Below are 57,479 nucleotides of genomic sequence, written 5' to 3' on the forward strand. Positions count from 1 at the left end.
ATACAGCCAGCGAACTACCAGACACCCAACACGACAAGACCAGCTAACAAAGCACTACTAGGGCCTGTCCGATGGGTCAGGCCGGAAAGGTTCTAGGAACGCGGAGCGAGCCCCTTCACGGTGAAGGACGCCTTGTCCCGGGATGTCGTGCCGTCGGTGATCCACCAGTGCGTGGGGTCCTCGCCGTACAAGCAGAACAACCCGTCGGATGATGCCCAGTTGAGGATCAGTTCGTCCTTGCCGTCCGCGTCGAAGTCGTCGGCCCCGGCCGGGCGGGCGTGCCGGCATTCCGCGGATCCCTTGTCCCCTTCGCGCAGGACACGGGTGCGCTTGTCGCCGTCCATGAGGGTGGCGTCTTCGTATGTGGCGACCAGGATGCCGTCGCGGCCGTCGCCGTCCGGGTCGGCGGCGCTGAAACCGCCAGGCCCGTAGTCGGTGCCCTTCCCCTCGGGCACCTCGGGCAGCCGGTGCTTGACCGGTTTGCCGCCGCTGCCGGGGTACACGTCGAGCGATCCGTCGACTTCGGGTGCCTCCGTCTCGGAGCCCGGCTCGTCGTTGCGGCTGCCGTCGTCCCCGACGGCCACATCCCGCAGTCCGTCGCCGTCGAAGTCGCCGAACGCGTGCGCGTTGCCGGGGCGCAGCCGCTTGCCGCTGGCGGACAGGCCGGTGCCGCGCCGTGCCGGGTAGAGGGTGTTGCCGGACTGCTCGCCGTCGCTCAGGTCGTGGACCAGCAGGGAGGTCGCGTGCGGCTTGCCGGACGGGGCGACGTCGTCCACGACGAGGTCGCCCTCTTGCGGCACCGACAGGCTGGTATCGGTGCGGGCCGGCGCACCGGACCGCGTGAACGGGCCGTACAGCACCACCAGGGGCGACTTGCCCTCGGACAACTCGGTCCTCGCGTGGGCCGCGAGGTCTTGGTGCCCGTCCCCGTCGAAGTCGCCGCGCACCACCTGATCAAGGCCCAGCTTTGACGCGCTCCGCGGCAGCCGCACCGGCGTTGCCTTGCCGCCTGCCTTGGGCCCGCTGGGCCCGCCCCAGGCCACGTACGGGGCGGTGCGGTGGTCGTCCGCCCCCTTGTTCGGCACGTACTTGTCCCTGACGGTCGTGACGAAGTCCGGGAAGCCGTCGCTGTCCAGGTCGGCTACGTCCAGGTCGACGATTTCGTTCGGCGAGCCCGGCAGTTCGCGGCTGTTGTAAAGCGTGCGGGTCGAGGGGTCGGGCCCCTTCGCCGAGCCGTAGATTACGGCGAACGGTCTGCCGTCGGGCTGTTTGACGGCGGGCTGATTTTTACCAGGGATGGGCACCATGAGGTCGCGGTACCCGTCGCCGTTGATGTCGTCGGGGTCCTTCGATCCCTTCCCGGGGGCCGGCTCCCGGCTCGCCCCGGCCGCGCCGGGCGCAGGGGTTGTGTGGCCGGTTCCGCCACATCCCGTGAGCGGGGCGAGTACGACGCAGACAGCGATCGCCGGCAGGATGGTACGGGACTTCATAGGTATCACCATGCGCTTCACCCTCACATCACGCGCCGTGCCCCAGTCCAGCACAGAGGGACGTTTGATACCGACTCGTTGCTCAAGGGACTGTCCGGCAAGGTCACGAGCGAACCCAGAGGCGTAGTGCAATGACGGCCACCGTGCCGTGGAAGATATTGCCGGTCGACCCGTGGGACGCCGTGGCTACCGCCACTGTCCTGGACGCCGCCCGGACCAGCGCCGACACCGGTGAAACCGTGTGCGTGCCCTCACGAGTTCGTGGATGGTTGCCGGTGAGACGTCGATGACTTCGGCCGGGGCTTGGTGTTCACGTCTGCCGTGCCGTATTCAGGTCCGTGGTCTGCTGGTGGGACAGCAGGGCGGCAACGGCCTGGATGATGTCAAGGCCGACGCGCAGGTCTGGCGGAACTCCGGCCTTCCCGCCCAATGCCAGGAGCTGTATGCCTAATAGGCGCTGTGGGTTGGCTGTTGGGCCAGTGCCCCCCAAAAAAGCCCGCACACCGGTCACACCCTCTACCTACCAGATCCTGGAATCCCTTCAGACCTTGCTGAACTGCTGGACCGGCACCTGCACCACCTGCCATCGCCCCCTACCCGGAAGATCAGGCAGACACCGTCAACCACGGCCAGCACCGACCTAACGGAGTCGTACGAGATCAGTGATGGCGGGTTGGGTTGCCATGCGGCGGGTGGCCGCTCATTGAGCCAGCCTTCGCCTAGCGGCATGAATTGGTTCTGTCGCAGCGGGGGTGTTACTGCTGGTGACGGCCCTATGGTGGCTGTCCGGACTGGACCGGTCCGGAGAGCTATAACTGCCAGGGGGTGGTGCTGATGGGGAATGAGGGGCACGGGGAGCCGTTACCGCGAAGGGTGTTCGCCGATCGGTTGACTGAGCTGCTTGAGCTGACAGCGGACCTTCCGCTGAAGAATGCGGTGGCAGAGGCCAACCGGCGTCGGCCCTTCGGCCGGGGCCGACCGGTCTCGGGGCGCAGGGTCAGCGACTGGAAGCGCGGGCGGCATCTACCCGACTCGGAGATGTCGTTCCTGGCTCTGGTCCGGGTGCTGATCGAGCACTGCCGCGGTCGGAGGGTGCCTGCTGATGGGGTCAGTGCGGGTCTGCTGGATGAGGAGCAATGGCGCCACTGGCTGCGGGCTGCCCGCGCCTCCCCGCCCGATCCCGACGTTGAGTCCTGCGCCGGGCAGCCGGCCGAGCAGGACGAGTGGGCTGGGCAGGTCGAGCGGGGGGTGGCTGACGGGGGGTGGGCGTCGCAGTGCCCGTACCGGGGATTGGCGCCGTTCGGGCAGGAGCAGGCGGAGGTTTTCTACGGGCGGGAGAAGCTGACCGCGCAGCTGGTGCACACTCTGGCCGGCCGGCTGGACCGGCCCGGGGTCTTGATGGTGAGCGGGGCGTCGGGGGCGGGCAAGTCGTCCCTGGTGCGTGCGGGGCTGCTGCCCGCGCTGGCTGACGGGGCGCTCAGTGAGGAATCGGCGAGGTGGCCGGTTGCGGTGATGCATCCCACCTCGCAGCCTCGCGATGAGCTGGCGCGGGTGCTGGCCAAGGTCGCCGGGCGCGATCCCGGGGCGGTCCGTGCGGCGTTGGAGAGCGCCCCGGAGCGGGCGTACACCCTGGTGCGGGATGTGGTGGACGCCTACGCTGTCAAGGGGCGGCAGGCTGTGGGCAGTACCGGTGACCGGCTGGTGCTGGTGGTCGACCCGTTCGAGCAGCTGTTCACTCTCCCCGACACCCCCCACCGCAACCTCGGCTCCGGTTCTGACTCCGGTTCTGGCTCTCGTTTTGGTGTGGCTGGTTCGGTGGAGCGGGAGCGTGCGGAGGTGATCGCGGCCCTGCATGCGGCGGCCACGGTGCCGTGCGGGCCGGACGGGGAGCCGGCCGCGTTGGTCATCGCGGTGATCCGCTCCGATTTCCTGCCCGCCTGCGCGGCCTACCCCCAGCTCGCCCAAGCGGCAACCGACGGGCTGTTCCTGGTCGGACCGATGACCGCGGCGCAGCTGCGGGCGACCATCACCGGACCCGCCGAACGCGCGGGCCTCAAGGTCCCGCCGTTTCTGGTCGACGCCATTCTCGCCGATCTGCCCGCCTCCTCATCCGGCGGCGGGTACGAGGTGGGGGCGCTGCCGCTGTTGTCGGAGGCGATGCGCGTCACCTGGAGGCACCGCGAGGACGACCGGCTGACCAGCCGCGGCTACGAGCTGTCCGGCGGTGTCGCCCACGCCATCCAGACCAGCGCCGAGGCCGTGTACACCGCCCTGACCGGTGCCCAGCAGGCCGCCGCCCGCAAGGTGTTCCACCGTCTCACCAAGGTCGCCCCTGACGGGCAGGCCGTCCGCCGCCCCATGCCCTACCGGCACGACGACCCCGCCTCCGAGGATCACGACGTGCGGGATGTGGTGGAGGCCTTCGCCGCTCAACGCCTGATCGTGGTCGGCGAGAACACCGCACAGATCACTCATGACACCCTTCTGCACGCCTGGGGACGATTACGCGGCTGGCTCGAAGACGATCCGGCCAACCGCGCCCTGTACAGCCAGCTGGCCGACGACGCGGCCGACTGGGCGCGCAACCACCACCACTCCTCCTACCTCTACCGGGGACAACGACTCTCCGCCGTCACCAACGCCCAACACCACTGGAACACCGACCCCGACCGCTACCCCACCCTCACCCAACAGGAACAACACTTTCTCAACGCAAGCGTCAAAGCCCGCACCCGCACCACCCGAAGGCGACACGCCCTCACCACAGTCCTCACCCTCCTCCTCGCCCTCGCCATAACCGCCGCATCCATTGCCTACAACCGAGGTCAAGCCGCACTCACCGCTCAGCAACAGGCACAGTCCCGGCAACTGGCCGCCCAGTCCGACGCACTCATCGACACCGACCCCGACCTGGCCTCCCTTCTGGCCGTCCACGCCTACAAGACCAGCCCCACCACCGAAGCAACCACCAGCCTCTACGCGGCAGCAGAAGTCCCCCTCCAACGCCGCCTCACCGGCCACAAGGTGGCGTCGGTGGCGTTCAGTCCCGACGGGCACACTCTGGCCACCGGCAGCGAAGACGGCACCGTACGGTTGTGGGACCCCGCAACCGGCCGCACCCGAAGGGTCCTCACCGGCCACAAGGGCGACGTGGGGGCGGTGGCGTTCAGTCCCGACGGACGCACTCTGGCCACCGGCAGCGAAGACGGCACCGTACGGTTGTGGGACCCCGCAACCGGCCGCACCCGAAGGGTCCTCACCGGCCACAAGGAAGACGTGTTCGCGCTGGCGTTCAGTCCCGACGGGCACACCCTCGCTACCAGCGGCGCGGATCGCACGGTGCGGCTGTGGGACACCGGGACCGGCGCTGTCCGCGAATCGCTCACCGGTCACACGGACGTCGTGTACGCGGTGGCGTTCAGTCCCGACGGGCACACCCTGGCCACCACGAGCAAAGACCGCACCGTACGGTTGTGGGATTCCGCAACCGACCGCACCCGAAGGGTCCTCACCGGCCACAAGGGCGCCGTGGGGGCGGTGGCGTTCAGTCCCGACGGACGGACCCTGGCCACCGCCGACGAAAAGGGCACGGTACGGTTGTGGAACCCCGCAACCGGCCGCACACGAAGGGTCCTCACCAGCCACGAGGGCACCGTGTACTCGGTGGCGTTCAGCCCCGACGGACGCACCTTAGCCACCGCCGGCACAGACGACATCGTACGGTTGTGGGATTCCGCAACCGGCCGCACCCGCACAACCCTCACCGGCCACAAGGGCGACGTGTACGCGGTGGCGTTCAGCCCCGACGGACGCACCCTGGCCACCGCCGCCGACGACGGGACGGTACGCCTGTGGGACACCACCGGCCGCACCCGCGGAACCCTCACCGGCCACAAGGGCATCGTGTACTCGGTGGCGTTCAGTCCCAGCGGACGCACTCTGGCCACCGGTGGCGTAGACGGCACGGTACGGTTGTGGGATTCCGCAACCGGGCGCACCCGGAGGGTCCTCACCGACCAGAAGGACGACGTGGGGGCGGTGGCGTTCAGTCCCGACGGACGGACCCTGGCCACCGCCGCCGACGGCGACACGGTACGGCTGTGGGATTCCGCAACCGGCCGCACCCGAAGGGTCCTCACCGGCCACAAGGAAGACGTGTTCTCGGTGGCGTTCAGCCCTGACGGACGCACCCTGGCCACCGCCGGCGCAGACCGGACGGTACGGTTGTGGGATTCCGCAACCGGGCGCACCCGAAGGGTCCTCACCGGCCACAAGGGCGACGTGGGGGCGGTGGCGTTCAGCCCCGACGGACGCACCCTGGCCACCGCCAGCGAGGACGACACGGTACGGTTGTGGGACCCCGCCACCGGGCGCACCCGAAGGGTCCTCACCGGCCACAAGGACAACGCGTGGTGGGTGGCGTACAGCCCCGACGGACGCACTCTCGCCACCAGCGGCGCGGATCACACGGTGCGGCTGTGGAATCCCGCAACCGGCCGCACCCGCGAAGCCATCACCATCAACAAGAGCGTCACGTCTATGGAATTCAGCCCCGACGGACGCACCCTGGCCACTGGGGACGACGGCGGCACGGTACGCCTGTGGGACCCCGCAACCGGCCTCACCCGTACAACCCTCACCGGCCACAAGCTCTACGTGGCGCAGGTGGCATTCAGCCCCGACGGCAAGACCCTGGCCACCGCCAGCGAAGACGGCACGGTACGCCTGTGGGATGCGAAGCCGCCTGACCAAGAAGAAGCGATCAAGAAGGTCTGTCAGGCCGTTGGCCGAAATCTCTCAGCCAAAGAACGGTCCCAGTACCTCCCCGACCAGTCGCGCCGGGTGTGCCCCTCCTGAGCCCTGGAGCGTGTGTCAACTACTCGGCCCTGAAGGCAAGGCTGCGTAGCCTGGGTCCGTCTTCAAACGGATCTTGCCCAGAGCAGGAATGACGCGAGGGTGACCGCCGCTACGTAGGAAGTGGCGGTCTTCTCGTATCGTGTGCGCGATTCCGCGACGTTGCAGATAGGCGCGGAACCCGCGGGAGCTGTAGGCCTCCGCGATGAGGCGGTCGGGCCGGCAGCGTGGCCCGCCAAGGCCACTGCGCGGTACTAGGATGCGTTCGAGGAGCGGGTGTGCGCAGATGCTGTCGTGGTGTTGGTCCGGTGTCACGAGGATCGCGAGTGGGCGGGCTTTGCCGTCGCAGGCGAGGTGGATTGTGGTGGTCAGGCCTCCTCGGAAGCGGCCGAGGGCGTGATCATCCGCTTCGTCCGGCCTGTGGTGCCCCCTTTTCGGCCGGTGGCGGCGGCATGCTGGTGGGCGCGGACGATGGTGGAGTCGATCTGCACCAGCCAGTCGATGTCGTCGGCCGCCTCCGCGCGGGCCTGGATCTGCTGCAGGGCGCGGGTGAACACACCGTCCAGGGGATGTCGCGGAACGGCGACACCTGCGCTGGCCCTCGTGGCTGCCACCACCACCTGGTGCGGGTCCCAGCTGTCCCGCATGGTGTGGTGGCGTTTTCTCAGGGTTGTCCGTCAGGGATGTGGCCGACCCCAGCCCGTGGGCGGTCGGCCGCTCACGCAACGGCTGAGGCGGGTGGTCCGGGGGTTCAGGCCCTGACAGGGCTCACCGGCTCGCCGAGTCGTCGGGCAGCGACGTACCAGGCCTGGGTCAGCGCGCTGCGGGCCAGGGCAAGGGCCTGGCCCTGTTCGCTGCCGAGGAGTAGCGGTGCACCGACGTGCACGTGCAGTCCCGGGCGGTGCAGTGGCGCGGTGAGCAGCCTGGCCAGCTGTTCGACGGGGCTGCCTGATGCCAGCGCGCGGGCTCCGGCCTGACCGAGGGGCACGACCTGGGCGCCGGTCGAGCGCGTGAGGTGGAAGAGGCCCGGATGCAAGGGCCGGGGCGGGGCTTCGCGAGTGCCCTTGCGGTGTGGCAGCCCGCCTTCCGGGTAGAGCAGGACGGACCGGCCCGCGGCCAGTGCGGTCTGGGCATCCTGCAGTGCCTGCTCGGCTCGCGGGTCGTGACGGTGAACCGGGATATTCCCCTCCCGGGTGAGGGCGCGGCCGAGTAGGGGGATGCGCCACAGCCCCGCTGCTGCCAAAACGATGGGTTCGGTACCGAGGCGGCGCAGCGCAGCGAAGACGATCGCGGGATCGCTGAGGGAAGTATGGTTGGCGATGATGATGCTGCCTGCGGGCGGTGGGGCACCCGTTTCCGTGGTGATGTTCAGACGGCCGAAGACGGGCACCACGACGCCTGCGAGGTGACTGAGCACGGCACCACCCCCAGGGTGACGACAACCAGTAGTGGGTGTTGGTCGCTGCCGCGGCGGCGAGCGATTCGTGATCACCTTATGCCGCACGCGGCCTGCCGACGGCGGCATCGTGGTCGGCGTACGCGCCGAGCGGGACGCCGATGCAGTGCGGTTCGCCCGGGGGGAGTGACCGCGGCCAGGCGTCGATACGCCTGGTGCGTGCCTGGCACCCGCTCTCGGAAGCGGGGCTCACGGTGACCGGGGCGAGCGGCGTGGGGGAGCGGGAACGCGCGGCACGCGCACGGCGTGAACCGTGCCGCCTGATCATCGCGCACCCCCACGTCGTCGGCGATGAACTGCACGGCGTTCTGGGGCCGGCACCTCGCGACGTAGTGCGCCGTGCCGGTGGCCGCGGAGTTGCCGGGCGGGTCACCGCCGTGGCGTACCGGCTGTGTCGTCGGCCTCGGCGCGGAGGTCATGAGTGACGGCCGAGGGCACCGTCGACGCTTTCGGACAGGCGTACCGCGAGGGGGATGACGGTTTCCCGGGGCACGGAGCCGCTGAGCGTCACCCGTCCGTCCGAGAGGTGGGGCCGGATGGGTGTGCAGGGCCGGGTCGGGAAACTCGTCGACAACGATCGGCACCAGGCCGACGGTCACCCAGCGCGAACAGGGCGTCGACGCGTTTTCCCAGCCGAGCCAGTGACTCGGCGGCGCGGTGCCCTGGTACCGGGCGAGATCGTCGCTGAGCCGACGCACCGCGTCCGGCTTCGAGAGACGAGAAACGTCGGACGGCAACACGGCTGCTCCATCGTTCGGCAGCGCTCCTGCCACCAGTACAGCGTCGAATCCCGGACGCCGCGACATACGCGGCTACACGGTCAGGCCCGTCGGGGCCGAGTCCGCAGGCGAGGGACCGGTTCGGGACGGCCGGGACGGGGCACCGTGCGGCCTGGCCAGCGTGTCGCCCGACGTGCTGGGCGCCTGCGGTCCGGCAGGCGCTGGCCATCCCGTATGCGGCCGACACCGTGCACCGCGTCAGCGGCACGCGCGGTGCCGTGGGCGGCGCAGGAACCGCCTTGGGCGTCTTCGGTGCCTCCTGATGCCCTGGACCAGAACTGCATTCTCGTGTCGGCCGCACCGCTACGCACCTGGGATGACCTGACGGGGCCGACGCGCGTGTCCGAGTCCGCGGAACGACGATGGAGGCACGGATTGTTCGTGTGGAGGCGTGAGGGGGAAAACACGTGGGGTGAGGGAGAATTCCGCGCGGTGCGCCGGACGGCGCGGTGTTCCGCACACCGCGGACCTGCGGGTGGAGGCTTGGACCCCACACGCGAGGAGTGCCTGGCGCAGGCGGTGCGGGTGTCTGCGAGTCGTTCCTGGACCTGACGGGGGCGCAGCCAGTCTCCGCAGGCGGGAGGTCATGGTGCGGGCGGACAGGGACGAGGATGTGCTGGTCGGCCTGCTGGAAGAGGTCGTGTACTGATGTACTGGCTCGACACCCAAGGCGAGGTCCCGGTCGATGTGGAACTGACGCCAGTTGCCGGCGGCTTGCGGGGCGGCCTTCACATGGCTGAGGCCGGGGCGCTTGCGGTGACGGGGGCCGCGCCGAAGGCCGTCACATGGCACAAGCTGGCCTTTGCGCGCGGGCCGGTGGGCTGGACGTGCTCGGTGACGCTCGACGTGTGAGCCGTGGCCCTGACCGAATCCGCCCATCCACCCGAGGGTCTCGTACGGGCCCTCCGAGCGGCCGGCATCAGCGACGAGCGCCTGCTCCAGGCCGTACCAGCGACGCCCCGAGCGGCATTCGTCCCCACCGGCCACCACACGCACGCCTATCATGACATGCCCATTCCGATCGGGCACGGACCAGGTGAGCACGCAGCCCTCGATCTCGGCCATGGTGATCGAGGGCCTTGACCTGAGCGGGGATGAACCCTCCTTGAGATTGGTACCGGCCTCGGCTTCCAGACCGCACTACTCGCCCGGTTGGCCGCCGATGTCGTGACCATAGAGATGTGGCCGGACCTCGCACATCAGGCACGGCGCAACCTCGCCCGGCAGGGCATCGGGATTCTTACCTCGCGCCCAGCACGCTGGGCGCGAGGGCACGCACTCTGCTGGCCGCGTCAGTGGCGCGCTGGACGCCTGGGTGAACCACGGCGTGCGGGGCGGGTACTACCGAGGGGGGAGCTCCGCGCCCTGCATCGCCGGGCGCGGAGCCGCCCGCGGCCTGGGTGAGCCTTCACGGAAGGCTCACCCCGTGGTTGTTGAGGGCCTCGACGACCGGCTGGAAGTACGTGACGCCGCCGAAGCGGCAGTCGCCGGTGCCGCCGGAGGTGAGGCCGATCGCCGTGTTGCCCGAGAAGAGCGGACCGCCGCTGTCGCCGGGCTCGGCGCACACATTGGTCCTGATCATCTGGTAGACGATGTCGCCGCCGCCGTAGTTGACCGTGTAGTTGAGCCCGGTGACGGTGCCGCTGTGCAGGCCCGTGGTGCTGCCGCTGCGCTGGACGAGCATGCCGACGCTGGCATTGGCCGCACCGGTGATGGTGCGGTAGGTGCCGTTGTACAGGTTCACGTTGCTGGGGTGCGGCAACAACGCGTTCGTGTAGGAGATGTAGCCGTAGTCGTTGACCGGGAAGCTTGAGTAGGCCGTCGGGCCGATGGGCAGACCAAGGCGGGTGCGCCAGGTCGGATAGCCCTCGGTGCAGTGCCCGGCGGTCAGGATGTAGTACGAGGTGCCGACATGCACGTTGAAGCCGGCCGAGCAGCGCCAGCCGGAGGAAGCGTAGATCGGATCTCCGCCGGAGAGCAGTCTGGTGAGCTTGCCCCGCGTGCGCTCGATGCGCAGTGCGCCGCCGTTCGGGCCGGCGGCCTTCTTGATCTTGGCGATTTCGGCGTCCGAGACGGTGCTGTCAGCCTGGACGACGACGGATTGGCCCTCCGTGTCGATGGTCCAGGCTGTGCCGCTGACGTCCGCCGCGAGGACTGCGTCGCTCGCCGCTTTGAGGTCTCCGGCGCTGAAGTGCCGACTCTGGTCGGCGTCGGCGGTTCCGGGGGCGGTCAGCGCGAGCGCGGCGGCCAGACCCGATATGAGGGCCAGCGCCCGAAGCCGTCCAGCCGCGCGGCTGGAGCGGCTGACCAAGCTGTTTCTCCGGGCGGTGTGCTTGATTCTCACGACGATCCTCCTGGTGCGGGGGGTGAGAGGAGGCCCGCGTCGCAATTGGGTTTCCTGTTGCGCGCGGGTGAGGAGAGTTGAAGCCTTTGTCAGGAACGGTGATGCGAGTATTCGCCCGGTACAAGGGTGGTCACGGCGTATTGAAGGGTTGCGAGGAATTGCGTGGTTACGGTAGCCACGCCCGCGCCCCATGAGGTGCGCTGCGGCGCCCACATGCGCGCCAGGCACGCCTGAAATGCTCCGCTGCTCATCGTTCGTCAAGTGGTGAGTGTGAGGGTGGGGCGTCGCGACGCCGCGTAGGCCAGGTAGTCGGTTCCAGCTCACCTCGGCCTGGCGCATCGCGGTCTGCGGGGTGAAGAGGCCGGTGTGGTAGGTGCCGGCGACTGCACCGGAGCGCGAGCGGCATGGCGAGCCGGGTTCGGCCCGGCAGCGCGGGCAGGGGTGGCACTCGAGTCGTCCGCCTCGCTCGGGGAAGCCTCTTGAGGGAACGTCATGGCACCGGACGCTGTCACAAACAATTCTCAGAAGTACTCCGAACCCACCTTTGAGCGAGAACGAGTTCTGCGAACCGAACCGCCGGTTCGCGATCACCGGGCCGTCGTCTTTGATCTTGCTCGGGTAAGGGACCGTTTGTGAGAAGCGGAGTCTTCCTCAGTTGTTGAGCAGCCGCCATGTGGTGAGGGCGAGCCCGGCTCGTATCAAGCCAGTGGGCTCGGTGAGTTCGATGTTCAGGGTCTTACCGATCCGTTCGAGCCGGCGGGCAACGCTGCTGTGGTGCAGGTGGAGGAGGTCGGCGGCCCGGCGCAGGGAGCCGGTGACGCAGTAGGCGTCCAGCGTCTCCAGATCCAGATCTTGCGGGCTGTCGGCGATGCGGGCGATCGCGGCCACGTCGGCGTTGTCGCACGCGCTGTCCTGGGGAACCTGCGCGAGCAGCGCCAACGCCCCGAGTTCGACGTAGGGGACAGTCGGGCGGTGTGGGGTGGTGAAGCGGAGAGCTGTCCGGGCTTGCCGCCAGGACAGCTCAGGACTTTCGGCGGCGCCGATGCCCGCGCGTACGCCTGCCGGAAACCGGGCCTCGTCCACGGTGGTCGCCAGGATGACGCCCACATCAACGAGCGGTGCCGCTTTGGCCGTGCGAGCCGGGCAGATCAGGGTGCAGAGCTGGTCGAGTGGAAGCTGCGAACGTACGGCGACGGCGCGGACCGGCAGGTCGGCAGCGAACCCCAAGAGCCGTAGCGCCCGGGTTCGGGCCGCCTCGTCGCTGTCGGAACTGATCGCGAGCTCGACGAGGGCGGGGTCGGCCATGGTGGTACGGGCCGGGCCGTACCGTTCTATGACCGCGGCGGCGGCGATGGCGAGCCGGTCCAGGAGTACTTCGTCGAGCGGACTGGGCGGGCCGGGGCGTTCCAGCCACACCGTGCCGATCTCCTCCTCGTCGAGTGTGATCGGCGCTGTGGTGGACGCGGGGTGCGGCGGAGGGGATACCTGCCTGCCGTCGGGCGAGGTGCGGATTTCTCGCCCCGTGCCATGGAGCCGAATCCCGACCACACAAGCGGACAGGCCCGCTGAGGCTCGGACGAGTGCTGGGAGGTACACCCTTCTGCACATCAACGTGTCGTAGAACGCGATGACGCGGATCGCGCCTTGGGCGTGCGGGTCCAGGTGCGACAGCCGTTCGGCGAGGGCCTCCATGGCGCAAGGATACGGCTGACCGAGTGCGCCATTCTGTGCACAACTTGATTCGCATACACGACACTTGGCGGATGAACCCATAGGGGTCGACGATGAGGATGGTCGTTATGGATCCCGAACTCGAAGCGTTTGTCCCCCTGCTCGTGAAAGCCGACCTGACCGATCCGGTCACTGACCGCAAGAACTACGCTGAGCGTGCCGCTGCGGCACCGGCGCCGAACACAACAGGCATGGAGATCGAAGACCGTACCGTGCCCGCCGATCCGGACGTGCCGGTGCGGATCTACCGTCCGAACGGGGCGTGGGGCACCATCGTCTGGCTGCACGGCGGAGGCTGGGTGATGGGGGATCTGAACTCTGATCACCACTTTGCCGCCCGGATCGCGGCTGGCGCCGACACGGTGGTGATCTCGGTGGATTACCGCCGATCTCCCGAGCATCGGTTCCCGGCCGCCCTGGACGACACCTACGCCGTACTGACCTGGGCAGCCGAACACGCGGCTGAGCTGGGCATCGACTCGAACCAGATTGCCGTCGGGGGGCACAGTGCCGGCGCTGGGCTCGCAGCCGCGGTGGCGTTGCGGGCGCGTGATCAGCAGGGGCCTGCAATCCGCTTCCAGCTGCTCAATCAGCCGTTGCTCGATGACCGTCAGGAGACCTGGTCACAGCGGAACTTCACCGATACGCCCTTGCATGATCGCGACACACTCACGGCAGTGTGGCGGCACTACCTGGGCTCCCAACCCGCCACACCGTACGCCGCCCCGGCCCGGGCCGACGACCTGTCCGGCCTCCCCCCTGCCTACGTGGCCACCGCGGATTCCGACCCGCTCCGCGACGAAGGCATCACCTATGCACTGCGTCTGCTGCAGGCGGGCGTCCCGGTCGAGCTGCACCAGTGGCCCGGCACCTTCCACGGCTCGCTGGCGGTCCTGTCCGCCGACGTGTCGCAGCGGCAGTTCGCCGAACTCTGCGCAGCCCTGCGCCGCGCCCTGGCCCCGTAGGCGGCCGAGGCCAACCAGGCTGGCCCCCAAGCCCTACGCCCCACCAGATGATCGATGACCACAGAATGGATGTGTCGGCATGACCGTTACCCCGATCGATCTCTTCTCCTCCTTCATCCACCTTGACCAAAGCGGCCAGGTGCGCGCCGAGCAGCCCGTGTTCGACCCCGAGCGGGACGGCTGGCAGTTGATGACCTTCCACGTGGAGACCGACGCGGACGTCCACGCTGACCACTGGGAAGTCCACTCCGCCGCGGATGAAGTCGTGTCCTGCCTCAGCGGCGGGATACGTGTCTACTTCCGCCCGGAACAGCCGGATGAGAAGGAGGAGGAGATCAAGCTGGCAGCGGGAACGGCGGCCATCGTCCCGCGCGGGCGATGGCACCGCATCGCACTGGACGGCCCCAGCGACATCATGTCCGTCACCCTTCCACGCGGCAGTCGCCTGGAGAAGCGGAGCGAAGCCTAGCCGGGCCCGTCACATACGGTCCTCATCCACGGCGACGCCCGACAAAGGCCGCCGCCCACGTCCGCGCCTTCCCGTGGCTCGTCCGTGCCGCAGGGCGCGAGCGCGACCAGGCATCACACAGCTCTGCACACGGTGACCGGTAGCACTCGGGCCGCGGGGCCCGCCCCCAGACCGCCCAGGACTGAATGGACCGGCGTCTACCCGTCTTCGCCACCGTCGTCATCGTCGTCCAGCTCGCCCGCGCCCTCCGCGGCATCCCCGTCGCGCACCGGGACGGCGTCGACGTCCACTTGCACAGCGCCGTCAGCATCGAGCTGGCCCGTCCGCGGCGACCGTGGAGCCGTCCCCCCATGCCTGGGAGATGTCCAGGCGGGCGTGCGCGTTGACCAGGTCGGCGATCGCCTCGTTCAAAGTCGGGATGGAGAAGTGCCGGTTCGCGGCCAGCGACAGCTCGTGCCCGCTCGCCCCGGGGATGTGCCGGGCGGCCTCGTGAAGTGCATCTACATGGCACTGATGAGCCTCGACCCGACCAGCAAGGGCCGCAAGCGGTGGACCATGCGCTGGAAGGCACCCCTCAACGCGTTCCATCGCGTTCGAGGGCCGGCTCACCCGGGCCAACAACTGAACCTCAACAACCAAGATCAGCCGTTAAATTGACACACCCACCAGCCGCTGCCGACTTCGGTTCAGGTCCCAGCCAGCGTCGGACCGTTGGTGTTCAGCAGAGTGAGGCCAAGGTGAGTCAGCGTATGAAGGGCAGTCTTCCCTTCCCGGGTGACAACGGTCAGCCCGGCGCTGCGCAGGGTGGTGGCGTGCTCGCTGGCGCTGGCCATTGGTATGCCCGCCCGCTGCGCAAGCTGGGTGGTGGTGCACGCGGGATGATCGGCTATCACGCACAGCACGACCGCCCTGGTACGCCCGAGGAGCGCGACCAGGGCCGGCGGCACCGGAGCGTCTGCCTGACGGACGCCGGCGGGGGGAGCCCAGAGGGCGGCCGCATCGACTGGGTTGTGCAGAGCCGGGTACACCATGACCACCGTGTCGGCCTCAGGGCTGGCAAACAACTGGGGTACCGGCCCGCAGAACACTGATGGAGCCAGTACGAGCGTGCGGCCCGCCAGGTGGAAGTCAGCTCCCGGATGGAGCAGCGGGTGATAGCCCGAGATCTCCAGCACGGGGGCCCTCCACACGACCAATGGGCGCAGGCTGTCCAGCAGCGCCTCCACCCCACCGTGCACCATGACCCGCCCGCGCCGCGCCACTTCCCCGTCCAGGTGCCGGTGGATGCGCACCCAGTACGGGGCGACGGCCACCCGGTGGCAGTGCTGTAGCGCGGTGGCCAGTCGCCGCACCGCCTGCCGGTCAGCACCCATCGCCCCGGTCAGCCACGGTGCCCGCCGCCTAGCCGTGAGCGGAAGCACCGCGAACTCCGCGCGCAGGCGCCAATCCGGCACACTGCACAGCCGTTCCAGCCCCTCGTCGATACAGTCTGCCGTGCCTACCAGAGTGAACAGATCCACCAGCCCCCCGGCAGGCGGGCTGAGGAACCGCGCGGTGTCCGGTCCGTCGCCGGTAATCAGCGGACCGGTGCGTGCGCGCCAGCCGCCGAACAGCGCCTTGGCGTCGCGCCGTTGCATGTTCCACAAACTGATCTCTGTCTCTGCGAGCGGGCCCAGCACAGTGATCCGCACCCGTGCCAGGTCCGCGGCAGTGAAGTGAACCCGCAACACAAGCTTCCCCCTCATCTGCGCCTGAGAGCGATCCTCCCTATCGGTTTCGTTTCGGGACAGACCGAATCCAGTTGTTCGTTGTCGGCCAGGGCGCGCATCGTTTCCCTGAGCAGGGCGCACATGGCACCCGGGCCGCTCGACCGGGAGGACTTTCATACGCGCCTTGCGACCTCTGTCCACGCGCCGGAGAGCATGGCCCTGCCCGACAGCCTGGTGGAGGCCTTCGGCGCCACGTGGGAAGCCCGTCGTCCGAGAAGGAAGGAACTGGCATGCGTACCCGACTCCAGACCCTCTGCGACCGCCTACTGGAGAGCGTCGCCCCCAAGGCGACCGCCTCGGCCGTCAGCTGCTGGCAGTTCGACTACTGCTCGCGCAACGCCTGCGGCACCAACCGGCACCGCCGCTACGAAGTGGACCCCTGCAACGACAGGTTCCGCTCCTGCTGCCCCGGCAGCTGTAGCTACTCCGGCCGCCCCTGCAGCTGACCACTTGCGGGGGATGCTACGACCGCATCCGGCGCCGGCGCGGGGTGACCGACCCCGCCCGCGCCCGGATGCGGCACGCACCGCCCTCTGAGACTCGGAGAGGGTTTCTCGATTGATGGTCCACATGATCGACGCCGGGCGGGTCCTGCTGGGACTTGTCTTTCTCTGCTCCCTCGCCGGGAAACTGCGGGGAGCGGTCGCCTTCCTGGAATTCCGCGCGGCAGTGGGGCAGCTTGCCCCGGCGCTGCGCCGCGTACGCAAGCCCGTCGCCGTCCTGGTGGTCGTGGCCGAGGCGCTCGCCGTCACGACCCTCGCCGTGCCGACGACGGCGGCCTTCGGCTTTGCCTTGAGCGCTTCCCTGCTGACGGTGTTCACCGTCGGCCTGGTCGGCGTGCTGCGGCGTGGCGCGACCACCCCCTGCCAGTGTTTCGGGCGGAGCGCCCCGGTGGCGCCCCGTCATGTCGTACGCAACATCGTGCTCGGCCTGGTCTCCCTGGGCGGCCTCGGCGCACACCTGGCCGACTCCGGCGCGGCAGCGGGCCGAGTATCCGCCGGGCTGCTGCTCGACGTGGGCGTGGCGGCGCTGCTCGCCCTGCTCACGGTCATGCTGGACGACTGGGCGGAGCTGTTCGCGCCGCGTCCAGCGGCGGGGGAGATCCGTTGAGCCGGGCGACCACCACCCTTGCCGCCAGCATCGCGATCGCCGCCACCGCGATCGCCGCCGTCGCGCTGCGCCGCCGCTACGTCGTCGTGACCGTGATCGGCGCGAGTATGAGCCCCACACTCGTCGAAGGGGACCGGGTACTGGTCCGGCGCGTCCCGCTGAAGGCGATCACCACCGGACGGCTGGTGGTCACCGAACCACCGCACGAGCGCCGTTGGGACGCCGTACGGGCGCACGGATTGCTGATCAAACGCGCGGCGGCGGTGCCGGGGGACCCGCTGCCGCGCGAAGGCGCACCAGCCCTCCTCGATCTGCCGGAAGAGCGGGTCCCGGAGGGCCGAATCGTCCTCCTCGGCGACAATCCGGCCGCCAGCCTGGACTCCCGCTACTGCGGCTATTTCCGGGCCGAGCAGATCGTGGGTGTCGTCGTCCGCCCCCTGCCCCTCTCGGCCAAGTGACCGGGACAGCCACCAGGAAAGGATGCATCACCATGGCCTATCTGACCACAGCAGTCGTGCTGCTGGGACTGCTCGGCCTGCTCAACCTGGCGCTGGTATACGGCGTGGTCCGCCGCCTGCGCACCGCGGGCCCGGCCCACTCGGGTGCCGGGCCCGGCACCGACAAGGTCCTGGGGCCGGGCGGCGCCGTCGCCCCGTTCACCGCACTCGACACCCAGGGCCGACCGCTGACCCTGGACGCTCTGTCCGAGGGGCTCATCGTCCTCTTCCTCGCCCCCTGGTGCGCCGCCTGCCAGGAGCTGCTGCCGCTGGTCGCCGAGCGCGCCGCCGCCTATGGGCCGGAGCGCCTGTTGGCCGTCGTGGAGGAAGACCCGACGCAAGAGGGCGGCGGTGTCGCGGAGTACGTCGAGCGGCTCGTTCCGGTGGCCCGGGTGGCTGTGGTCCGCGACGGCGACGAGCTGGTCGAGGCGTTCCAGGTCACCGGCATGCCCGCGTATGTGGAGATGGGCGCGGGCGGCATCGTCGCGAGCACCGGCCGGACTCTGCCCCGCCGGACGGACACCGTCCAGGCCGGGCACTGATCGGTGATCCGACGAGCTCGCACCACCGCGCTCGGCACAGCCCTCGCGCTCGCCTGGCGCGCGGCGCCCGGGCACATGGCCGCCCTACTGGTCCTCACGGCGGCCGGCGCCGCGACGCCCGTCGCCGTGGCCTGGCTGACCCGACTGGCCCTGAACGCCCTGGCCGGAGCGGGCGACACAGTCCTGCTCGGCCTGGCACTCGGCCTGGCCGCGCTGGGTCTGGCGACGGCGGTGATGACGCCGCTGACCACGTACCTCGGCAATCAACTCGACCGCGCGACAGCCTTCACCGCGGTGTCCCGCGTCTACTCAGCCGTCAACTCCCTCGCCGGGCTGTCCCGGCTGGAGAATCCCGGCTTCCAGGACCAGCTGCGGGTGGCCCAGTCAGCGGGCAGCCAGGCTGTTGGGGGAGTCCTGGAAGCCGGGCTCGCCCTCATCGGCGGCGTGCTCACCGCGGCCGGCTTCATCGGTGCGCTGTACGTGCTGAGCCCCGCCATGACCGCGGTGGTCCTGCTGTGCGTCGTACCCCTGCTCGTGGCCGAACTGCGGTTGGCACGCCGCCGGGCCCTCGGCGACTGGCGGGCGAGCGTCGCTTCGCGCCGCGCCGGCTTCTACGAGATGCTGCTGTCCAGCCTGGAGGCCGCAAAGGAGATCCGGCTCTTCGGGGCGGGCGGCTTCCTGCTCGACCGTATGCTCGCCGCCCGCCGCACCGCCGACGCCGAACGCCGCGCCGTGGACCGCCGTGAGCTGCTGACCCAGGGCGCGCTGGCCCTGCTCGCCGCGGCTGTCGGCGGGGCCGGCCTGGTGTGGGCGACGGAGGCTGCCCAGCGCGGACAACTGACGGTCGGTGATGTGGCTCTGTTCATCTCGGCCATCGCCGGAGTGCAGGGTGCGCTGGGCACCCTGGTGCGATCCGTGGCGCAGCTGCACCATCTGCTGCTCATCATGGGCCACTACCAAGCCGTCGTCGGGACGGCCCCGGACTTGGCTTCCGCCGCACCGCCCGATGAGGCAGTGTCCCTGCCCGCACTGCGCGAGGGCATCGAGTTCCGGGATGTCTGGTTCCGCTATGACGCGGGGCATCCCTGGGTGCTGCGCGGGGTCAGCTTCCGCATCCCGTACGGGCAGGCGCTGGCCCTGGTCGGACACAACGGCGCCGGCAAGAGCACCCTGGTCAAGCTGCTGTGTCGGTTCTACGATCCGACGCGCGGTGCGGTGCTCTGGGACGGCGTCGACATTCGACGGGTGCCGGTGGCGGAGCTGCGCCGTCGGCTAGGCGCAGTGTTCCAGGACTACGTGGAGTACGACTTGACGGCCGCAGAGAACATCGCCATCGGTGATGTGACGGCCATGGACGACCGGCCACGGCTGGTATCCGCAGCCCGGGCCGCAGACATCGACGGCGTGCTCGGGGCACTGCCGCGAGGGTACGACACCCTCCTCAGCCGGCTCTTCTCCGACGACGGCCACGACGGCCGGACATCCAACCAGGCAGGGAGCCCGTCGGACGAGACCGGAGCCCTGCTGTCGGGAGGCCAGTGGCAACGGGTGGCCCTGGCACGGGCGTTCCTACGGGCCGACCCCGACCTGTTGATCCTGGACGAGCCGAGCTCCGGTCTGGACGCGGAGGCCGAACACGACATCCACCAGCGGCTGACGCACTACCGCAAAGACCGCACCAGCCTCCTGATCTCCCACCGGCTCGGCGCGGTGCGCGCCGCCGACCGGATCATCGTCCTGAGCCAGGGCCGGATCACCGAGGAAGGCACACACACCGAGCTTGTCGAGCGCTGCGGCACATACGCCCGACTGTTCGCCCTGCAGGCCAGGGGATACCAGAAGTGAACCGGTCACTGAACGCCGACGCCCTGATGAGGATGGCCCTCGGTCGAGGAGCCGATGTGAGCGCGGCGTCGTCATGCCGCTGCCCAGTTCAGCCCGGGCTCCGCGAGCACCTTCTTGTCCAGGAACCGACGGGCGTGCTGCATCGGTGCCCCGAGCGCCCGCCCGATCAAGCTGAACGACTGCCCCTCGCGCCAGCGTCTCCAGATCTCATCCTGTTGAGCCGACGAAAACCCGTAGTCACGCAACCTGTGCCTCCACGATCACATGATCATCCGAGGGTGGTGCGTTGATCACTTGAGGGTGCCATCGTTTGCCGACAGATGGGGCGCGGCCTGATCCGGCCGCCCGCGTCCACCGGGGTTGAGGGTGCGCTGTCCCGGCCGAGCCGCCGGTGGGAGACTGCCGCCCGTGTCTGGGTTCACGAGGGATACGAAGTACTACGGCGACCGGCTGGTATACGAGCCGCTGGAGAGGAAGTGGGCCGGCTACCACGCCCGCCACTGCGGGTGCGGACAGGACTGGCTCGAAGCCCATGCTGTCCCGGCCGGGTTCACCGTGATTCCCCGGGGCAAGACCGGCTACTACGGGCTCGTCGGCCCCGGCCTGACCGAAGGCGTGGACGACGGCACTGACCGCGAACGCGTTATGGGAGGCGGTGACCGGCAAGCCGGGCACCCAGCCGACAAGTACTACTGCTCCTTCCAGCGCTGGCTCCCGGCCACCTCGCCAGCATCGCCGACCCCGAGCACGTCAAGACGATCAGGCTTTTCGTGACCTGGCACGTCCTTTCTCGGCTTCGGGCCCGCGCCGAGCGGAGTCACATCACACCCAGCGTCCGCCGCCTTCGCCGCTGAACAGATCAAGTACGCGACCGCCTTCCTGCAATGGCTCGGCGAGCGGAACAGCACCCTGGCGTCCTGCGGCCAGATCGATATCGACGCCTGGTTTGCCGAGAACACCGAACATGCCCGCACCTGCCTGAGGGCCTTCCTCAACAGGGCTATGCAGAGCCGCCGCTGCCGACGCTCCTTCTCCATCCCCGCGATGAAGGTTTCCCGGCGAGCCGCGCTGAGCGAGGACGAGCGCCTCGATGCCCTTGGCCGACTGCTGACCGATACGGAGATACCGACGCGTCTCCGTGTCGCCGGAGTCATCGTGCTCCTCTACGCGCAGCCCGTGAGCCGCATCGTCCCGCTCACCGTCGACGACGTGATTCGCGACAGCGGCGCGGTGCTGCTACGGCTCGGCGAGCCCGCCTCGCCCGTTCCTGCACCGGTCGCTGTCTTGCTGCTGGAGCACATTGCGGAGACGGTACGCCGCCGGCGATCACTCATGGTCACCAGCTGGCTGGGTTCCACGAGGAACCGGCGACAGCTGAAAACGAGCCCACCGCGATCAGACTCCAAGTTGATTCGGCGTTGACGGGTCGCGCTCTCGGTTACACAAAACCGCTCGCGGTGGGCAGCCACCGGCGCGATGCTGTCACGATGCCTGCAGAGACCGCTTACCACGACGAACTCGGCGATTACTTCGCAAAGAACGCCGACACCAGCCCCTACAACGCGCACACCGATCGGCCCGCGATGCTTGCACTTGCAGGGGACGTTGCCGGGCTGAAGATCCTCGATGTCGGCTGCGGGGCCGGGCACTACGCGGCCGAACTCCTCGCGGGTGGTGCCGAGGTAGTCGGAATCGACGGCAGCGCGACTCTGCTGAGTCACGCGCGGGAGCGATTGGGCAACCGGGCCGAACTGCGCATGCACGACGCGGAGAAGCCACTGAACTTCATCGACGACTCATCGTTCGACGGAGTCGTGTGCGCATTGCTGCTGCACCATATCGCCGACCGGCCGCGACTCCTCGGCGAGCTACGACGCGTCCTGCGTCCTGGCGGGTGGCTACTGGTCTCGACGACCCACCCGACGGCTGACTGGCGGAAATTCGGTGGCTCGTACTACGCCGACGACTGGGTTGACCTCCCGCTCGCCGGAGGCCCGTTGGCAATCCACTACCAACGCATGCCGCTGGAAACGTTCCTGAACGAGCTGCTGGCCGCCGGATTCACGCTTGAAAGACTCATCGAGCCTCGCCCGATGCCTGGCCTGCAAGAACTCGACGAAACGGCCTACAACAAGCTCCACCAGGCTCCGTGCTTCCTCGCGGTCAGACTCCTGCGGCCCTGACCGCACGCAATCCGCGCCTCCTTGGCGAACGTGCACAGTCACGGCCCCCGTTTCCCAAGCGCAGAACCGGCAACACTTGAATACGCGACCTCGCCAGTACCGAGGCCGGCCGCCGACTCGTGCTGCGGTTCCGGGGGACCTTCGCGGTCAAGAACGCCTCGACCTTCAGGGCAATGCTCACCGACAAGGCACAAAGCATCCTGGACAGCGCCGCCGAGTTATCCGGCCTCGGCCATGCTCGCCGTCGGTCCTCCCCACGAACGGATCAAGCGCCCACGACTACTCGGTGGCCTCCTCAACGGCTACGAGCGGGCGGCGTGGATGCGCAGTTCAGCGTAGGTGGCCTTGAACCCCACAGGGCGCGCTGTCCGGGTCCCGACAGGAAGTCATTCGGGGGAGGGGGCAGGTATCGGCTGCTCGAGCGGTGCGATGCGCGTCCGTCTCGACCTCGGTGGCGGAGCCGCGCATCTGCCTCCGGGCAGGCGTCGCTCCGTGCGGTCCGAGTGACCGCGAATCCACACCTTCGGCGGGACGGACGCGAAGGCCCCGTTGCCGTCTTCGAGTAAGTTCTCGCGATTGCTTCCTTGCGTGCCACGATGTCGAGAAGGGCTTCGACGGCGCCGGGATCGGCCTCCCCGGGCCTGCCCGCTTCCCCGACTGCGTGCCGCTCGCCCCGCTGATCATGCCCGGCTGGGACGGCTTCCCGTGCGCGAGACGCTCTGCCAGGAGCTGGCCGGCCCCGTCAAGGTCGACAACGAAGTAAACCTCATGGCGATGGGGGAGCGGCACGCGGGCGTGACCCGTTCCGTGCAGGACTTCCTCTTCGTCAAGATCGGCACCGGCACCGGCCGCGCTACCACGTCATCAGTTGCTCCCGTCCCGCCCTGCTCAGCCCTGTGGGGTTCCAGAACTCAGCCACTGGCGATGACCTGCATCTCTACGCCGCTCGTTCGTACTTGTTGATGAGACCTCCGAGGATCGGTCGGCGCTTTATCCGCTCGTGGGAGAGGCCGGCGATGGGGTGGTCGGGCCGATGTTGCGCGGCGGAGTGATCCGTCGCCCCGCGTGTCGCGGGCTCCTATGCCGAGATGTTTCCGCACGGTCCTGCGAGCGGCGGCAGGTGAGACTCCGCGGCCCACCCACTTGTAATCCGACCCTGAACGAGCCATGCGACCCCTCATCAGCTCCGTTGCCGGGCCGAGGTGGTGCTGGTTGCAACTCGTGGGCACTCCAATGCCCGGATCGCCCGGGACACCGGCCTGCACCGGGATACGGTGCGTACCTGGCGGGGCCGGTTCGCCGTCGGCCGAGCCCACCCCGGGGCGGTTCACGCTCGCCGGCGGGCAAGCCTCCGGTTCATGAGCATGGTCATCGACCACAGCACCATCGCCTCGTGGACCTGCGGCAGCGTCTCGTGACAGCGCCGAGCATGCCCCCTGATCATGCTGCCGCAGCGGGAAACACCAAGATCCCCGACAGAGTCGAGCTCAGTACTGTCAGTAGTGCTCTTCCCGGTAGACGCCGTCGGCGTCGACACCACAGCCCCACCCACCAAAGCTCGTGTTCGCCAGCTCCATATTGACGACGAAGGAACCGGCCGCTGCGAGGGTGATCCTGAACGCATCGTCGTCATCGTCGGGCAGGTTGTTCACGGCCAGCAACGGGAACTCTGCGGAAGCCAGTGCCCCCTCGTCGGCGATGAGGACGAGAGTACTGTTGGGCCAGCCTTCGTCATCACGCCCGATCCGCGCCTGGATCTGATCCGCCGTGAAGCCCGCATAGGCGCGGTTGCCGATGACGGTGATCGACTCGTAGTGCTCCGAGCCTCCTTCGAGGGCTTGGAGCAAGCGTGCCCACTCATCCGGCTGCTCGAAGGACGTCCGCACCAGGAGCGGACCGGCGGCCTTCTCGATCGTGGAGGAGGGTGGCTCGGGCTCGGCCCCCGTACGCTCGCCGGGGATGACCTGGATGAGGAAGCGGGGCTTCTTACCGTCCGACGACCGGTCACTGGCATGGACGCGGACCAGGTAGGGGCCGACTCCTGCGGTGGCGAGATTCTCCTTGCGCAGCGGCTCGTATCCGCTGTCGCACAGGGCGAGGAAGCCGGTCGTGGAGATCACGGTGATCTCTTCGACCTCGTCCCAGCCGCTTCCTGCTCCCGGGTCATCTCCGGCATAGAGGGTGACGATGGGGTTCTCCAGGGTGCTTCCGGCGTCGATGTGCAGCCAGTCTTTCTCGGCCGCCAGGAACCCGCGTCTGCGCGGCTGCTTGCCGGCGTCGGGGTCCATGACGGCCAGGTCGCCCCACTCCTTCATCTTGAGCGGCCGGGTGCGGCCGTCAAGGAGCGGCCAGGTGGAACGCTGCATGGAGAACCCCCATCGTGCTTGCTGTGCCGGCCCGTTACGTCCTGGAAGGGTAAACGGCCACTGTGGCAGGCGCGTTGCACGCCCTACTTGTTGGTCTTCAGCGTCATGGAGTGCACGTTGACGCGGGCGCGGACGTCCACGCACATGATGGTGATGAGCTTGCAACCCACGGCGGCGTCCGTGTTGGCGTAGACGGTCTCGACGGCCGGGGTCCGGGCGACGGCGATGCTGTAGTTCGGCGGTGCGGCCTGCGCCGTTGCAGCGCTGATGCCGGTGAGGAGGAGCGGGCCGAGAGCGGCACCGATGAACGCCCTCACCTGTGATCACCAGCCCTCGACGCAGGGAATGCGGAGGACGCACAGAGACCGCCCCGCCTGGGCCCATCCGGCGGAACCAAGGAGAACCGCGCCGTACCCGCCGGCGCACGATGCATGGCACATGCCATCGCCCATTCCCTCACAGCAGATCCCACGACGGCCACCACGCCACCTTCCGCCCGATCAGCCCACACACCACACCAGCACAAGGCGTCTGGCACCACGTGTGATGAGCTGTTCCCTGACGGGGGAATCGTTATCCTGGCCGCCACCATGCGACGGCCGCGTCGGCGCGCCCCCGTCCGCACACCGCACACGGGATCATGCCCACGGACGCAAGGGACGCCATCAGTGACATCGGGCCGCACCACCCCCTATCGCAAACAAGGCGCGCAGCTGCTGGCCCTCCTCCTGGACGGGGCGGCCCCCGGAGACGCCGGGCGGATGCGCCACCGGCTGGGGGAGGACGCGCCCCACTATCTCACCTTGGTGCAGCTGACCGACCAGGCCCGCGCCCACGCTCTCCGCGATCCCGATGTGCAGGTACGGCGCGCCGTGATCCGCGCGAAGGGGCTGACGGCGGAGGACTTGGCCGTCCTACTGGAACTGCCCGATCCCGTCGTCGACCAGCGCGTGTACGAGCACAGCGCGGCCCTGCCCTGGATGCGCCGCCGCATCCTCGCGCCCGGCCGATACCCCGACTCCGCTGTCCTGAAGCCCCTGTTGGTCCGCATCCGTGCGACCACGCAGGATCCGCCCGGCCTCGAGCACTTCATCGCCGCGGCTGTGGTCAGCGATGTGCCCGAGGTGGCCGGGCACGCGCTGCGTACCTGCGGCGAGGCGCTGACCACCGCCGAGCAACTGCGCGGAGTACAGAGCCTGCTGGCACACCCTGAGCGGCTGCGCGCCCTCCTCGACGACGCAGCCGCACACCTGGGCCCGGGTGTCGGCGAGATCGCCCGTGCCTCGCTCGGTGGCGATGACGGGGGTGAGGGCGTCCGTCGGCTGCGCGCCGCCGTCACCGCCGCCGAGGGAGCCGAGGGGCTGATAGCCGGGCTACGGGCCGGTGAGCCCGAGCCGGGCTGGCGCCGTACGCTGGACTGGGACGCCCTGGCAGCGGCCCATGGTTCCGAGCCGCTGCCGGAGGCCGCCGTACGGGTCCTGTCCGTCCGCCCCGACTGCCCCGAGTCGCTGCTCGCCGACTTCTACCGCACCCACCCCGCCACCGTCGCCGACACCGCCCGGCCCAGCCCCGCTGTACTGCGCGCCGCCGCCCGTACCCCCGGCCACCCCGAACTCCTGCGGCTCGCTGCCGCCCTGGGCTCTGCCGATGAGGACACCGGCGCGGCCGTCCTCAACGCCGTCGCCCCCGCCCGTACCGCGGCCGATGCTCTCGCCCCATGCGGCAATGGCGCCGCAACGGCACTGCTGCGCGCCCTACTCCGCCGGAACCTGGGTGCCGACCCCCGCCGCTGGGCCACGTTGCGCGTCAGCCTGTCGCGCTACAAGGGCACTCTCGCCGACCTTCTGGCCGCCATCGCCGACGGTACGGTTCCCCAACCCCCGCCCACCGCCAAGGTGCCGGGCCTGACCAAGCCGTACCGTTTCCTGTTGTACGCCGCCGAGCCTGACGACCTGCGCGATCTGCTTCCCCATCTGTCCGACGAGCTGCTGGCCGCCCTGCTCGGCAAGGGCCCGTTGCCCGCGCACGTCCTCGACACCGCCCTCGCGGCGGCCGATCCACGCGCCCGCGCCGCCATCGGGCGCAACGTGGCGCTCGGCGCGAGCGAGCTGCGTCGGCTGACCGAGTGCGACGAGCCCGCAGTCAACGGTGCCGTGTACCGCAATCAGAAGGCGACGCTGACGCTGCGACGCGCGATCGCCTCCGGCGTTCCGCGCACCCCCGGCCGTACCGGGCGGCTCCCGCTCGACGCCGGGCTGCGCACCGAACTCCTCGCGAGTGCGAACAAGGTCCTGTGCACTCCTCTGGTGACCAGCGGGGACCCTGAACTTGTCGCGCATGCCTGGCGGTTCTTCCCCACCGACGAGATGGACCGTTTCGCAGTGGTCCGCGTGTGGGAGCGCAGCGGCCCCGACGCGGTGCGGGCGCTGATCGCACTGCTCCCCGAGAGCGCCCGGACCGGCCGGCTGACCGAGGACACCTTCGCCGCGCTCGACCACCCCGACGGCGTGGCCTTGCTCCGCGCGGACATGGAGCCGTACGAGGATCCCGACCAACTGCCCCGGGAGTTCGCGTACTCCGGCGGCCGCAACGCCACCCGTCGGCTCATGCGCACCATCGTCCACGAGCCGTATGCCTACGACTTTCCCCGCCTGATCGCCGCCCACCACAAGCACACGTTCGATCCCGAGCCGATCGCCGAACTGCTGCGCCACGAGGACGTCGACGAGGAGTTCCGGATGGCCCTCACCGCGTCCCGGCCGTACGGGGTTGCGGACGCGGAGGTCGTGCGGGACGGCGTTCTCGACCCGCTGGCCTACCTGCGCGCCGAGAGGTGGCCGCGCCACCAGCGCTGGTTCGAGGGGGCCGCGCGGCAGGGCTCCCTCTCTCCGGAACGACTCATCGACACGGCCCATCCCGCATCCGCGGTCCTGGAGAGCCTGTCCGAGGACGGGAACGCGACCGGCGCGGCGGCCCGACGGCACGTCAGGAGCCTCGTACGGGAGCATCTGGCGGGTCACCCCGAGGCATGGGTCATCGCACTCCAACTGATCGAGAGCTTCACCGGCACCCTCGCCGAACTGCTCACCGCCGCCGCGCAGGCGGCGGGCCCCCGGCCCGCAGCCGAATCGCTCGCCCGCCTCGACGCGAGACGGCTGAGCGCCGAGGCCGAGGCGGTGGCCCGTGAGCCGGCGCCCGCACCTCCCGAAGAGGAACTCCACATCGTCGATCGCCAGCGCCTCGACCAGGCCCTGGACACCAGCGCCGCGATGGCCGCCATCGACCTGCTGCGCGGACTCCACCCCGGCGCCCCACTGCCCACGGACCCCGATGTGCTGGAGAAGCTCGCCGACACCGACTCCTCCGACATCCCCGGGCATGCGCATCCCGACTGGCTGGACGAGGCGTGCCGTGTTCACGGCACCGCCCGGGCCGTGAACACGCTGGCCTCCCGGCGCGGTCCCGCGTATGCGCGTTTCACCGGGCCCGAATGGGACGAGATCAAGGAGCTGGCGGCTTGCCGCAACGGCCATATCGCCCCCAGCGAGATGGTCGCCCGGCGGCCCGCCGCTCAGCTGGATCCGCTGCCGGACGCCTGGCGCCGCCGTGGCAAGGCCGCCGATCAGCTGCGCGCCGTACGTCTGCTCATCGCCGACCGGCTGGGCACCGACCCCGGCCGCTGGCTGCGTGCGCTCGCCGCCATGGACACCGAACGGGCACAGCAGACGTTCGGCGAGCTGCTCGACCACGCCGCCACCGACGACGGTCCCGACGCGCCCACGGCCCTCACCCCGGCGGCCGCCGGGCTGCTGCTGCACGCCGGCGCCGACGTCCTGGCCGCGGTTCTGCCGCGGCTGGACGCCGGGGCGACGGTCACGCTGGTCGAGAAGGCATGTGCGCGCAAGCATGTCACCGACGCGATCCTCGACCATGTGTGCACTCGTGGCGACCGGGCGGCCCTGCTCGTGCTCGCCAAGGACTCGGAAGCCGCCGGGCGGCATCCGGGTCTGCGGCGGCGGCTCCTGACCGCCGACGATCCCGCCGTCAACGCGGTGCTCTACAACAGGGCCGCCCACCGCTCCACGCCCGAGATCCGCCGGACCATCCTCTCCCGCCGTCCCCAGGGGCGCTCTGCCGCCGGGCCGGACGACCTGCTTCCGCTCGCCCCCGAACTTCGTGCCCAGCTGCTCGAGAAGTTGTTCTTCACCGGACAGAAGTACCTGCAGGACTACCGCGTCCTGGCCGAGGCGGCCGACGCCGAACTCGTCGAGCATGCGATCGCGTCGTGGGGGAAGTGGGTACCGCTCATGGACCATCTCCTCGTCGCGCGCAACTCGTTGCGCCACGGCGGCCCGGACCATCTGCGCTCCCTGGTCGACCGGGGTCTGCTCAGCACCGCCGCCGCCAAGGTCGCCACCAAGGCGCTGGCCTCACCCGACCCCGACGCCGTCCTCACCGCCCGCCTCGACCTCGAGCTGAGTACGGAGCGGCTGGTCACCAAATTGCGGGCGTGCAAGCAGTACGAGGAGGAGAGCCTCCTCGGACTGCCCTACCGCCGCGACTGGGACGTCCTGATCCGCGCCCATGAACGGGAGCCGTTCCCGCAGTGGGTGTGGACCGGGCTCTCCCGGCTCCCGGATGCCCCGCCGGAGGTGGCCAAGGGCGGTACGGGACGCTGGTCGTCCGTTCCCGCCCGTGCCCTCGCCCAACGCGATCCCGACCTGGCCCGCGAGGTCATCGCGGTCCCCGCCGGGCCGGGCGGGCGCGAAGTGTTCGGCGCCACGCTCGACTCCTTCCTCGAAGCGTGTCTGCTCACCGGCGCCGATCTCCTCCACCGTGCCGAAGGCGCCAACCGCGTTCTGCACTATCTCCGCGAGGCCGCCGTACGTCGCGAACTGCCCGCCGCGCTGGAGGACACCGTCCGCGACGCCACCAAGGAGCTGGCCGCCCTGGCCGATCGGCACCTGGGCGACGACCCCGCGGCCTGGCAGCGGCTCTATGCCGCGCTGACCCGCAAGGACCGCGACTGGCCGCGGCCCGGGGCGCCGGTCACCGTAGCGGCGCTCCTGGAGCACGCCGCCAGGGAGCCGCTGGTCTGACGTCCGGTCCGGGGCTCGGCGCTCGCGTATCGGGCACCGAGCCCTCGGGCTCGGCCAGGGCAGCGATGGCGACTGGCCCGATGACTCCTACGCGGGCGGGGTCCTGGCCGCTGCCTGCCAACGCGCCGACCACGCCCGCCTACGCGTTTCCACGCTCCTGGCCGGCGTGATCCGGTTTGCCGCCGGGCAGCTCCCACACATCCCGTACCGAGCGGCCCAGCAGGACGCGGCCCAGATGGTCGGTGACCACCACGCCCACACCGACCAGGCCCTGCGGCGTGGGACATCGCATGTCGGCGACGGTTACCTTGGTTTGGGCGGGGTCGCGCAGCACGATGAAGACCAGGCCGTCGGCCTCCAGCCGGGCGACGTGGCGCCAGCCGGTCGTGAGGAGAGCGATCTCGCGGTTGTCGAGGGAGATGTCGCTCTTGTCGTCCGGGACGTTGGCGGCGATCGGGGGTGATCACGCAGAGTTGGTGCTGCCCCCTGGGCTAGGACAGCAGGACGAGGCAGTCCCAGGCATCAGCCGGTCCGGGAAGCAGACCGCCGAGGTGAGCCAGCACCAGAGTGGTACCAGCCCGCCCGGTAAGGAAGCCGTACGGACGGGAGTTCATGGCGCCAGCCAGTGTGGTGTGGACGACACGGTCTACGAGGGGGCGGCAGGAGAGACGGAAGGCACTCTGAAGGACACCGGCACTGCCGTGGCAGAGGGCAGTTCCTTCGATATCCCAGTCCTCCAGCGGTCGGGCGGCGAGGGCGTTCATGGCGTCAGCGGCGATGCGGTTGAGCGCCGGGAGACCGAGGGCGTGACCGGCGCTCGCGAGGGCTGTGGCGATGCCGGGTGTGCCGTAGCACCAAGCGGTTGTGCGTCCTTCACCGGCGGTGGCTCCTCCTGAGTTGCCGTCCAGGGCGCTTCCGCTGATGTGGGGTGGCCATGTGCGCTCGGCAGTTTGCCAGGTGAGGAGCCAGTCGGCTGAGGCGTGGATCGCGTCGGGTTGGTCGGGGACGGTGTGTCCGGCCCGATGAGCTGTGGCCAGGAAGGCGAGAGGTCCGCTGATGCCGTGAGCGATGCCGGTGGTGGCTGCACCGGTGGGTGAGATCTTGACCGTAGGTGGATGGAGCGTAGCGGGAAGCCACCAGCCCGGACGGGTTCCGATGGGGGTGAGGATCATGTGGGTGAGGGCGGACAGAGCGGCGCGAAGTCCTACCTCGGCTTCAGCGCCATGGCCGCGGTTATGGGCTGCGAGAAGGATGCGGCCGATGCCGGCGAGTCCCTTAATGGCGTCGTAGACGGCCCAGGGGGTGCCCTGTTCGCGGGCGGCGCGTTGGTAATGATGGTGGGCGAGTGCGGTGGCACGAGCGGAGAGCCAGGCTGTGGCGCGGGGCAGTAGAGGGTGGTGATTGTCCTTGGGCGGCAGGTAGCCGGCTCCGATGATCAGAGACGCCGCGAGGGCTCCAGGGCCGGCGTGGATGCCGTCCGGAGGCGCGTTGCCCAACAGGCGGGCTGCGGCACTCCAGTGGGCTGCGGCTGTTTTGGCCGAGCTGGGTTCCACCTCAGCGAGGCAGGCGTGCAGAAGCGCCGTGCCGGCAAGCCCGTAGCACAGGGTGGGGGCAGCACGGTCCGATAGGGAAGCGGCTATGGCCTCAGGGTTGCGCAGGCCACGGGCGGTCTCCAGCGCACATTCGGCGGCCCGGGTGCGGTCGGGCGTGGTCATGGCCGGTGCAGGAGGTCGGCGGCCAGGGTCCGCATGATCCGTTCGTGTCCGGGGCCGACGGCGAGCATGCGGTTGGCGTGCATGTGGATGACGTCGCTGGCACATCGTGCGGCGGACTGCTGGGGAACAGCATCGCGGTAGGTGATCAGTGCGGCATGGCGCTCGGTGTGGATGGCGGCCAGGTCGGCGGGGATGAGTGCGGTGGGGTCGTCGGCGAGTTGGGGGCGCAGGGCGTCACGGTGGCGGCGCTGGTCCCGGGTAAGGCGGCCGGGTCCCAGGGCGGGGTGGAGGTGGTCGGGGGAGAGGATGCGGGCGATTTCGGCGGCGCCGGCGGCGGCGATGAGGAGGCGCTCGTTCTCGGTGCGGGCGAGGGCGGCCAGCGCGAGGCGGCTGTCGGCACAGAAGAGTTCTTCCACGGCGGTAATCGCCTGTGGCCCGCCGTAGCGTTCGATCTCCTGCTCATACGGTTCCAGGTGCAGGGCGCCGGGGCCGAGCAGACCGCGGTGGTGCAGCCGGTTGGTGAGGTCGGCGAGTTGGGGCTGGATGCGCGTGGCCAGGGTGTGGGGGCTGGCGTGGAAGCGCAGGCGCAGGTGGGGTCCGAGGACTGGAGTGGTGTAGCGCAGCCAGAACCAGCGGTCAATCTCCTCGGGGAGGTTGGTGAGCAGCCGGGCGAGTTCGGCCAGAACGGTGTTGTGGAGATGGGCGGGTGTGGCCAGGGCGGCTGAGAGCCAGCTGCTGCCGGGCAGATGGGTTCCGGCGCCGTCCGGGGCGCGCAGCGCGTACCGCGGGTCCGGGGGCGTGTGGGGAGGAGTGTGGCGCCGTGTGAGTGGGACGACGAGGTCGATCAGGTGACGGGTGCGGTTCGGACCGTCGACTACGGCCAGTTCTTCGGGGGCGGCGAGGGGTTCGGCCAGGGTTCGGACGCCGCGGTGGATGCTGCGACGCAGCAGCTCGCGCTGCTCGGCCTGGCGCAGGTCGAGGGGGAGGCGGCGGTCGGTCTCCTCGGCGACCAGCACGGGTGGTGGCGTGGGGCGGGTGAGGGTACGCCAGGCGACGAGGCTGGTTTCGAATGTGGCGCGGTGCGATGCGGTTGCGGTGAGGATGTGGGGCAGGCGCCAGCGTGCGGGGGTGAGCAGGATGTCGCGGTAGCGCACGCGCGGGGTGTAGGGCCAGCAGTCCAAAGGGCTCCAGTTCCAGGGGTGCCAGGGTCGGGTTCCGGCGTGGCCGAGGAGGTGGAGGGCGTACGCGGCCGGGGGCAGGAGCCGAGGCGCGAGGCGGTTGTGGAGCACGGGGAGGACTGGCCTGTGGTGGCGGGTGGACCACAGCTGCAGATGGGTGCCGGTGGTGGTCACGGCGAGCTCGTCAGGGAGGAGGTCACCGGGGCGAGCAGGGACGTCGAGCGGGATGCGCCAGGGGGTGGCGCCGGTCTCAGCAGCCAGTGCGCCGGCGGCGGCGGTGCGGGGGTGGCAGACGATTTCCGCGACCATGGGACCGCTGCCAGGGTCGGCTTCTTCGCGGGGGGCGAGGTGGGGGAGCCAGCGTATCCAGCGGCCGGGTGCGGCCCCGGCGTTCTGGGAACCGGTGCCGGGACAGACCGCGATGCGTAGCCCGCCGGCGTCGCGCAGCAGTTGTATGTGGATCTCGGCGGTGCGCGGCGGCGGCAGAGGTGAGGGGTTGGCGAGCTGGTCGATGTGCTGCTCGTGCAGGACGAGCTCGTCCTTGCCGTCGGACAGGGCATCGGCGAGCAGGCGGGCCAGCGCGGCGGTGCGGTGGGCGTCGGGCTCCTCCTCGGTGCCGATCGCATCGTCCGGGCGGGGTGGGCCGAGGCCGGTGACGGGGTCGAGGACTTCCAGCAGCGGCACGAGCCGCTGGCGGCCGTAGGCGGCACAAAAGCGCCGGTGATAGTCGGTCAGCGGGCCGGTGCGGTGCCCGATCCGCCACAGCAGGGAGGCGGCTTCGGCGGCCTGCTCACCCACAGTGGACGGCAAGGTGATCTTGGCCTCGGCGAGCGTGTCCACGGCCAGCGGTCGGCTCGTGTGGTGCAGCGTGTCGGCCAGTTCACGGGCCTCTTCCAGCAGCTTTCGTCTCTGTGCGGTGCCGGGTGGGTGCGCGTCGCACCGGGTCAGCAGATGGTCCAGGCGGGCGAGAGCGGGCCGTGCGGTTGCTGTGGCCGGGAGCTTGTCCAGAAGGTGGTGCAGCGGGTCCGCCCGCAGGTCGGCGGGGAGCAGGTCGGTCAGCAGCAGACCGGTATCGATCATGTCGAGTAAGGCGCGCGTGGCTTTCTGCGGGTCGGCACCGGGATGGCGGCGGCACAGCCCGGCGAGAAGGTCGGCGGCCGGCACGCCGTCGCGGCTGGCGTCCAGCAGCCAGCGCGAGACCTCGGTGGCACGCACGCTGGCAAGCCGTGCTCCGTCGGGGGCGGGATGCTCGATCTCCAGTCGGTCCCCCCGCCTGGCGGCCAAGGAGGCGGCGGTCAGGGTGAGCGCGGGCAGCAGATCTGGTTCCTCGTGGAGCAGCCGGTCGGCCATCGTGGTCAGCCAGGCGGGGCTGAGCGTGGTCACGGCCCGATGGGCGCTCCCCAGCCGCATCGTGGGGGCGGGGGCGGTGAGCGCAGCGGCTGCGACCCCGGCAAACACCCCGTGCGGGGTGGTACGGGTACGGGAGCGCAGATCGTAGGCGCATCGTGTCGCCCGGCCGCGCTCCGTGCCCTCGACCAGGGCCTGCTCGGCGCTCCGGCTGGCCAGGAACACCCCTTCCTCCAGCAGACCGCCGCCGCTGTCGGCGGCGGGGTCGAGGTAGGGGCGCAGCGGGATCCGGGCCATCGCCACGGGGTGAGAGTCAAAGAGCCTGCGCATCGCACCATCCGTCGAGAACGCCGATCAAAGGGGCGGGTCGGGCGCAAAGGGTGCGCCCGGCCCAGAGTGCCGGTGTCAGCAGCCGGTTGTCGGCCCCTGCGGCGGCGACTCCCCGCAGCCGTCCCCGGTGGTGTCACCTTCGTCTTCGTCGCCGTCGCTGAGCCAGACCCCCAGCTTCCCGATGTCCTGCTGGGTGGGGTCCAGGTCGAAGGCGTCGGCCAGCTCCGTGGGCGGCTCGGCCACCTTCCTGGGCGGACGTGCCTGGGTCGTCGGTGCTGCCATCTGAACTCCCTCCACTTGGGCCTCCCGGGCTCGGCGCCGGGTGGCGTGGATCCGGACCACCCCAGGCTCCGGGGCGGGTCCGCGTCTGTTAGGTGATCGTCAGACGCACGCGGGGCTTGTCGATGCTCACCCCGGCGGGGGCTTCCCGGTCTTTGTGGCGGTAGGCGCGCACGACGGGATCCCCCGCGCTCCTGGCCTCGCGGTCGAAGCGGCTGACCACACCGGCCAGGTCAGTGGCGAGGCGCTCGCGTCCGGGACCGTGGGCGATCACCCCCAGCTCGTAGCGGTTCTGCGGGGCCTGGCGCAGGGTGAGGTAGGCCAGCGAGTCGTGGTTCCACACGGCGGGCATCCCCCTGCCCAGTACCCAGCCGACCAAGCCGCGGTCGGCAGCGGCCTGCGTAGCGCGAAGCCGGCCGTACGGGGCGACTGCACCGGCGAGCCACACCTCCAGCCGCGGCAGCAACCCTTCCGAGTCACCCAGCTCCACCCCGGTCCACTGCTCATGCCGGGGTCCGGTGAACGCTTCGGTCAGCGCTTCTGCGCCTACGGGCTGGTCCTCGTCGACGACCAGCCTGACATCCTGGCCCGCCAGGCGTACGACACGTGGCGCGTTCGCGCTGCCGCCCTGCATGGCCACGAACCCGGAGACGATGAGAGTGTCGCTGCGCAGGTGGTCCCGTTCGCGGGCGAAGGCGATGGTGCGGGACAGGCCGCGGAAGCGCAGCGGCACCAGCAGCCTTCCATCCGGGGCGAGCTGGTTCAGCCACGCTGGCGGCAGATCGGCGGCGCCGACGGTGACGATGACGCGGTCAAACCCCCGCGCCGGAGCGTCCAGGAGCGGCTGGGCACCGTCCGCCTCCCGGACCCGCACCTGCCCGTAGCCGGCCTCGTCGAGCAGCTTGCGGGCCCGTGCGGTGATGTCGGGATCGATGTCGATAGTGGTCACCGAGCTCTGATCGCCGGTCACCTCCGCCAGCAGCGCCGCGTTGCACCCTCCGGAGCCAACCTCCAGCACCGTCATGCCGGGAGCTACCTGGGCCGCCTCCAGCATCCGTGCGTGGAGCCAGGGAGCGGACACCGAACTGACCGGCTTCCCCCTGGAGTTGTACTTGGTGAAGATGCCCTCCGGGGCCCCGTACACCTCCTCGGCGGGCACCTCGGGAGCGAAGAGGTGCCGCGGAACCTTGAGGAAGGCGGCCTCCACACCTTCGGAGGTAATCGCGCCCCGTGCCCGTAGATCAGTCACCATCCGCGCGCACAGCACGTCAGGTGTCGCCACACCCGCACCGGTCTCGGTCACGCAGACTTCCCTTCTGGTCGCCCCCGCAGCCTCGTTGCAACCTGGTGCGAACCCGGCCGGGAAAGCTGTAATGAAACCACGCCACAGCGTCACCACGGGCCCACAGCAGCATCCGTCAGCCACATCCCGAGGCTCCCGTTCCAGCAGAATCCGCCCTGAGCACCGTGTTCACCAGGACCGCAGGGGTTGCCAATCGTGGCGCAATTGCCACACACCGTGATGCCTGATTCTGGGCCCGGCGCCGTACAAGCCGAAGGGCCCGGTGGCCGGACGTCAAACGCACCGCACCGCGGCATGCGCGGCTGGCGTGCCCACGCCGACGACGGCGTCCTGACCATCTCCTGACACCCGACGGGATCCTCGTTCGCCACGCCGTGGACGAGCCCGTCCCGCGCGTGCCCGAAGGTTCGGGCGGGCGGGTGTACCCCGAGGCCTAGCTCGGCGTTGATCGACTGCCGTCGATCGCAGAAGCGCGCCTGACCCGGCGTGCCTTACATATCGCTACGGAAAGGACACGTAAGCGCGAGCAGGGCCTCCGGCGCTGTGACGATTGGTGTCGGCCTGCGTCAGTGATCTTCGTATGCGGGATCTGCGTAACGGACCTGTTCGCCCCAAGCGCGGACAGATGTGGTGAGCATGAACAGCCCGGCGGCGAGGACGGCAGCCCACACGGATGCCGTGATGAGGTTGCGAGCGACGCCGTGGGGCTGTGAAAAGGCCATGGCGCTAGCGGTGCTCAGGAACAGCACGAGGGGCGGGACGCCGCAGGTGTGGAGGGTGCGGGGGACCTCCCAGTGGCCGTAAGAGAGCGCAATGAAGGCGTTGCTGGATAGAACGGACAGGGGCATGGCCCAAAGGGCAGCGTCGCCTGTGCGGTAGGCGACAGCTCCGCTCAGGAATGCCAGAAGGCACAGGTGGGCCGTACCGATCACGGTCGTGACGGTGCGGGCGATGACGCCCATGGGAGGGCGGACCTGGATGATCGTCCGCCGAGTTCGCCTGTGGAACGGCGGCTGGCCGTTTGGCGCGGGCGCTGCGGACTGGGTGTCCGCATCTTCGGGGCGCCTATTGATGAGGTCGTCCGATGGTCACCGTGTGGTGTGCATCGGATCGGGCAGGATATGAATGCGGACATGGAATACGCTCGGCGCCGGTGGCACGATGCGGCTTCCGGCGCTGATGGGCGCCTGGGCGACGCGCTACGTGGACAGCATGCTGGCCGCGCGGGGGCGGTTCACGGGGCGCCGATGTTCTTCTGGTCGGCCGCGAATGAGACGACCCAGGACAGAGCCGAGTTCCAGTTGATGGCGACCTCGTTGGTCGACCACGACTGGATGTCGTCGATGTAGCAGAACTGCGGCGCGGGCCGCCGGGGTGGATCGACCGTGCGATCGATCAGCAACCTGCTTGCCTTCGGATCTTCCAGACCGACGTTCGGGCCGCCGGCGATCGAACCGGCCGGCGGCTCCGGCAGTGCCGGATCGATCGCGTGGCCGTAGAGGCGGCTGTGCTGGTTGTGGGAGTTGTGCCGGCCGTACCCGGTCACATAGGACTCATTGAGGGCGTTGCGGCCGAGGATGTAGTCCAGCCCTTCCAGTACCCCGTCGCGGTAGCGCTGGTCGCCGGTCAAGTCGAAGGCGGTCGCGATGACGGCGAGCTTGTTGAGTACCACACTGTTGGAGCCCCAGACATACTCGTTGTCCGCAAGCGGCATCCCGTACGCCTGGCCTTGTGCCGTCTGGAGGTACCGGTCGGCGGCGGCCACCACCGAGGCACGGGCGGCGTTCCGGTCGCCGTCCGGCAGCGGGCTGGGCACGGTCGCCAGGTCGAGCCGGCCGAGCGCGGCGACCTGCTGCCAGCCGAACCCTGACGGCGGGAACGGATCATCGGTCGCATACGGCGAGGCCCGCAGTTCGTCCAGAAACGCCTGCTCGCCTGTGGTGATGAACAGCTCAGCGGCCGCCCAGTAGAACTCGTCAGTGACGTCGCAGTCGTTGTACGGGCCACCGCCGGTCGCGTCGGCCTTGCTGGCGTGGACGTCCCGGTGGGCCTGCGCGGCTGCCCAGGCGGTACGGGCGGCGGTCAGGCAGCGCTGGGCGAAGCCCTGATCGAAGCGCATGTACAGCCGGGCGCCCTGTGCGGCGGTCGCGGCCAGGTTGAGCGTCGCCGCCGTGGACGGCGGGTGCAGATGACGCGGCTGCGGATCCTGGTCCGGAGCCATCGGCAGTCCGGTCCAGTTGTCGTCGTGCACTTTGTGGTGCGCCATTCCCGCGAGGGGCTGACCTGCCGGTACCTGCATGCGCAGCAGGAACTCCAGCTCCCAGCGCGCCTCGTCGAGGATGTCCGGAACGCCGTTGCCGTGCTCGGGAACGCGCAGGTCGCCGTCGCGCGGCGGACCCAGGCGCCTGCGGGGCGCGGTCAGCGTCCGCTCGTACAGGCTGAGGAGTTGGTAGGTGGCGATGCCGCCGTTGACCACGTACTTGCCCTCGTCCCCGGCGTCGTACCAGCCACCGCTCACGTCCAGCTGATAGTCGCCGGCACCCGGCTGGCAGGGCACGCTGGTGTCGCCCTGGTTGGGGGCGACGCCGACGTGTCCGGCCGGACGTGCGTATCCGGGCGCCAGCGCGTCGGTGATGGGGATGCCACTGCGCTGGACGTAGAAGAAGTGCAGGGCGTCGGAGCGCAACTGGTCATAGGCGGTGGCGGAGATGTCGAACGGGTAGCTGGTCTGCCCGTCGACGATCAGCGTGTATCCGGTGCCGGCCTGCGTCACCGCGCTGAAGTCCAGCGTGTGCACCTGCTGCCCGGAGGATGTGTCCAGCCCGGCTGCCGGCGTTGAGGTGCCGGACATGACGGTGACGCCGGCGCTGTTGTTCACCTGCCAGGGGATCGGACCGGGCGCGTCGGTCACGACAGTCGCGTGTTTCGGTCCGAACGGCAGGTAACCGACCTGATTGACCCGCACCGGCGGGCCGGTGTCCGGTACGTAGGGGGGCACCGGATCGCCGCCTGTGAGGGACACGCCGCCCACGCAGAACACCCAGGCCGCGGGATTACCGCCGATCTGGAACGAGACCTGGCCATGGTCGGTCTCGAGGGAGGACGTGAACGTGAACGCGTGCGACTGTTCCGGGCCGAGGGGGATGTCCTGCGAGAACGTGGCGGTGTAGGGCTCCTCGCTCAGCTGGACCTGGGCCTTTACCGTCGACGGCTGGTTCGCCGAGGCGGTGAACGCGAAGGTGTAGGACTTGTCCTGCTGCAACAAGATGTCGTTCTGCCCCACGATGACGTCGGACGGGGCCTGCGTGCCTCCCTGTACATTGGCGCACAGTTTTCCGTCGCCGACGGAAGCCGGGGTGGCCTGCACGGTGAACCATCCGTTGGCACCCTCGCTGAAATCCCCGTTGAAGACCTTTTCTCGTGGATCCTGTGCCATATATCCAGCGTGCGCGGTATTCACCTGATATGCCACCCGGGCAGGGGCGGACCGCTACTCCTTGACTGCCCCCGCGTTGGTCCACCGCATGAAGTAGCGCTGGAAGCAGAAGAACAGCGCCGCCACCGGCAACGTCGCCAGCAGGGCCGCCGCCGGTTCCAGCGGGTACTGCGTACCGCCGCCCCGCCCGCCGAGACGCATCGCGCGAGCCCGGTCGCCAGCGGTGCGCGCGGCTTCCTCCACCACTCGGAGGACCGACTCGAAGAACCGCTTCACGATGAAGACGCCGGCCGCGTCCACCATCAGCGGAACGATCACGCCGGTGTAGGCATCGAACCGGCCCGTTGCTGCTGATCGGTTGAGCAGAGGTGGGTCCAGGTCTTCTGTAGGCCATCAGCGGCGTTGAGGGCGAGGCGCCATCTGCGTGGCAGGAATCCCAGGAGCGTCTCCCGGCTGGTCGACCAGGACCGGAACGTGCACGCTGGCGGCCTTGGCGATCGGGCAAGTTCGCGGTCAGAGTTTCACCGGCGAGTTCGTGGCCAAGGAGCCAGCACCCAATGCCGTCCCGGTCAGCACCAGCACGTTGATGACGGCAACGAACCCCCCCATTACCTTGGTTTTGAGTGGCATCTCGTCCGTCAGGCTCTTGGCGTAGACGATAGCTCCCACGACACTAGAGACCCCCAAAGCCCACCAAAATGATGTGCTTGCCCCTTTAACGGGCCGGGATAGCACATTAAGAAGAAACGACACAAGTACTGCTGAAGTCGGGAAAGTCAGCGATTCCAGAGTCACGAAGACTCCGCTTGCCTGGTCCCCGTAGCCAGCTGCTGCTTCAACCTGCATTGCGTCTTTCAGTTTCGATGTCTTCACGGGGATGCCCCTGCGTGGATTTTGTATGTGCTTGCGGCATTTGGTTCATCCAAAGTGCCTGATCTACAGGACGCTCGGCTCTTCGACACGCCGCGAGCTGACTAACACCGTGTCCTATGTGGTGAGGCGGATGAGCCGCTTGTAGCAGCAGAGGGAGGCGGCGAGGCCGAGAAATGCCAGGTAGTTGCGGGGATGACGTTCGTAGCGGTGGTTGAGCCTGCGGTATCCGGTCAGCCAGGACATGGTGCGTTCGATGACCCAGCGACGCCGGCCGAGGCGTTCGCTGGACTCGATGCCTGTGCGGGCGATGCGCACTCCGATGCGTTTGCCGCGTAACCATTTCCGCAGGTGGGGGACGTCGTATGCCTTGTCTGCGTGAAGGCGTTGGGGCTTGAAGTGGCGGCCGCGGTGGGGGTCGTGTCTCGTTTGGTGACCCTCGATCATGGGCTTCAGGGCTTCGCTGTCGTGAGTGTTGGCCGCGCTGACGCCGACGAGGAGGGGTAGCCCGTTCGCGTCCGACAGGATGTGCATCGTGGAACCCGGCTTGCCCCGGTCCACGGGGCTCGGACCTGTGAGTTCGCCCCCCTTTCGCCCTCATATGGGCGGAGTCGACGATGGCACGGGAGACGTCGATCAGGCCCGCGTCGTCGAGCCGGTGCAGGACCGCCTCGTGCAGCCGCCCCCACACACCGGCTCTTCGCGTCGGTCTTCGCCTCGCCGGGATACAGGTCGGCGATCCGCCGCATGGCCAAGCCCGGCCGGTAGGCGACCTTGCAGCCCGCGTCCCGGGCGACCGTGAGCGGGAGGGCTCCGATGGAGGCGGGCTGGTCCACGGTTACCAGGAGGGTTCCGAACTTCGCGGCGAGTTTGTCGAACGCGGCCCGCAGCTTGGGCTCGCTGTTGGGCAGTTGCTTGTCGAAGACCTTCTTGCCGGCCGGAGTCAGCCCGTGCCCGTGGTGGGCGCTCTTGCCGACGTCCAGGCTGAGGAAGACGCCCACGTCGTCGATGTCGTACAACCCGTCCTCCCGAACAGAGCGCGTGTGGTGCTGGCCAGGGCGATGGCGCCGTACGCGCGCATCCACGTTATGCAGACCTGCCGCCCGCGGGATGCCGGGCGTTGCGCTCGGCGGGGCGGTAGTCGGCCTCTCATCAGCGTCTCCAACGGTGCACCCCTCGGGCCCGGTGAACACCCCCCAGGCCATCCGATCGACAGGGGGGAACAGTCATGCCGGGCCCGGAGGCCAGGGTCCTTTTGCAGGACCGCGAAGAAGATAACGGGGGGGACAGTTCGCCCCTCGCCGCGTCCGGTGGCAGCGATGTCTCACGCGCCTCTGCGTGGCCGAGCGGTTCCCGCACCGCCGGGCCACGCACGGGTCAGGCGAGGCCGATTTGCTGGTAGAAGGTCAGGTTGTCCCAGAAGAGGAACTCCTCCTCCATCACTCCGTGCTTGTTCCAGATGCCGACCGTGGCCATGTTGATGGAGAACTTCTTGCCCGTCGGCTGGATGAAGCCGCCCTTGCCGTCCGGCATGGGACGTGTGAAGCTGCCCTGCATGACACCGGTCACCGAGGTCAGGTTTTCCTTGGCGATGCGGATCGGGTGCTCGGTGATGCGCGTGTCCGGCGCCCAGACGAACTGGCTCTTCATGTCGGCGATGTGCCGGTCGATGCCGTCCGTGTAGTGGCCGTCGGGCCAGTGGACGCGGATGTTCTGTGCGTGGCTCTCACCGAGCCGGTCCCACTGCTGACCGGAGTAGACGACGAAGTCCAGCTCGTCGAAGACCTTGAGGTGCTTGCGCTCAGTATCAGTCAGGCGAGTCGGCCAAAGCGACTCGGCCTGCGGGGTGGAGGCCGGGTCGCCGAGCAGTTCCCGGCTGCCTGTGGCCGCGGCTGCCAGGTCGGTTCCGCTGGTTACCGCGGTGATGGCGAGGGCGCCCAGGGCGGCGGCGCCTCCGCCTCGGAGGATGTTGCGGCGGTCGATCATGTCGATTCCTTGTCTACAAGATCACGCTGGGGGAGAAGGGGTGTTGAAGATTCAATTACGTCGACCCGAGATGAATGTGGTCGTCAGAGGTGCGCCACCGGCGCGCTGCTCGCTCGTCCGGAACTGGGGAGTAGGCGCTCGCCGCCGCTGCCGCTGTCATGGACGCTGCGTCGCGGCCGAGGGCGGGAAACGGTGATGCGGTGGATGATGGACCGAAATCACGACCTCATCGAGCGCCGGGTGAGCCCGGCGGCGGTGAGGTTGGCCCGCTGCTGGAGGCGCAGTGCTGTGATCGCATAGGTTCGGCCGGGGTGGCGGTTGGATGGGCGGGAGGCCGCGCTGCCAAAGCGCTAGAGAGGGTGCGGGCCGAACCGGCCCCACGCCACGACAGTCGCGAGCGCGAACAGCACCAGATTCACGGCGATCATCTGTGTCTCCCTGCGACGGGCGTGCACGACCACGGCGCCGAGCATGACCAGTGCCAGACCAAGGGACGCCAAGGGCGCCAGTATCGGTGCGATGCCGAGCGCGGGCGGCAGAACCAGGCCGATCGCGGCCAACACCTCCAGGGTTCCGATCAGCTTCACCGTCCCCGCGCTCATGTCCTCGGTCCAGCCCATGCCTGAGGCGGCCAGCTTCTGCTTCGGCTGGGACAGCTTCATCGTCCCGGCCGCCAGGAACGCCACAGCGAGCACGCTCGCGAGGACCCACAACACAATGTTCATCGTGATCAACTCCTTGCAATGACTTAAATCGTTAAGTGGAGACTAGGACTCCTTCACTTCAAGATGCAAGTCATCCGGCAAGTTGATCACTTCATGCGTGAAGCTATACTCGCGAGCATGGAGACCCCCCAGGAACCCCGCTGGCTGGACAATGAGGAAGATCAGGCCTGGATTGCGCTCAGCAGCATGCTGATGCGGCTCCCCGCTGCGCTGGACGCGCAGCTGCAACGCGATGCCGGCCTGAGTCACTTCGAGTACCAGGTGATGGCCGGGCTTTCCATGGTCCCCGAGCGCACCCTGCGGATGAGCGAACTCGCCGCGTTCGCAGAGGGTTCTCTTCCCCGGCTGTCCCAGGTCGTCGGACGACTGGAGAAGCGCGGCTGGGTACGCCGTAACCCCGACCCCACCGACGGCCGCTACACCGTGGCCACCCTCACCGACGACGGCTACGAGAAGGTCGTCGCCACCGCCCCCGGACACGTCGAGGCCGTGCGCAGCTGCGTCTTCGACGCACTCACCCGGGCGCAGGTCCGCCAGTTGACCACGATCGGTCGCCGCATCGTCGGCGCCATCGACCCCACTCACCCACTCGTCACCGGAACACTGGACCGACTACGCCCCAAGAAGTAGCCGCGCGCCCTCGGAGGCCGGTCGGGCAGGCGCACGCCTCGATGCGCAGCTGGACCGCATCACCTGGTGCATCGGCGAATGCATCGGAACTCCCGTTGCAGGGAGTGGGCCGTGTTCGATCTGGGTCCAGTGGCCGATGCGGCCGAAGATGTGCAGGCCGCTGTCATTGATCGACTCGAGGGGGTCAGTGAGCTGGACAGGGGGATGGCCTCGTCGTCGCGGCCGTAGGCAAGCAGGGTGGGGTGCGATGTGGTCCTGATGTTGGCTTCGGGATGGGGCATGGCTTCGACCCACCGTTGCCGAGGTGTGGGCACATGCTGGCGTAGGCCCCGTGGGCGCCGGGCCGGGTACTGGCCTCGTAGTGCAGCCGTACCGGTGGGTCACCGACGAGTTCCTGGTCGTAGGCGAATTTCCGCATGATCGCCTGCATGTTCTCCAGCGGCGGCTGGCATCCCCACGCGGCGTCGAGGCCGGCGGTCAGAGGGAAGAGCGCTCCGATGCTGCCCATCGGAAAGAGGCTCGAGAGAGTCGGCCACTGCTGGAGCGGCTCAATCCCGGCTTGTCCGAATCGCAGGAGGACGCAGGCGCGGCTGTCGGCGCCGATGAGCACGTAGGGTGATGTCGGGCTATTCGGTCTCCCAGCGCTTCAGCGCTGCGGGCTGGGAAGATGTGCGCCAGCGCCTCGTTGGCTGCGTCCCGTCCGGTGCCTCGAAGCTCGGCCAGGGCCGCGCCCATGTAGTCCGTGTGCCAGTAAATGATCGCATTGGTCACGAACGTCAGGTGTGACACCCGTTCGCTTGTTTGTTCGAGCTGGCGACGGTGGGGACGGCTTCGCGGGCGTGGTGAAGCTGCGCCGCAGGGGAGTGGATGGACTCGCCCTTGCTCAGCTGCCGGGCGATCTTGGGCCGGTAGGCCGGTTCGGCCAGTATCCTGGCGAGTGCGTCCACTTTCGGCAATGCACGCCGGGCGTGTGCCACACCCCCAGGGTGGCCTTCATGGACCCCCAATTCTCCGAATCAGCCGCTCACGCAGTCGCCGGATGGCCGCAGAAGCAGTGGGACCGGACCATGGCGTCCGCACTGCGCCGCCTGGACGCCCGCCTGGGTGCCGCGACGTGTACCGCCTATCTGCTGACCTCGGACGCCCGGTCGCTGGTCGCGGCAATGACCGTGAGCACGCCCTTGAGCTTCACCATCCTGCCGTCGATGGCGGCAGACGATGTCTCGCTCGCCTCCGCCAGAGCCCACCAGTCGGGTGGGTTGGTGTTCATCGACAGTACGGAGGTACGGAGTTCCGCCCGTCAAGCGCCGGCAGTTCTCCTCCACATCCCGTTCGCCACAGTCTTGGCGTCCGCGCCGGTGCGGACGCCACGGCGCCGGTTCGGGGCGGTAACGTTGCGCTGGACGCCTGCGCGGAAGATCTCCGCAGAAAGTCTGGAGTACGTGCAGGCGGTCGCGGACGAGCTGGCAGCCGACCTCGAGAAGCTGGCCGAGCAAGGGGCGGCCGTGGAGCTCCCGCTCGTCCCGCGGTTTGTCTCCCGGTCCCCGGGCACCGCACCTCACCGGCTGACCGCCACCGTCCCGGAAGCCGCCGCTCAGGACCAGCGGGAAGAACCGGCCGATGGCTTGCTGGCGAGTAACACCTACTACTACCAACTGCACAGGCTCGCCTTCGAGCTCGCTGCGGCAGGGCGCGTCCGGGACATCGTCGCGGCGGCACAGGCCCATGTGCGGCCCTTGGGCGCACGTGGACTCATGCTCTCCCTCGCCGAGAAGGGCCGTCTGCACGTCGTGGGCGCCGCGGGCTTCCCGCGGGAGGCGGTCCATCAGATCGAAGGAACGCTCCTGTCCGAGCACACCCCTGAAACCGACACCATCACCCAGGCCGAGGCCAAACTCTTCCCCACGGTAGGTGAGTTCCGTAAGGCGTATCCCGACGCCGGCCTCCCCCCTGACTTCCAGGGCCGGGCCTATCTCCCCCTGGTCTCCGGCGCAGGAGCGGTGGGCTGTTGCACCCTCGACCTCGACACCCCCGGCTCCACCCTGACCTCCGAGGAACTGGCCGTACTGGTCATCATGCTGGAGCAGGTGGGGCTGTCCCTGGAGCGTGCCCGTTCCTACGAGATCGAGCACGCCCTCACGCAGAGCCTGCAACGCACCCTGCTGCCCCGCAGCCTGCCACACCTGCCCGAGGTGGTCGCCACATCCCGGTATCTGCCCGCGAACGAGGGAGCGGAGGTGGGTGGCGACTGGTACGACATCCTCCGATTGCCCGAAGGCGGCATCGGACTTGTCATCGGGGATGTGCAGGGCCACAGTCTGGAAGCAGCAGGCACCATGGGTCAGCTGCGCAGCGCGACACGCGCCTACGCCGCCGAGGGGCACGACCCGGCCAGGGTGCTGGAGCGGAGCAACCACCTGCTTGCGGGGTTGGACACCGACCTGTACGCCACCTGCTGCTGCCTGTGGCTGGATCTGGCGCTCGGAAGTGCCGGCCTGGCCACCGCCGGCCACCCGGGGCCGCTGATCAGCGACGCCCAGGGCCGGACCGCCCAGGTGCAGCCACCCATGGGACCGCCGTTGGGCGTCGACCCGCATGCCGTGTACGAGCAGAGCGAGACCCTCCTGTCGCCGGGGTCAGTGGTGGCCCTGTTCACCGATGGCCTGCTGGACACACGTCGGCTGGGGGTGGATGCCGCCGTCGGGCGACTGGCCTGTGTGCTGGCCGAAAACTGTACAAAGAACCTTGAGACGCTGGCGGATTGTTTGACGCAGCACTGCACTCCGCGCCCACCGCAAGCCGACGACGTCGCCCTGCTGGTGATGCGCTACGAAGGAGCTCAGCCTGGTGGGCAGCGCCGGGTAGCAGGCACCTTGGTTCAGCGTCATGATCTGCGCGGGGTGGCGCACGTACGCCACTTCCTGCGGGAGTTGCTCGGCCAGTGGGACCTGATGCCTTTGCTGGACAATCTGGAACTGCTGGCGACCGAGGTCGTCACCAACGCCCTCATCCATGCGCACAGCGACGTGGATCTACGTCTGCGGGAGTACCCGGACCGGCTCCGTGTCGAAGTACGGGACAGCGATCCGCACCCACCTGTGCCGACCGAGATCCTCACCGCCGGTGAGACCGACAACCAGGAGGCCGAGTCCGGGCGCGGACTGCTGATCGTCGATGCCCTCGCGGCCGACTGGGGCAGTTCCCCCGCCGGGCGCGGCAAGACGACCTGGTTCGAACTCACCACCACCTGAGCCCGCGAGGAGGGGGCTCGTGCGGCGGACAAGCCGGCTCGGTCATGACACAGGTGATGACCGTGTCACCGCATCCGCGCGGACACTGCGGGATCGCGGTCCCGCTTCCTTTCAGCGATGAGCGCCTCCATGGTGCAAATCGCCTGCGTACTGCTGCGCGTCGGCTCGGCACAAGCCCTGGTGATGGGTCAGCCGCCCCCGCGCAGGGCACGGGAGAGCCCCAAGGCTGCCGTCCGCACCGCCGGAGCCAGGGCCGGGCTGAAGCGTGACCGCGGCACGGCCACCGACAGGGCAGCCGCCATGGTGCCATCAGCGAACAGCGATGCAGCTCACTCCCAGTGCGGCCTCCTGCTCCTCGTAGGCGAGGCCCGAGACCGGATCTTCTCCAGGGCCATGCGCAGGCGCGCCGGGGGGCGGTGATCGAATGGGGCGTAAGGCTCTGCAGCGGCCGGGACAGCGCCCCGCGTCGGCCGTCGGCGCTGAATTGTCAGCGGGGTGTGAGTCGGTTGTCCAGGCGTGACTGATCCGAGCGTGCCAAGCGTTGCCGTCCCGGGGGAGCTGCGCTCGGAGTTCGTGGGTGGGGCCCTGCTTCCCGCCACTGGTAGATCAAGGTGCGGAGGACTTCGAGCTCGGTGAGTCAGTGAGTGTTGCTCATCCTGAAGTTGCTGGTCACGGGGTTGGTGTGAGTCGGTGGGGCAGTGCTCGTGCTGGTGGTGGGCGGGTGTCTGCGGTGTAGACCACCACCAGCACGAGCAGTGACCAGGAAGACCGGGGCCGCCCCGGGTTTGAGTCTGTGGGCCGGACGGGGCACGCACCGTGACGTCGTGGGTGTGCGGGATAGGCATCCAAGCGCCGCAGTCATCATCTTCGCTGCCCTGCGCTGCTGTGCGTGACGGTGCGGCATCCCGACATGTTTCTAGCGGGGTGAAGTAGAGCCACTGGGGCGGCGGTTTCGGGAGCCGCGGGTTGCGGCGGTGAGTTTGGGAGCCACCCGGTGTGATGGTGTGGGGCATGCCGCGGTTGGCGTAATGGGGGCTTCGGGCTGTTTGGCCGCTCACTCTGTGCTTGTTGATCACGGTCGTGTCAGGAGACCGGTGTGTACAGGTCGCGTGAGTGGATCTTTGAGCGGATCCGGCGGGACCGGCGTGTGGATCCGGCGCTGTCGGGCCGGGCGCTGGCGAAGCGGTACCGGGTGTCGCGGAACACGGTGAGGCAGGCGCTGGCCTGTCCGGTGCCGGCGGAGCGGAAGAAGCCGCCGCCGCGCAAAAGTGTGCTGGAGCCGGTGAAGGGCTTCATCGACGCCATGCTGCGCTCGGACCTGGTGGCCCCGACGAAGCAGAAGCACACGGTCGACCGGATCAGAAAACCCCTGGCGGCCGAGCGCGACTTCGAGCTCGCCGCGTACTCGACGGTGCGGGACTACGTGCGCAAGCGCCGTCCGGAGCTGGTGCTGGAGGCCAAGGAAGGCCGTCGGCATCTGGAGGGGACGGTCCCGCAGGCCAAGCAGCCTGGCGAGGAGGCGGAGGTCGACTTCGCGGACGTGTGGCTGGACCTGGCCGGGCAGCGGCGCAAGTGCGTGCTGTTCACGTTGCGGATCTCCTACTCGGGCAAGGCCGTGCACCGCGTGTTCGCCACCGCCTCACAGGAGGCGTTCTTCGAGGGCCATGTGGAGGCGTTCGAGGTCCTCGGCGGGGTGCCGACGGTCCACATCCGGTACGACAATCTCAAGCCCGCGGTCCGGCAGGTGCTGTCCGGACGGTCGCGGACGGAGTCGGCACGGTGGGCCGCGTTCAGATCTTGGTATGGGTTCTCGGCGTTCTACTGCACCCCGGGCGAAGAGGGAGCCCACGAGAAGGGCGGGGTCGAGCACGAGGGCGGCGGATTCCGCCGCAAGCACCTGGTCCCGTCGCCCGAGGTCGATTCGCTGGCCGAGCTGAACGAGCGTCTGGCGGCGATCGACGCGGCCGAGGACGCCCGGCACGTCCACGGTCGGCCGACTTCGATCGGCTTCGACTTCGAGCAGGAACGGGCCCTGGACCGGGAGGTCCGCCGCCAGCAGCGGCTCGTCCGCGCGGCCCGCTTCCCCCGCCCCAAAAGGCTGGAGGACTTCGACTACGACAAGTACCCCAACGTCTCCCCGGAAGTCATCGCCGATCTGAAGTCGCCGTCCTGGGTCCAGCAGGGCCGCCCGCTGGTGCTGATCGGGGACTCGGGCACTGGCAAGTCGCACCTGCTGATCGGGGTTGGCACTGCGATCGCCGAGGCCGGGCTATCGGTCCGCTACATCACCACTTCCGCGCTGGTCAATGAGCTCGCCGAGGCCGAGGCGGGGCGCTGGCTGACCTCCATGATCGCCCGCTACAGCAAGGTCGACCTGCTGTGTCTGGACGAGTTCGGCTACCTGAACCTGGACAAGAAGGGCGCGAAGCTCCTGTTCCAGATCTTCACCGAGAGTGAGGAACGCAAGGCGACTGCGGTTGCGACGAACTCTCCGTTCGCGGAGTGGGACAAGACCTTCGGTGACCCGCGGCTCTGCGCGGCCTTCGCCGACCGGATCACCTTCCGCTGCACCCTCATCCAGACCGGCACCGAGTCCTACCGCTTCCGCATCGCCGAATCGGAACGACGGACGCCCTGACCCGGCACTTGCCTGCGGCCCTAAGGCCCCGCAAGCAACCGCTCCGCAGTGAATCACCCCTAGAGGACCATGCGATGTTTCTTGCACAACTTAACTTCAATGAGTCAGTGGGAGTAGCGGCACTTAATGCACTCTTCACAGCGGCCCTGGTCGGAGTTGCCGCCGCTGTCCTAGTCAAGAGGTACGACCTGAGACATCAAACTCGGACAGCTCTACGTGAGACATTTGATCGACTGCTCGTCGCCCAACGAAGATCCCGTGAGGCATCGGTCCGGCTTGCCGATTTTCGCGCTGGGCATCGTCGGCGGGGTCTGGGGCGCTGGGTGTCAGCCGCCGCCCGCTCAACAGATAGGAGCTTGGAAGAGAAGGCGCAGCTGGCGCACGGCGAGTTCATCGAGACGTATCACCGCCTCAACCTTGATGCATCCGAGCAGATGTGGCGAGAGGTGCGTGGGCTGCGGCATGTGCTCGACGACATGCTGAGATTCGGGAAGCAGGGTGACGCCGAACAGTGTCATGAACTCACAGAGACCGCCACGGCTGCACGTCAGAACCTAGAGCGTAGTTTCCGGGCCCTACTCGGCCACAAGCCCCTTCAGCAGAAGCGAATTCTACTCGGTAAGTACGACAAAGAAAAAAGCGCCCCATAAGGAGGGCCCATCCGCGTCGTGCCTGTCAGGGACACGGACCGGTCGGGCCCGATCACCAAGCTACTGGCCCGAATCTCGCTGCCACCGCAGACACTCCCACCGGGACGTCACTCGATCAGGGTGGCTCTCATTCCCGCCGCCGATCATGGACCTATGCCTATGTCCATCCGCACCTCGGATGGAGCAACGTGGCTCTCGAACCCACCGCCCCAGTGGCTCTGATCTATGCCGCCGAAATCACCCGACCCCATGTGTGAAGGGCTCTCATATGAAACCGACACCACGGCGCGGCGCCGTGAAGACCCCCGCCGGTCCGGACCGCCGGGCGTCCGCACAGACCGGTGAGCAGACTTCCCTCCCCTGCATGGGCCCCGCCGTGCTGAGACAGGCCATCTTTCACGGGCAGGCCGTGAAGAGTGAAGAGCGGAGCACCTCATGAGGCCGCGTCCGGCGCGCTGCCTGGCGGCAGGACTGGCCTGCGCCACGGTCGGATCGCTCGCCCTCACCGGGGCGGCGTCCGCGCCGGCCGCCCCGGGAAGCGCCTCTGCTCCGGGCCAGGCCGCCCAGAGCACCGCGGGCGAGCCGGGCCCGTTCAACGCCATCACCGATGTGCCCGGTATCGAGGTCGGCCAGGTCCAGAAGACCCGCCCGCCCTACCTCACCGGCTCCACGGTCGTCCGCACGCCGACAATGCCCGTCGCGGGCGTTGACCAGAGCGGCGGCAACCCCGCCACGTGGATGACCAACGCGCTCAGCCCGCTCAACGCCAATCCGGGGGTGGACGCCATCGTCCTGACTGGGGGCAGCATCTGGGGCATGGACGTCGGCATCGGTGCGATGCACTGGGTGGAGGACCACGGCGTGGAAGGGCCAATCGTTCCCGGAGCGGGGATCTTCGACATCGGGCGCGGCGGAGACGAGCGTGCCCGGCCCACCGCCTCCTGGGGATACCGGGCGACCGCCAAGGCCAGGGGCGGCCCAGTGCGCCAGGGCACCGCAGGTGGCGGGACAGGAGCCACGTCCGGCGGGCTGGCCAGCCCGGTGCTCAAGGGCGGCGTGGGCACAGCCAGCGTCGAACTGGGCGACGGCCTCGTCGTCGGTGCTCTGGTCGTCGTCAACTCCCTCGGCTCGACGGTGAATCCGAAGGACTGCACGCTGCTGGGCACGGCGTTCGGCATCGGAGGCGAGTTCGCGGGGCTGCGGAAACCCTCACGTGCGGAGTGCTCCCGGACGACCGGCGGTGCGGCGAAGGGTTCGAAGTACCAGGCGACGAACAAGACTGAGAACAGAGCGAAGACAAAGCCGGCGAGGCAGAAGGGCAAGAACACGACGATCGCCGTCGTCGCCACCAACACGAGCATGGAAAACGCGGCCATCACCAAGGTGGCCGGGGTCGCGAACGACGGGCTGGCCCGGGCGATCATCCCCTCGCACACCCTCTACGACGGCGACACCGTCTTCGCCGCGGCCACCGGCAAGGGCCGGAAGCTGGCGAACAACGACCCCAACGACGTCGCCACACTCACCCGAATTCAGGACGCGGCGGCGAACTCCCTCTCACGGGCGGTCGCGCACGCCATGCTCTCGGCCACCTCGGCGCGGGAGTTCAAGAGCTACTGCGACACCTACCCGTCCGCCTGCGAAAACCTCCGCCGGAACGGTACCGGTAAGAAGCGGGCCGGCTGAGCGGCGATCGGGCAGCGGTGGTCCCGCGTGCACGCGGCTGCGGAGACCACCGCCGTCCGGAGTCCACAACCCCGTGGGCCCGCACGACTCAACCGCGAGTAGCCCCGGAAGCGTTGCGTTTGTGGTGTCGGTGGTCTCTTCGTTCTCGCTCGCGTTGCGTATCCCAAGTCATCTGGACAGTTTGACGATGCGGGAGGTCTTGAGGACGTTCCCGTCCGTGTCCAGTGCCCTCACCTGGAAGTACGGTCCTGGATTGTGCGTTGTGACTGCCGTCTCGAACCCGGACCTCCTGGCATGTCTCACCACGACCGACAGTGAGTCGGGGTCAGGCCCTGCGAGTACTTGCCATGCTTTGGTCTGTGTCGAGCCGTTCCACGACGCGTAGACGACGCTGCCCCCGTCGCGGGCCCGTGCCGCAGCCTTCGGTGGGTAGTACGGCTTGCCGGTCCAGTTGTTCCGGAACGCTCGATACGACATGTCGGAGCCTGGCATCTTCGCGTCGTAGAGCAGGTTCTTCGAGCCGTTGCCCTCGGTGTTCCCCGCACGCGCGTACTCCGAGTAGTACGGGCTCTGCCCCCACCCGATGAATCGGTTGCCGTTGGAGAGGCCCTGGGTGTTCCCCTGGCTCGCCGAGAACAACGGCGGCTGGTGGTAGTACGTCTTGTCCACGGTCGCTCTGCGGGCTCGGAAGTCGAGGTTGAGAAACAAGCCGTGCGACTCCTGTTCGGCTGGGGTGTCGGGCGATTCACAGCAGCCGTCGTCGAACATGCTGATCCGGTTTCCCGGCCGGAACCGGGCATCGTGCTGCCAGTAGAATTCGGCGTTGGGCCCGAAGGTGAAGTCGCTCTTGTCGCCGCCGAGTTGCCAGCGGATCCTCCCGGACTTCTTGGCGACGTTGTAGATCGCCCACATGTTCCGGGCCGAGATGAGCAACCGGCCGTCACGGCCCTGCTCGACGGAGTTGATGTGGAAGGGGTCCCACACTCCGTCGGACGACGACGCGCTGGACACCGGCTCCTTTGAATCGGCGGGGTCGAGGTGGTCCAGCGCGTTCCACGAGAAGAGGAGCCTCCCCGTGGCGAGGTCGACCTCCTGGATCTCGTTGTTGTGGATGGCCCCGTCGTTCGGACCGCCGTAGGGCGAGAGATCGAAGGGCACGGGTTTGGACGCGATGAACAGCGCCGTGCCCCTGCGGGTCAGGGTGAACTCGTGAAAATCCGGGTAGTAGCCATGATGTGCGAAGACCGTCTTGAGCAGGCGGTAGTGGTTGTCGTAGATGTAGTAGCACCCACCCGGTTCCGGCGCACCGGACGGCAGGTTCGTGTACGAGGGCGGCAGAGCGGTGGTCCCCTGCCACCAGGTCAGCACCGGTTTCCCCTTGCCTCCGTGGTAGTACTTCTGGACCCTGAAGCCGCTGTTCTGGAGGTTCGTGGAGGGCAGCGGGCGGAACCAGACCGGATCGCCGGAGTTGTCGTTGATCAACGCCCCGGTCTGGCCGACCATCCTCTCGTCGCTGTACGGGGCGGTGAAGACGCCCCCGCGAGCCGTTCCCGGTTTGTTCGCGGTCACCTTCACGCGCATGGGGCGCAGACGCGGCTCGGAGACGAATCTCCACACATCGCTGCCCGACAGGATCGGAGGCGGTGTCTCTTGCGACGGAGGAAAGGGTTTCGTCGCGCACAGGCGGGACGCGCCTCCTTGAGCAGACGCGCGCCGCTCAAGGCTCGTCGCGGCCGAGGGCAGAGAGCTTGCGACGACACACCCCGCCGCGAGCACACACACCCCGACCGTGCGAGGCCTTCTCCGACTCCGACGGACCTGCAGCATTCGCGTCACCTTGCCGACCTCCTTGGCACCCGGCACCGGATCTGCGATGGCGGTGCCACTTCCTTTTCTGACTCTTCTTCCGTCTCCGGTGACGGTAAGCAGCAAAGGGGCGCTTGGACTCCTGAAGGTCACTCAAGTCGGCCATTCGGCAGGTGCAGCTTCACCCGAACATGCGCCAGTTCGCCCGGCCCGTTCAGGCGTTTCCTCCGCCACGGCGGCCCGCCCGGGGCGGGCCGGCGAGATCATCACTGCCCGGCACAACGAGATTGCCGAGCGGCTACGCGCGGCCGGCCTCGGGGCGATCGGCGACCTCGGCCTTATCGGCCTGGGCACCGACCCTGGCGACCCCGTGGTCATCACCGGCTTCAAGGCCGCTCGCGCCAAGCCACTGACCGCCGCGAAGAAGCAGGCGAACAAGCTGATCACCGCAGAGCGCGCGGCCTGTGAGCACGCCTTCGCCCACCTGAAGAACTGGCGCATCCTCACCAAGCTACGGTTGTCCGCCCACCACGCGACGACGCTGCTGCGGGCACCGCTCGTGCTGAACCAACACCGAGATCGCCCGGTGACAGACGATCTTCACCGCAGACACCGCCCACCACCAGCACGAGCACTGCCCCACCGACTCACACCAGCCCCGTGACCAGCAACGTCAGGATGAACAACACTCAGTGTGGTCGGCGATGAGCGCTCGTCGGTGGCGACGGCTCCGCGTTGATCGACGCGGCTGTGACCTTGGGTGACTGCCACACCAAGACCTTGGGGTTGTCCAACTGGACTGCGTAGGCGTGCCACGTCAAGGCCGGGTGCCAGGCCCGTCAACGGCTCGGTCGGCGCCACATGGCTTTCGGTCTCGCGCAACGGCCGGTCGGATCCCGAACGTCGCCGGGCAGCTCCGATCACCATCCGGCCCCGATCACCATCCAGCCCCGGTCACCGTCACGCTCCGGCCGCCATGCGGCGTGCCGCCTCGTGCACCGACTGGGCGTGCAGTTCGAACATCGCCATCAAGTTGACGGCGTCCCCGGTGATCTCCCGCTGCACGAACAGGCCGTCGGCGCCCGCGATGGCGTACGTCGTGAGCGTGTGGATCTCGGGCTCGTCCAGCTCGGGGAAGAGGGTCTGCAGCATCTCGGCGATCTTCCGGCGCGCGATTCCCCTGACCTGGAGGAACACGGTCCGGCCTCGGGGTTTGGTGGGCCGCCGCTCCAGGGCGAGCATGAGACCGAGGCGCAGGAAGTCGGGCGCGTCGACCAGTGACTTGGCCACGTTCGCGGCCATGACGGTGAGCCGCTCCAGGGACGTGCCCGTCTCCTCGCCCGGCAGTTCGAGCGCGGCGAGCCAGCTGTCGAAGCTGCGCTCGATGACCGCGGCGATCAGGTCGTCCTTGTCCTTGAAATGCCAGTAGATCGAGCTCGCGGGCAGCCCGCACTTGGCGCTGACAGCCGCGATGGACGTGCCCTCGTACCCGCGCTCACCCGCGATCTCCACGGCGGCATCGATGATGCGCTGCCGCGACTCCATTCCGTTCGCCCGCTTCCGGCGCGGCGATTGGGGCCTGGTCATGGCACTTCCCTCCTGTTGCGCCGGCCCTTGACCGTATCCGGCGTCGAGCTTACTGTAGCGTTCATTCCAATTGGAGTGAACGCTACAGTAAGAGTCACGAGCAAGACGGCGACAGTCAGGTGGCTGGTGGGAGGAGTCGGCGCCAGAAACGGCGCCGGAGACGCATACGTACGACATTGGCGGTGATCGGGTACCCCACGGGGTGACCGCACCTGCTGGGAATGGGCCCCAGGATCGTCGTCCTGGAGCGCGATGCCGAGGTTTCGCCTCGCGCCCGGTCCACCGCAACGGAGTCCGGCAGCCGGGTCCCCGGCCGCGGATGACCAGGGAAAGCGTCCTGCTGCCCTGGATGGCCACCCGCCGTACGGCCGCCTTCGCCCTGCGACCCCACGCCTACGTCTACGCAGCCGCCTCTGTATCCCCGGCACCCGCCGACCCCCAGCGGGCTCGGCCCCAGCCGCCGCACCCCGCCCGACCGCGACACCGCCCAGTGAGGACCGACACCATGACCCCGCAGACCGGCCTGCCGACGATGCAGGAGACGACGTACGACATCGGCGGAAAGAAGATCTTCGCCGCGGAGGCGGGCGACGGCCCGCCCGTGCTTCTGCTGCACGGCGGCGGCCCCGGCGCCTCCGGCGTATCCAACTACGCCCGCAATATCGCCGAGTTGGCCAAGGAGTACCGGGTCATCGTGCCCGACCTGCCCGGCTACGGGCGCAGCACCAAGGGCATCGACGGTACCGATCCCTTCGGCTACCTGGCCGACGGCATCCGCGGCCTGTTGGACGCACTCGGCCTGGACAAGGCCCATCTGGTCGGCAACTCCTACGGTGGCGCCTGCGCCCTGCGGCTGGCCCTGGACACCCCTGACCGGGTCGACCGCATGGTGCTGATGGGCCCCGGCGGGATCGGCAACACCCGCGCCCTGCCCACTCCCGGGCTCAACAACCTGCTGGGCTACTACACCGGCGACGGACCCTCGCGGCTGAAGCTGGAGAGGTTCATCCGCAACTACCTCGTCTTCAACGCCGCCGAGGTCCCGGACTCCGCCATCGAGGAGCGCTACCAGGCCAGCATCGACCCGGACGTGATCGCCTCTCCGCCGCTGCAACGCCCCGCCGGGCTGCGCGCCTTGTGGAAGATGGACTTCACCCGCGACCCGCGCCTGAGCCGGCTGCCCGTGCCCACCCTCGTCCTGTGGGGCGCGGAGGACAAGGTCAACCGGCCGTCCGGCGGCCGGATGCTGGCCGACCGCATGCCCAACTGCGACCTGTACCTCGTCGCCAACACCGGGCACTGGGTGCAGTTCGAACGCACCGACCTGTTCAACCGCCTGTGCGCCGACTTCCTGGCCGGCCGCCGATGATCATGCATGACGCCCCGTCCGTCTTCGGCGCCGTCCACCTCGGATACATCGTCATCGAGACCAACCGCTTCGCCGACTGGCGCCGCTTCGGCACCGACGCCATCGGCATGCACCACGACCCCCTCTCCCGCAACCTGATGCGCTTCCGCCTCGACGACCAGGAATGCCGCTTCCTCATCCGGCGCGGCCCCGCCGAGGACGTCGTTGCCACCGGCTGGCACATCGACGACCACGCCACCTTCGAACGCATCGAGTCCCGCATCCGCGCCCACGGCGCCCCCTGCACCGTCGGCACCGACGAGGAAGCCGCCCTGCGCGGCGTCGAGCGCCTGCTGCGTTTCCCCGGCCCCAAGGGCATCACACAGGAGATCTCCACCACCCCGGTGAAGTCGGCCGAGCCCCTGCGCATGCTCGCCTCAGGCTTCGTCACCGGCGACGGCGGCATGGGTCACATCGCGCTGACCTCCACCAAGCCGATGCAGACGCGGGGTTACTTCAACACCGTCTTCGACGCCCGCCTGACCGACTACATCGACGAGACCTTCAGCGGCGTCAAATTCAAGATTCGCTTCCTGCGCGTCAACGAACGCCACCACTCCATCGCGATCGCCGCCGCCCGCGGCCTGCCGATCGATGCGGTCCGCACCCGCGTGCAGCACCTCAACGTCCAGGCCGCCACCCTCGACGACGTGGCGCAGAGTTACCAGCGCGTGCACGAACTCGGCTTCGACATGGCCCTGTCCGTCGGCCAGCACACCAACGACAAGGAACTCTCCTACTATGCCCGCACCCCATCGGGCTTCGAGTGGGAGGTCGGCTGGAACCCCGTCGTCGTCGACGAGACCACCTGGGAGCCCACCACTCACCAGGGCATCAGCACCTGGGGCCACCTCCCGGTCGGCCAGACCATCATCGACAAGCTCGCCCAGTTCCGGGTCGGGGCCCGCTCCCTGGCCCGCCCGGAGAGCACGGTTCCGTCGCTGAGTGGCGCAGGCATTCCCGACGACTGACACGCGTTCACTGACGCGCGTTCGGTCACCGCGTCGGTCACCGCGTCCCGCCCTTGCGTCAAAGGGCAGCAGTCGGGGCGATCCCGAGAGTCCATCCCCCGATCACGTGCCGGAGCGCAACGCACGTGACAGTCCCAACGCGGCGGTCCGTACCGCCGGAGCGAGCTGGGCGGGCCGGAAGCGG

General features: G+C 69.0%; 48 protein-coding genes and 8 pseudogenes (1 of these 56 running past the window's edge). 24 read left to right on the plus strand and 32 right to left on the minus strand.

All coding sequences use genetic code 11. The annotated features are described in order from the left end of the window. Nucleotides 1-92: 92 nt before the first annotated feature. Nucleotides 93-1,490 carry a hypothetical protein gene (locus JK363_RS35115; RefSeq protein ID WP_201881602.1) on the minus strand — a complete coding sequence of 466 codons (1,398 nt, stop codon included), beginning with the start codon at nt 1,488-1,490 and terminating at the stop codon, nt 93-95. 888 nt (nt 1,491-2,378) lie between these two features. Here JK363_RS35115 and JK363_RS35120 point away from each other — a divergent pair. Further along, nucleotides 2,379-6,347, plus strand: coding sequence for a WD40 repeat domain-containing protein (locus tag JK363_RS35120; protein WP_201881604.1), 3,969 nt, complete (start codon nt 2,379-2,381; stop codon nt 6,345-6,347). 365 nt (nt 6,348-6,712) lie between these two features. Here the strand turns inward: JK363_RS35120 and JK363_RS43145 are convergent, their stop codons facing one another. Both JK363_RS43145 and JK363_RS35130 read right to left on the minus strand, forming a co-directional pair. Then, nucleotides 6,713-6,958 (minus strand): hypothetical protein, encoded by a 246-nt coding sequence (locus JK363_RS43145; RefSeq protein ID WP_236076350.1) that lies wholly within the window; start codon nt 6,956-6,958, stop codon nt 6,713-6,715. A 137-nt stretch (nt 6,959-7,095) separates the two neighbouring features. After that, nucleotides 7,096-7,761 (minus strand): lysophospholipid acyltransferase family protein, encoded by a 666-nt coding sequence (locus JK363_RS35130; RefSeq protein ID WP_201881607.1) that lies wholly within the window; start codon nt 7,759-7,761, stop codon nt 7,096-7,098. 1,466 nt (nt 7,762-9,227) lie between these two features. Between JK363_RS35130 and JK363_RS41955 the strand changes: the two genes are divergently transcribed. Together JK363_RS41955 and JK363_RS35140 are read left to right on the plus strand one after the other, a co-directional pair. Next, on the plus strand, nt 9,228-9,431 hold the full coding sequence (locus JK363_RS41955; RefSeq protein ID WP_215911580.1) for an archease: 204 nt from the start codon (nt 9,228-9,230) through the stop codon (nt 9,429-9,431). 3 nt (nt 9,432-9,434) lie between these two features. Then, nucleotides 9,435-9,983, plus strand: a pseudogene (locus JK363_RS35140) (protein-L-isoaspartate O-methyltransferase family protein). Nucleotides 9,984-9,987: 4 nt separating this feature from the next. Here JK363_RS35140 and JK363_RS35145 read toward each other — a convergent pair. From JK363_RS35145 to JK363_RS35150, 3 genes and pseudogenes are all read right to left on the minus strand, one after another. Continuing rightward, a complete protein-coding gene (locus JK363_RS35145) occupies nt 9,988-10,923 on the minus strand; it encodes a S1 family peptidase (protein WP_307821992.1) in 936 nt (311 codons plus the stop codon). Nucleotides 10,924-11,295: 372 nt separating this feature from the next. Next, nucleotides 11,296-11,514: pseudogene (locus tag JK363_RS45075) on the minus strand (hypothetical protein); the annotation flags it as partial. Nucleotides 11,515-11,574: 60 nt separating this feature from the next. Further along, nucleotides 11,575-12,615 carry a helix-turn-helix domain-containing protein gene (locus tag JK363_RS35150; protein WP_201881608.1) on the minus strand — a complete coding sequence of 347 codons (1,041 nt, stop codon included), beginning with the start codon at nt 12,613-12,615 and terminating at the stop codon, nt 11,575-11,577. A gap of 107 nt (nt 12,616-12,722) precedes the next feature. Between JK363_RS35150 and JK363_RS35155 the strand changes: the two genes are divergently transcribed. Further along, the gene (locus tag JK363_RS35155; RefSeq protein ID WP_201881609.1) at nt 12,723-13,619 is read left to right on the plus strand and encodes an alpha/beta hydrolase; all 897 of its coding nucleotides are present in this window, start codon (nt 12,723-12,725) and stop codon (nt 13,617-13,619) included. Between the two features lie 79 nt (nt 13,620-13,698). Next, nucleotides 13,699-14,088, plus strand: coding sequence for a cupin domain-containing protein (locus JK363_RS35160; protein ID WP_201881611.1), 390 nt, complete (start codon nt 13,699-13,701; stop codon nt 14,086-14,088). A gap of 303 nt (nt 14,089-14,391) precedes the next feature. On the opposite strand, the gene JK363_RS45080 is transcribed toward JK363_RS35160, so the two are convergent. Further along, complete coding sequence (locus JK363_RS45080) at nt 14,392-14,562, minus strand: Tn3 family transposase (RefSeq protein WP_443726312.1); 171 nt, start codon at nt 14,560-14,562, stop codon at nt 14,392-14,394. Here JK363_RS45080 and JK363_RS45085 point away from each other — a divergent pair. Beyond that, nucleotides 14,533-14,713, plus strand: a pseudogene (locus tag JK363_RS45085) (IS256 family transposase); the annotation flags it as partial. The gene JK363_RS45080 and the pseudogene JK363_RS45085 sit on opposite strands and share 30 nt — an antisense overlap. Before the next feature lie 61 nt (nt 14,714-14,774). On the opposite strand, the gene JK363_RS35170 reads toward JK363_RS45085, so the two are convergent. Next, nucleotides 14,775-15,818 carry an ArsR/SmtB family transcription factor gene (locus JK363_RS35170; RefSeq protein WP_307821993.1) on the minus strand — a complete coding sequence of 348 codons (1,044 nt, stop codon included), beginning with the start codon at nt 15,816-15,818 and terminating at the stop codon, nt 14,775-14,777. Nucleotides 15,819-16,087: 269 nt separating this feature from the next. Here JK363_RS35170 and JK363_RS35175 point away from each other — a divergent pair, with 269 nt between their 5' ends. From JK363_RS35175 to JK363_RS35195, 5 genes are all read left to right on the plus strand, one after another. Next, nucleotides 16,088-16,303: a hypothetical protein gene (locus JK363_RS35175; RefSeq protein ID WP_201881617.1), complete on the plus strand. Its 216-nt coding sequence runs from the start codon at nt 16,088-16,090 to the stop codon at nt 16,301-16,303. Between the two features lie 115 nt (nt 16,304-16,418). Next, entirely contained in the window at nt 16,419-16,967 is a 549-nt protein-coding gene (locus JK363_RS35180) for a MauE/DoxX family redox-associated membrane protein (RefSeq protein WP_201881618.1), read from the plus strand. After that, on the plus strand, nt 16,964-17,425 hold the full coding sequence (locus JK363_RS35185) for a S26 family signal peptidase (RefSeq protein ID WP_236076351.1): 462 nt from the start codon (nt 16,964-16,966) through the stop codon (nt 17,423-17,425). Before JK363_RS35180 ends, JK363_RS35185 begins: the two co-directional genes overlap by 4 nt. A gap of 32 nt (nt 17,426-17,457) precedes the next feature. Further along, on the plus strand, nt 17,458-18,006 hold the full coding sequence (locus JK363_RS35190) for a TlpA family protein disulfide reductase (protein ID WP_201881620.1): 549 nt from the start codon (nt 17,458-17,460) through the stop codon (nt 18,004-18,006). A 3-nt stretch (nt 18,007-18,009) separates the two neighbouring features. Further along, the gene (locus JK363_RS35195) at nt 18,010-19,851 is read left to right on the plus strand and encodes an ABC transporter ATP-binding protein (RefSeq protein ID WP_307821994.1); all 1,842 of its coding nucleotides are present in this window, start codon (nt 18,010-18,012) and stop codon (nt 19,849-19,851) included. Between the two features lie 119 nt (nt 19,852-19,970). Here the strand turns inward: JK363_RS35195 and JK363_RS45090 are convergent. Next, nucleotides 19,971-20,096 (minus strand): annotated as a pseudogene (locus JK363_RS45090) (IS30 family transposase); the annotation flags it as partial. 163 nt (nt 20,097-20,259) lie between these two features. On the opposite strand from JK363_RS45090, the gene JK363_RS43155 reads away from it, so the two are divergent. Beyond that, the gene (locus tag JK363_RS43155) at nt 20,260-20,625 is read left to right on the plus strand and encodes a hypothetical protein (protein ID WP_201881628.1); all 366 of its coding nucleotides are present in this window, start codon (nt 20,260-20,262) and stop codon (nt 20,623-20,625) included. A 48-nt stretch (nt 20,626-20,673) separates the two neighbouring features. Here JK363_RS43155 and JK363_RS43160 read toward each other — a convergent pair whose 3' ends face one another. After that, a complete protein-coding gene (locus JK363_RS43160) occupies nt 20,674-20,817 on the minus strand; it encodes a hypothetical protein (RefSeq protein WP_236076352.1) in 144 nt (47 codons plus the stop codon). Between the two features lie 78 nt (nt 20,818-20,895). On the opposite strand from JK363_RS43160, the gene JK363_RS43165 reads away from it, so the two are divergent. From JK363_RS43165 to JK363_RS43175, 4 genes and pseudogenes are all read left to right on the plus strand, one after another. Further along, nucleotides 20,896-21,273 carry a hypothetical protein gene (locus tag JK363_RS43165; protein WP_236076353.1) on the plus strand — a complete coding sequence of 126 codons (378 nt, stop codon included), beginning with the start codon at nt 20,896-20,898 and terminating at the stop codon, nt 21,271-21,273. A gap of 65 nt (nt 21,274-21,338) precedes the next feature. Continuing rightward, on the plus strand, nt 21,339-22,034 hold the full coding sequence (locus JK363_RS35210; RefSeq protein ID WP_201881630.1) for a class I SAM-dependent methyltransferase: 696 nt from the start codon (nt 21,339-21,341) through the stop codon (nt 22,032-22,034). A 530-nt stretch (nt 22,035-22,564) separates the two neighbouring features. Then, a pseudogene (locus JK363_RS43170) lies at nt 22,565-22,883 on the plus strand (ROK family protein); the annotation flags it as partial. 356 nt (nt 22,884-23,239) lie between these two features. After that, a complete protein-coding gene (locus JK363_RS43175) occupies nt 23,240-23,452 on the plus strand; it encodes a helix-turn-helix domain-containing protein (protein ID WP_307821995.1) in 213 nt (70 codons plus the stop codon). A gap of 78 nt (nt 23,453-23,530) precedes the next feature. Here JK363_RS43175 and JK363_RS35225 read toward each other — a convergent pair whose 3' ends face one another. Further along, entirely contained in the window at nt 23,531-24,400 is an 870-nt protein-coding gene (locus JK363_RS35225) for a DUF6924 domain-containing protein (protein WP_201881632.1), read from the minus strand. An 83-nt stretch (nt 24,401-24,483) separates the two neighbouring features. Next, entirely contained in the window at nt 24,484-24,717 is a 234-nt protein-coding gene (locus tag JK363_RS35230) for a hypothetical protein (protein WP_201881633.1), read from the minus strand. 351 nt (nt 24,718-25,068) lie between these two features. Here JK363_RS35230 and JK363_RS35235 point away from each other — a divergent pair, with 351 nt between their 5' ends. Further along, nucleotides 25,069-29,499, plus strand: a complete 4,431-nt coding sequence (locus JK363_RS35235) for a hypothetical protein (protein WP_201881634.1) — start codon at nt 25,069-25,071, stop codon at nt 29,497-29,499. 139 nt (nt 29,500-29,638) lie between these two features. On the opposite strand, the gene JK363_RS35240 is transcribed toward JK363_RS35235, so the two are convergent. From JK363_RS35240 to JK363_RS35300, 13 genes and pseudogenes are all read right to left on the minus strand, one after another. Beyond that, nucleotides 29,639-29,791, minus strand: coding sequence for a hypothetical protein (locus tag JK363_RS35240; protein WP_201881635.1), 153 nt, complete (start codon nt 29,789-29,791; stop codon nt 29,639-29,641). A gap of 199 nt (nt 29,792-29,990) precedes the next feature. Next, on the minus strand, nt 29,991-31,214 hold the full coding sequence (locus JK363_RS35245) for a lanthionine synthetase LanC family protein (protein ID WP_201881636.1): 1,224 nt from the start codon (nt 31,212-31,214) through the stop codon (nt 29,991-29,993). Continuing rightward, nucleotides 31,211-34,069: a lantibiotic dehydratase gene (locus JK363_RS35250; protein ID WP_201881637.1), complete on the minus strand. Its 2,859-nt coding sequence runs from the start codon at nt 34,067-34,069 to the stop codon at nt 31,211-31,213. The genes JK363_RS35245 and JK363_RS35250 overlap by 4 nt, the downstream gene beginning before the upstream one ends. 75 nt (nt 34,070-34,144) lie before the next feature. Further along, nucleotides 34,145-34,351, minus strand: a complete 207-nt coding sequence (locus JK363_RS35255; RefSeq protein ID WP_201881638.1) for a hypothetical protein — start codon at nt 34,349-34,351, stop codon at nt 34,145-34,147. Between the two features lie 88 nt (nt 34,352-34,439). Next, nucleotides 34,440-35,651 (minus strand): methyltransferase, FxLD system, encoded by a 1,212-nt coding sequence (fxlM, locus tag JK363_RS35260; RefSeq protein WP_201881639.1) that lies wholly within the window; start codon nt 35,649-35,651, stop codon nt 34,440-34,442. A 566-nt stretch (nt 35,652-36,217) separates the two neighbouring features. Next, the gene (locus JK363_RS35265) at nt 36,218-36,613 is read right to left on the minus strand and encodes a hypothetical protein (protein ID WP_201881641.1); all 396 of its coding nucleotides are present in this window, start codon (nt 36,611-36,613) and stop codon (nt 36,218-36,220) included. Nucleotides 36,614-36,885: 272 nt separating this feature from the next. Continuing rightward, nucleotides 36,886-39,087 carry a glycoside hydrolase family 9 protein gene (locus JK363_RS35270; RefSeq protein WP_201881646.1) on the minus strand — a complete coding sequence of 734 codons (2,202 nt, stop codon included), beginning with the start codon at nt 39,085-39,087 and terminating at the stop codon, nt 36,886-36,888. A gap of 54 nt (nt 39,088-39,141) precedes the next feature. Next, nucleotides 39,142-39,390 (minus strand): hypothetical protein, encoded by a 249-nt coding sequence (locus JK363_RS35275; protein ID WP_236076354.1) that lies wholly within the window; start codon nt 39,388-39,390, stop codon nt 39,142-39,144. A gap of 210 nt (nt 39,391-39,600) precedes the next feature. Continuing rightward, a complete protein-coding gene (locus JK363_RS35280; protein ID WP_201881647.1) occupies nt 39,601-39,960 on the minus strand; it encodes a hypothetical protein in 360 nt (119 codons plus the stop codon). 114 nt (nt 39,961-40,074) lie between these two features. Further along, a pseudogene (locus JK363_RS35285) lies at nt 40,075-40,723 on the minus strand (IS5 family transposase); the annotation flags it as partial. Beyond that, nucleotides 40,608-40,976 (minus strand): annotated as a pseudogene (locus JK363_RS35290) (IS110 family transposase); the annotation flags it as partial. The pseudogenes JK363_RS35290 and JK363_RS35285, both read right to left, overlap by 116 nt. A 358-nt stretch (nt 40,977-41,334) precedes the next feature. After that, nucleotides 41,335-41,943: an ester cyclase gene (locus JK363_RS35295; RefSeq protein WP_201881648.1), complete on the minus strand. Its 609-nt coding sequence runs from the start codon at nt 41,941-41,943 to the stop codon at nt 41,335-41,337. A gap of 350 nt (nt 41,944-42,293) precedes the next feature. Continuing rightward, nucleotides 42,294-42,668: a DoxX family protein gene (locus JK363_RS35300; RefSeq protein WP_201881649.1), complete on the minus strand. Its 375-nt coding sequence runs from the start codon at nt 42,666-42,668 to the stop codon at nt 42,294-42,296. Nucleotides 42,669-42,785: 117 nt separating this feature from the next. Between JK363_RS35300 and JK363_RS35305 the strand changes: the two genes are divergently transcribed. Beyond that, a complete protein-coding gene (locus JK363_RS35305) occupies nt 42,786-43,298 on the plus strand; it encodes a MarR family winged helix-turn-helix transcriptional regulator (RefSeq protein WP_201881656.1) in 513 nt (170 codons plus the stop codon). Between the two features lie 477 nt (nt 43,299-43,775). Here the strand turns inward: JK363_RS35305 and JK363_RS44835 are convergent, their stop codons facing one another. Together JK363_RS44835 and JK363_RS35315 are read right to left on the minus strand one after the other, a co-directional pair. Next, complete coding sequence (locus JK363_RS44835; RefSeq protein ID WP_201881660.1) at nt 43,776-44,087, minus strand: Tn3 family transposase; 312 nt, start codon at nt 44,085-44,087, stop codon at nt 43,776-43,778. Next, nucleotides 44,075-44,245, minus strand: a complete 171-nt coding sequence (locus JK363_RS35315) for a hypothetical protein (RefSeq protein ID WP_201881662.1) — start codon at nt 44,243-44,245, stop codon at nt 44,075-44,077. The genes JK363_RS44835 and JK363_RS35315 overlap by 13 nt, the downstream gene beginning before the upstream one ends. A gap of 48 nt (nt 44,246-44,293) precedes the next feature. Here JK363_RS35315 and JK363_RS35320 point away from each other — a divergent pair, with 48 nt between their 5' ends. Beyond that, nucleotides 44,294-46,549 carry a SpoIIE family protein phosphatase gene (locus JK363_RS35320; protein ID WP_201881664.1) on the plus strand — a complete coding sequence of 752 codons (2,256 nt, stop codon included), beginning with the start codon at nt 44,294-44,296 and terminating at the stop codon, nt 46,547-46,549. Between the two features lie 188 nt (nt 46,550-46,737). Here JK363_RS35320 and JK363_RS43180 read toward each other — a convergent pair. After that, nucleotides 46,738-47,006: pseudogene (locus tag JK363_RS43180) on the minus strand (IclR family transcriptional regulator domain-containing protein); the annotation flags it as partial. A 639-nt stretch (nt 47,007-47,645) separates the two neighbouring features. On the opposite strand from JK363_RS43180, the gene istB reads away from it, so the two are divergent. Then, nucleotides 47,646-49,187 carry an IS21-like element helper ATPase IstB gene (gene istB / locus JK363_RS35330; protein WP_201881666.1) on the plus strand — a complete coding sequence of 514 codons (1,542 nt, stop codon included), beginning with the start codon at nt 47,646-47,648 and terminating at the stop codon, nt 49,185-49,187. A 341-nt stretch (nt 49,188-49,528) separates the two neighbouring features. On the opposite strand, the gene JK363_RS35335 is transcribed toward istB, so the two are convergent. Continuing rightward, complete coding sequence (locus JK363_RS35335) at nt 49,529-49,705, minus strand: hypothetical protein (protein WP_201881667.1); 177 nt, start codon at nt 49,703-49,705, stop codon at nt 49,529-49,531. Nucleotides 49,706-50,272: 567 nt separating this feature from the next. Here JK363_RS35335 and JK363_RS35340 point away from each other — a divergent pair. Further along, nucleotides 50,273-51,523, plus strand: a complete 1,251-nt coding sequence (locus JK363_RS35340; RefSeq protein ID WP_201881668.1) for a P1 family peptidase — start codon at nt 50,273-50,275, stop codon at nt 51,521-51,523. A gap of 168 nt (nt 51,524-51,691) precedes the next feature. Here JK363_RS35340 and JK363_RS35345 read toward each other — a convergent pair whose 3' ends face one another. Continuing rightward, nucleotides 51,692-53,092 carry an arylsulfotransferase family protein gene (locus JK363_RS35345; RefSeq protein ID WP_307821997.1) on the minus strand — a complete coding sequence of 467 codons (1,401 nt, stop codon included), beginning with the start codon at nt 53,090-53,092 and terminating at the stop codon, nt 51,692-51,694. 304 nt (nt 53,093-53,396) lie between these two features. Here JK363_RS35345 and JK363_RS43185 point away from each other — a divergent pair, with 304 nt between their 5' ends. Continuing rightward, nucleotides 53,397-53,993, plus strand: a complete 597-nt coding sequence (locus JK363_RS43185) for a transposase family protein (RefSeq protein ID WP_236076365.1) — start codon at nt 53,397-53,399, stop codon at nt 53,991-53,993. Nucleotides 53,994-54,289: 296 nt separating this feature from the next. Here the strand turns inward: JK363_RS43185 and JK363_RS35355 are convergent, their stop codons facing one another. Continuing rightward, a complete protein-coding gene (locus tag JK363_RS35355) occupies nt 54,290-54,916 on the minus strand; it encodes a TetR/AcrR family transcriptional regulator (RefSeq protein ID WP_201881670.1) in 627 nt (208 codons plus the stop codon). 505 nt (nt 54,917-55,421) lie between these two features. On the opposite strand from JK363_RS35355, the gene JK363_RS35360 reads away from it, so the two are divergent. Together JK363_RS35360 and JK363_RS35365 are read left to right on the plus strand one after the other, a co-directional pair. Continuing rightward, entirely contained in the window at nt 55,422-56,285 is an 864-nt protein-coding gene (locus JK363_RS35360; protein ID WP_201881672.1) for an alpha/beta fold hydrolase, read from the plus strand. Nucleotides 56,286-56,287: 2 nt separating this feature from the next. After that, a complete protein-coding gene (locus JK363_RS35365; RefSeq protein WP_201881729.1) occupies nt 56,288-57,295 on the plus strand; it encodes a VOC family protein in 1,008 nt (335 codons plus the stop codon). 102 nt (nt 57,296-57,397) lie between these two features. Here the strand turns inward: JK363_RS35365 and JK363_RS35370 are convergent, their stop codons facing one another. Further along, a protein-coding gene (locus JK363_RS35370; RefSeq protein ID WP_201881730.1) for an IclR family transcriptional regulator crosses the window boundary here: on the minus strand, nt 57,398-57,479 show its 3' end. 641 nt of this gene lie beyond the right edge of the window; 82 of the gene's 723 nt are visible here — the last part of the coding sequence; the start codon falls outside the window, past its right edge; the stop codon is at nt 57,398-57,400.

This window comes from Streptomyces coffeae, assembly GCF_016741875.1.
In the GTDB taxonomy this organism is placed as follows: Bacteria; Actinomycetota; Actinomycetes; order Streptomycetales; family Streptomycetaceae; genus Streptomyces; species Streptomyces coffeae.

Excerpts from the sequence above, each read along its gene's own strand:
- JK363_RS35115 (WP_201881602.1), bottom strand. The coding sequence starts at position 1,490 with ATGAAGTCCCGTACCATCCTGCCGGCGATCGCTGTCTGCGTCGTACTC.
- JK363_RS41955 (WP_215911580.1), top strand. The coding sequence starts at position 9,228 with ATGTACTGGCTCGACACCCAAGGCGAGGTCCCGGTCGATGTGGAACTG.
- JK363_RS35150 (WP_201881608.1), bottom strand. The coding sequence starts at position 12,615 with ATGGAGGCCCTCGCCGAACGGCTGTCGCACCTGGACCCGCACGCCCAA.
- JK363_RS35155 (WP_201881609.1), top strand. The coding sequence starts at position 12,723 with ATGGATCCCGAACTCGAAGCGTTTGTCCCCCTGCTCGTGAAAGCCGAC.
- JK363_RS35160 (WP_201881611.1), top strand. The coding sequence starts at position 13,699 with ATGACCGTTACCCCGATCGATCTCTTCTCCTCCTTCATCCACCTTGAC.
- JK363_RS35175 (WP_201881617.1), top strand. The coding sequence starts at position 16,088 with ATGCGTACCCGACTCCAGACCCTCTGCGACCGCCTACTGGAGAGCGTC.
- JK363_RS35180 (WP_201881618.1), top strand. The coding sequence starts at position 16,419 with ATGGTCCACATGATCGACGCCGGGCGGGTCCTGCTGGGACTTGTCTTT.
- JK363_RS35190 (WP_201881620.1), top strand. The coding sequence starts at position 17,458 with ATGGCCTATCTGACCACAGCAGTCGTGCTGCTGGGACTGCTCGGCCTG.
- JK363_RS43160 (WP_236076352.1), bottom strand. The coding sequence starts at position 20,817 with ATGTTCGGTGTTCTCGGCAAACCAGGCGTCGATATCGATCTGGCCGCA.
- JK363_RS43165 (WP_236076353.1), top strand. The coding sequence starts at position 20,896 with ATGAAGGTTTCCCGGCGAGCCGCGCTGAGCGAGGACGAGCGCCTCGAT.
- JK363_RS35210 (WP_201881630.1), top strand. The coding sequence starts at position 21,339 with ATGCCTGCAGAGACCGCTTACCACGACGAACTCGGCGATTACTTCGCA.
- JK363_RS35225 (WP_201881632.1), bottom strand. The coding sequence starts at position 24,400 with ATGCAGCGTTCCACCTGGCCGCTCCTTGACGGCCGCACCCGGCCGCTC.
- JK363_RS35240 (WP_201881635.1), bottom strand. The coding sequence starts at position 29,791 with ATGCGATGTCCCACGCCGCAGGGCCTGGTCGGTGTGGGCGTGGTGGTC.
- JK363_RS35245 (WP_201881636.1), bottom strand. The coding sequence starts at position 31,214 with ATGACCACGCCCGACCGCACCCGGGCCGCCGAATGTGCGCTGGAGACC.
- JK363_RS35250 (WP_201881637.1), bottom strand. The coding sequence starts at position 34,069 with ATGCGCAGGCTCTTTGACTCTCACCCCGTGGCGATGGCCCGGATCCCG.
- JK363_RS35255 (WP_201881638.1), bottom strand. The coding sequence starts at position 34,351 with ATGGCAGCACCGACGACCCAGGCACGTCCGCCCAGGAAGGTGGCCGAG.
- JK363_RS35265 (WP_201881641.1), bottom strand. The coding sequence starts at position 36,613 with ATGGGCGTCATCGCCCGCACCGTCACGACCGTGATCGGTACGGCCCAC.
- JK363_RS35270 (WP_201881646.1), bottom strand. The coding sequence starts at position 39,087 with ATGGCACAGGATCCACGAGAAAAGGTCTTCAACGGGGATTTCAGCGAG.
- JK363_RS35275 (WP_236076354.1), bottom strand. The coding sequence starts at position 39,390 with ATGGTGGACGCGGCCGGCGTCTTCATCGTGAAGCGGTTCTTCGAGTCG.
- JK363_RS35295 (WP_201881648.1), bottom strand. The coding sequence starts at position 41,943 with ATGATCGACCGCCGCAACATCCTCCGAGGCGGAGGCGCCGCCGCCCTG.
- JK363_RS35300 (WP_201881649.1), bottom strand. The coding sequence starts at position 42,668 with ATGAACATTGTGTTGTGGGTCCTCGCGAGCGTGCTCGCTGTGGCGTTC.
- JK363_RS35305 (WP_201881656.1), top strand. The coding sequence starts at position 42,786 with ATGGAGACCCCCCAGGAACCCCGCTGGCTGGACAATGAGGAAGATCAG.
- JK363_RS35320 (WP_201881664.1), top strand. The coding sequence starts at position 44,294 with ATGGACCCCCAATTCTCCGAATCAGCCGCTCACGCAGTCGCCGGATGG.
- JK363_RS35335 (WP_201881667.1), bottom strand. The coding sequence starts at position 49,705 with ATGACACTGTTCGGCGTCACCCTGCTTCCCGAATCTCAGCATGTCGTC.
- JK363_RS35340 (WP_201881668.1), top strand. The coding sequence starts at position 50,273 with ATGAGGCCGCGTCCGGCGCGCTGCCTGGCGGCAGGACTGGCCTGCGCC.
- JK363_RS43185 (WP_236076365.1), top strand. The coding sequence starts at position 53,397 with ATGGCGGTGCCACTTCCTTTTCTGACTCTTCTTCCGTCTCCGGTGACG.
- JK363_RS35355 (WP_201881670.1), bottom strand. The coding sequence starts at position 54,916 with ATGACCAGGCCCCAATCGCCGCGCCGGAAGCGGGCGAACGGAATGGAG.
- JK363_RS35360 (WP_201881672.1), top strand. The coding sequence starts at position 55,422 with ATGACCCCGCAGACCGGCCTGCCGACGATGCAGGAGACGACGTACGAC.
- JK363_RS35365 (WP_201881729.1), top strand. The coding sequence starts at position 56,288 with ATGCATGACGCCCCGTCCGTCTTCGGCGCCGTCCACCTCGGATACATC.